Origin of the sequence: Enterobacter sp. HSTU-ASh6, assembly GCF_026319105.1 — a bacterium.
Taxonomy (GTDB): domain Bacteria; phylum Pseudomonadota; class Gammaproteobacteria; order Enterobacterales; family Enterobacteriaceae; genus Enterobacter; species Enterobacter sichuanensis.
Genome location: NZ_WSPD01000002.1, coordinates 113,481 through 167,587 on the forward strand (window position 1 = coordinate 113,481; position 54,107 = coordinate 167,587).

At 49.6% G+C, this 54,107-nt stretch carries 69 protein-coding genes, 3 tRNA genes and 3 pseudogenes (1 of these 75 only partly in view); 58 read left to right on the forward strand and 17 right to left on the reverse strand.

Features of this window, described 5'->3' with window-relative positions; translation table 11 throughout:
• Positions 1-102 precede the first annotated feature (102 nt).
• The 3 genes and pseudogenes from GM298_RS02780 to GM298_RS02790 form a co-directional block, all read left to right on the forward strand.
• On the forward strand, positions 103-927 hold the full coding sequence (locus GM298_RS02780; protein ID WP_323138408.1) for a flagellin: 825 nt from the start codon (positions 103-105) through the stop codon (positions 925-927).
• 194 nt (positions 928-1,121) lie between these two features.
• Positions 1,122-1,580: pseudogene (tnpA, locus tag GM298_RS02785) on the forward strand (IS200/IS605 family transposase).
• 297 nt (positions 1,581-1,877) lie between these two features.
• A pseudogene (locus GM298_RS02790) lies at positions 1,878-2,419 on the forward strand (transposase); the annotation flags it as partial.
• Between the two features lie 677 nt (positions 2,420-3,096).
• Here GM298_RS02790 and GM298_RS02795 read toward each other — a convergent pair.
• Complete coding sequence (locus GM298_RS02795) at positions 3,097-4,422, reverse strand: hypothetical protein (RefSeq protein ID WP_266153538.1); 1,326 nt, start codon at positions 4,420-4,422, stop codon at positions 3,097-3,099.
• Positions 4,415-6,811 (reverse strand): hypothetical protein, encoded by a 2,397-nt coding sequence (locus tag GM298_RS02800; RefSeq protein WP_045285392.1) that lies wholly within the window; start codon positions 6,809-6,811, stop codon positions 4,415-4,417. The genes GM298_RS02795 and GM298_RS02800 overlap by 8 nt, the downstream gene beginning before the upstream one ends.
• Before the next feature lie 238 nt (positions 6,812-7,049).
• Here GM298_RS02800 and GM298_RS02805 point away from each other — a divergent pair, with 238 nt between their 5' ends.
• The 7 genes from GM298_RS02805 to sdiA all read left to right on the forward strand — a co-directional run bounded on the left by GM298_RS02805 (position 7,050) and on the right by sdiA (position 12,739).
• Complete coding sequence (locus GM298_RS02805) at positions 7,050-7,769, forward strand: RNA polymerase sigma factor FliA (RefSeq protein WP_025759917.1); 720 nt, start codon at positions 7,050-7,052, stop codon at positions 7,767-7,769.
• A gap of 54 nt (positions 7,770-7,823) precedes the next feature.
• Positions 7,824-8,375: a flagella biosynthesis regulatory protein FliZ gene (gene fliZ / locus GM298_RS02810; protein WP_025759916.1), complete on the forward strand. Its 552-nt coding sequence runs from the start codon at positions 7,824-7,826 to the stop codon at positions 8,373-8,375.
• A gap of 86 nt (positions 8,376-8,461) precedes the next feature.
• Complete coding sequence (gene tcyJ, locus GM298_RS02815) at positions 8,462-9,262, forward strand: cystine ABC transporter substrate-binding protein (protein ID WP_023336163.1); 801 nt, start codon at positions 8,462-8,464, stop codon at positions 9,260-9,262.
• Positions 9,263-9,369: 107 nt separating this feature from the next.
• A complete protein-coding gene (dcyD, locus tag GM298_RS02820; RefSeq protein WP_095450066.1) occupies positions 9,370-10,356 on the forward strand; it encodes a D-cysteine desulfhydrase in 987 nt (328 codons plus the stop codon).
• A gap of 21 nt (positions 10,357-10,377) precedes the next feature.
• Positions 10,378-11,046: a cystine ABC transporter permease gene (gene tcyL / locus GM298_RS02825; RefSeq protein WP_266153541.1), complete on the forward strand. Its 669-nt coding sequence runs from the start codon at positions 10,378-10,380 to the stop codon at positions 11,044-11,046.
• Positions 11,043-11,795: an L-cystine ABC transporter ATP-binding protein TcyN gene (gene tcyN, locus GM298_RS02830; protein ID WP_266153543.1), complete on the forward strand. Its 753-nt coding sequence runs from the start codon at positions 11,043-11,045 to the stop codon at positions 11,793-11,795. The genes tcyL and tcyN overlap by 4 nt, the downstream gene beginning before the upstream one ends.
• Positions 11,796-12,016: 221 nt before the next feature.
• Positions 12,017-12,739 carry a transcriptional regulator SdiA gene (sdiA, locus tag GM298_RS02835; RefSeq protein ID WP_025759910.1) on the forward strand — a complete coding sequence of 241 codons (723 nt, stop codon included), beginning with the start codon at positions 12,017-12,019 and terminating at the stop codon, positions 12,737-12,739.
• Positions 12,740-12,805: 66 nt separating this feature from the next.
• Here sdiA and GM298_RS02840 read toward each other — a convergent pair whose 3' ends face one another.
• Entirely contained in the window at positions 12,806-13,030 is a 225-nt protein-coding gene (locus GM298_RS02840) for a DUF2594 family protein (protein WP_008500345.1), read from the reverse strand.
• Between the two features lie 466 nt (positions 13,031-13,496).
• Here GM298_RS02840 and uvrY point away from each other — a divergent pair, with 466 nt between their 5' ends.
• The 7 genes from uvrY to GM298_RS02875 all read left to right on the forward strand — a co-directional run bounded on the left by uvrY (position 13,497) and on the right by GM298_RS02875 (position 17,754).
• Positions 13,497-14,153, forward strand: a complete 657-nt coding sequence (gene uvrY, locus GM298_RS02845; protein ID WP_013096026.1) for a UvrY/SirA/GacA family response regulator transcription factor — start codon at positions 13,497-13,499, stop codon at positions 14,151-14,153.
• Positions 14,150-15,982, forward strand: coding sequence for an excinuclease ABC subunit UvrC (uvrC, locus tag GM298_RS02850; protein WP_059385038.1), 1,833 nt, complete (start codon positions 14,150-14,152; stop codon positions 15,980-15,982). The genes uvrY and uvrC overlap by 4 nt, the downstream gene beginning before the upstream one ends.
• Before the next feature lie 56 nt (positions 15,983-16,038).
• A complete protein-coding gene (gene pgsA, locus GM298_RS02855) occupies positions 16,039-16,587 on the forward strand; it encodes a CDP-diacylglycerol--glycerol-3-phosphate 3-phosphatidyltransferase (protein WP_008500348.1) in 549 nt (182 codons plus the stop codon).
• A 152-nt stretch (positions 16,588-16,739) separates the two neighbouring features.
• A tRNA-Gly gene (locus tag GM298_RS02860) sits at positions 16,740-16,815 on the forward strand.
• 46 nt (positions 16,816-16,861) lie between these two features.
• Positions 16,862-16,935: transfer RNA gene (locus GM298_RS02865), tRNA-Cys, on the forward strand.
• Positions 16,936-16,947: 12 nt separating this feature from the next.
• Positions 16,948-17,034: transfer RNA gene (locus GM298_RS02870), tRNA-Leu, on the forward strand.
• 276 nt (positions 17,035-17,310) lie between these two features.
• Positions 17,311-17,754, forward strand: coding sequence for a hypothetical protein (locus GM298_RS02875; RefSeq protein WP_095451032.1), 444 nt, complete (start codon positions 17,311-17,313; stop codon positions 17,752-17,754).
• 139 nt (positions 17,755-17,893) lie between these two features.
• On the opposite strand, the gene GM298_RS02880 is transcribed toward GM298_RS02875, so the two are convergent.
• The 8 genes from GM298_RS02880 to GM298_RS02915 form a co-directional block, all read right to left on the reverse strand.
• Positions 17,894-18,904 carry a tyrosine-type recombinase/integrase gene (locus tag GM298_RS02880; protein WP_266153545.1) on the reverse strand — a complete coding sequence of 337 codons (1,011 nt, stop codon included), beginning with the start codon at positions 18,902-18,904 and terminating at the stop codon, positions 17,894-17,896.
• The gene (locus GM298_RS02885) at positions 18,904-19,131 is read right to left on the reverse strand and encodes a DUF4224 domain-containing protein (protein WP_016063584.1); all 228 of its coding nucleotides are present in this window, start codon (positions 19,129-19,131) and stop codon (positions 18,904-18,906) included. The genes GM298_RS02880 and GM298_RS02885 overlap by 1 nt, the downstream gene beginning before the upstream one ends.
• 33 nt (positions 19,132-19,164) lie before the next feature.
• On the reverse strand, positions 19,165-19,434 hold the full coding sequence (locus tag GM298_RS02890) for a hypothetical protein (protein WP_191185522.1): 270 nt from the start codon (positions 19,432-19,434) through the stop codon (positions 19,165-19,167).
• Between the two features lie 60 nt (positions 19,435-19,494).
• On the reverse strand, positions 19,495-19,671 hold the full coding sequence (locus GM298_RS02895; protein ID WP_266153546.1) for a hypothetical protein: 177 nt from the start codon (positions 19,669-19,671) through the stop codon (positions 19,495-19,497).
• Positions 19,668-20,162, reverse strand: coding sequence for a hypothetical protein (locus GM298_RS02900; RefSeq protein WP_191185524.1), 495 nt, complete (start codon positions 20,160-20,162; stop codon positions 19,668-19,670). The genes GM298_RS02895 and GM298_RS02900 overlap by 4 nt, the downstream gene beginning before the upstream one ends.
• Positions 20,149-21,171 carry a chromosome partitioning protein ParB gene (locus GM298_RS02905; protein ID WP_191185525.1) on the reverse strand — a complete coding sequence of 341 codons (1,023 nt, stop codon included), beginning with the start codon at positions 21,169-21,171 and terminating at the stop codon, positions 20,149-20,151. The genes GM298_RS02900 and GM298_RS02905 overlap by 14 nt, the downstream gene beginning before the upstream one ends.
• Positions 21,171-21,530 (reverse strand): hypothetical protein, encoded by a 360-nt coding sequence (locus GM298_RS02910; RefSeq protein WP_266153547.1) that lies wholly within the window; start codon positions 21,528-21,530, stop codon positions 21,171-21,173. Before GM298_RS02910 ends, GM298_RS02905 begins: the two co-directional genes overlap by 1 nt.
• A gap of 102 nt (positions 21,531-21,632) precedes the next feature.
• Positions 21,633-21,953, reverse strand: coding sequence for a hypothetical protein (locus GM298_RS02915; RefSeq protein ID WP_266153548.1), 321 nt, complete (start codon positions 21,951-21,953; stop codon positions 21,633-21,635).
• Between the two features lie 401 nt (positions 21,954-22,354).
• Here GM298_RS02915 and GM298_RS02920 point away from each other — a divergent pair, with 401 nt between their 5' ends.
• Positions 22,355-22,588, forward strand: coding sequence for a hypothetical protein (locus GM298_RS02920; RefSeq protein WP_266153549.1), 234 nt, complete (start codon positions 22,355-22,357; stop codon positions 22,586-22,588).
• Between the two features lie 353 nt (positions 22,589-22,941).
• Positions 22,942-23,151 carry a hypothetical protein gene (locus GM298_RS02925; RefSeq protein WP_266153550.1) on the forward strand — a complete coding sequence of 70 codons (210 nt, stop codon included), beginning with the start codon at positions 22,942-22,944 and terminating at the stop codon, positions 23,149-23,151.
• Positions 23,152-23,185: 34 nt separating this feature from the next.
• On the opposite strand, the gene GM298_RS02930 is transcribed toward GM298_RS02925, so the two are convergent.
• The 4 genes from GM298_RS02930 to GM298_RS02945 form a co-directional block, all read right to left on the reverse strand.
• The gene (locus GM298_RS02930; protein ID WP_266153551.1) at positions 23,186-23,542 is read right to left on the reverse strand and encodes a hypothetical protein; all 357 of its coding nucleotides are present in this window, start codon (positions 23,540-23,542) and stop codon (positions 23,186-23,188) included.
• A gap of 120 nt (positions 23,543-23,662) precedes the next feature.
• Positions 23,663-24,214, reverse strand: a complete 552-nt coding sequence (locus GM298_RS02935; protein WP_022650970.1) for a hypothetical protein — start codon at positions 24,212-24,214, stop codon at positions 23,663-23,665.
• A 6-nt stretch (positions 24,215-24,220) separates the two neighbouring features.
• On the reverse strand, positions 24,221-24,502 hold the full coding sequence (locus tag GM298_RS02940; protein WP_025760149.1) for a hypothetical protein: 282 nt from the start codon (positions 24,500-24,502) through the stop codon (positions 24,221-24,223).
• A 172-nt stretch (positions 24,503-24,674) separates the two neighbouring features.
• The gene (locus GM298_RS02945; protein WP_025760124.1) at positions 24,675-25,409 is read right to left on the reverse strand and encodes a S24 family peptidase; all 735 of its coding nucleotides are present in this window, start codon (positions 25,407-25,409) and stop codon (positions 24,675-24,677) included.
• A gap of 84 nt (positions 25,410-25,493) precedes the next feature.
• Between GM298_RS02945 and GM298_RS02950 the strand changes: the two genes are divergently transcribed.
• From GM298_RS02950 to GM298_RS03005, 12 genes are all read left to right on the forward strand, one after another.
• Entirely contained in the window at positions 25,494-25,742 is a 249-nt protein-coding gene (locus GM298_RS02950) for a hypothetical protein (RefSeq protein ID WP_025760123.1), read from the forward strand.
• Between the two features lie 21 nt (positions 25,743-25,763).
• A complete protein-coding gene (locus GM298_RS02955) occupies positions 25,764-26,324 on the forward strand; it encodes a YmfL family putative regulatory protein (RefSeq protein ID WP_416347189.1) in 561 nt (186 codons plus the stop codon).
• A 163-nt stretch (positions 26,325-26,487) separates the two neighbouring features.
• Entirely contained in the window at positions 26,488-26,700 is a 213-nt protein-coding gene (locus GM298_RS02960; RefSeq protein WP_071852604.1) for a DUF4222 domain-containing protein, read from the forward strand.
• Positions 26,657-27,583 carry a conserved phage C-terminal domain-containing protein gene (locus GM298_RS02965; protein ID WP_266153554.1) on the forward strand — a complete coding sequence of 309 codons (927 nt, stop codon included), beginning with the start codon at positions 26,657-26,659 and terminating at the stop codon, positions 27,581-27,583. The genes GM298_RS02960 and GM298_RS02965 overlap by 44 nt, the downstream gene beginning before the upstream one ends.
• Positions 27,580-28,074 (forward strand): hypothetical protein, encoded by a 495-nt coding sequence (locus GM298_RS02970; RefSeq protein ID WP_266153555.1) that lies wholly within the window; start codon positions 27,580-27,582, stop codon positions 28,072-28,074. The genes GM298_RS02965 and GM298_RS02970 overlap by 4 nt, the downstream gene beginning before the upstream one ends.
• The gene (locus GM298_RS02975) at positions 28,074-28,826 is read left to right on the forward strand and encodes a hypothetical protein (protein WP_025760119.1); all 753 of its coding nucleotides are present in this window, start codon (positions 28,074-28,076) and stop codon (positions 28,824-28,826) included. The genes GM298_RS02970 and GM298_RS02975 overlap by 1 nt, the downstream gene beginning before the upstream one ends.
• Positions 28,827-28,839: 13 nt before the next feature.
• Complete coding sequence (locus tag GM298_RS02980) at positions 28,840-29,499, forward strand: MT-A70 family methyltransferase (protein WP_266153556.1); 660 nt, start codon at positions 28,840-28,842, stop codon at positions 29,497-29,499.
• On the forward strand, positions 29,496-29,786 hold the full coding sequence (locus GM298_RS02985) for a DUF4406 domain-containing protein (RefSeq protein WP_266153557.1): 291 nt from the start codon (positions 29,496-29,498) through the stop codon (positions 29,784-29,786). The genes GM298_RS02980 and GM298_RS02985 overlap by 4 nt, the downstream gene beginning before the upstream one ends.
• On the forward strand, positions 29,783-30,001 hold the full coding sequence (locus GM298_RS02990; RefSeq protein WP_266153558.1) for a hypothetical protein: 219 nt from the start codon (positions 29,783-29,785) through the stop codon (positions 29,999-30,001). The genes GM298_RS02985 and GM298_RS02990 overlap by 4 nt, the downstream gene beginning before the upstream one ends.
• A 3-nt stretch (positions 30,002-30,004) precedes the next feature.
• A complete protein-coding gene (locus tag GM298_RS02995; protein WP_266153559.1) occupies positions 30,005-30,415 on the forward strand; it encodes a RusA family crossover junction endodeoxyribonuclease in 411 nt (136 codons plus the stop codon).
• A complete protein-coding gene (locus tag GM298_RS03000) occupies positions 30,393-31,382 on the forward strand; it encodes a DUF968 domain-containing protein (protein ID WP_266153560.1) in 990 nt (329 codons plus the stop codon). The genes GM298_RS02995 and GM298_RS03000 overlap by 23 nt, the downstream gene beginning before the upstream one ends.
• Before the next feature lie 14 nt (positions 31,383-31,396).
• Positions 31,397-31,762 (forward strand): antiterminator Q family protein, encoded by a 366-nt coding sequence (locus GM298_RS03005; protein WP_266153562.1) that lies wholly within the window; start codon positions 31,397-31,399, stop codon positions 31,760-31,762.
• Positions 31,763-31,778: 16 nt separating this feature from the next.
• On the opposite strand, the gene GM298_RS03010 is transcribed toward GM298_RS03005, so the two are convergent.
• Both GM298_RS03010 and GM298_RS03015 read right to left on the reverse strand, forming a co-directional pair.
• A complete protein-coding gene (locus GM298_RS03010; protein ID WP_058672388.1) occupies positions 31,779-32,189 on the reverse strand; it encodes a hypothetical protein in 411 nt (136 codons plus the stop codon).
• A gap of 253 nt (positions 32,190-32,442) precedes the next feature.
• Positions 32,443-33,315, reverse strand: coding sequence for a hypothetical protein (locus GM298_RS03015; protein ID WP_266153563.1), 873 nt, complete (start codon positions 33,313-33,315; stop codon positions 32,443-32,445).
• A gap of 657 nt (positions 33,316-33,972) precedes the next feature.
• Between GM298_RS03015 and GM298_RS03020 the strand changes: the two genes are divergently transcribed.
• The 27 genes and pseudogenes from GM298_RS03020 to GM298_RS03150 form a co-directional block, all read left to right on the forward strand.
• Positions 33,973-34,275, forward strand: coding sequence for a hypothetical protein (locus GM298_RS03020; protein WP_266153564.1), 303 nt, complete (start codon positions 33,973-33,975; stop codon positions 34,273-34,275).
• On the forward strand, positions 34,275-34,811 hold the full coding sequence (locus GM298_RS03025; RefSeq protein WP_266153641.1) for a lysozyme: 537 nt from the start codon (positions 34,275-34,277) through the stop codon (positions 34,809-34,811). Before GM298_RS03020 ends, GM298_RS03025 begins: the two co-directional genes overlap by 1 nt.
• Positions 34,808-35,326, forward strand: coding sequence for a hypothetical protein (locus GM298_RS03030; RefSeq protein WP_266153565.1), 519 nt, complete (start codon positions 34,808-34,810; stop codon positions 35,324-35,326). The genes GM298_RS03025 and GM298_RS03030 overlap by 4 nt, the downstream gene beginning before the upstream one ends.
• Before the next feature lie 450 nt (positions 35,327-35,776).
• Entirely contained in the window at positions 35,777-35,974 is a 198-nt protein-coding gene (locus GM298_RS03035; RefSeq protein WP_222168601.1) for a hypothetical protein, read from the forward strand.
• A 468-nt stretch (positions 35,975-36,442) separates the two neighbouring features.
• Positions 36,443-36,892 carry a hypothetical protein gene (locus GM298_RS03040; protein WP_025759831.1) on the forward strand — a complete coding sequence of 150 codons (450 nt, stop codon included), beginning with the start codon at positions 36,443-36,445 and terminating at the stop codon, positions 36,890-36,892.
• 271 nt (positions 36,893-37,163) lie between these two features.
• Positions 37,164-37,979 (forward strand): hypothetical protein, encoded by an 816-nt coding sequence (locus tag GM298_RS03045; RefSeq protein ID WP_266153566.1) that lies wholly within the window; start codon positions 37,164-37,166, stop codon positions 37,977-37,979.
• Between the two features lie 270 nt (positions 37,980-38,249).
• A complete protein-coding gene (locus tag GM298_RS03050) occupies positions 38,250-38,795 on the forward strand; it encodes a terminase small subunit (RefSeq protein ID WP_095451052.1) in 546 nt (181 codons plus the stop codon).
• Complete coding sequence (locus GM298_RS03055) at positions 38,770-40,692, forward strand: phage terminase large subunit family protein (RefSeq protein WP_095455896.1); 1,923 nt, start codon at positions 38,770-38,772, stop codon at positions 40,690-40,692. The genes GM298_RS03050 and GM298_RS03055 overlap by 26 nt, the downstream gene beginning before the upstream one ends.
• A complete protein-coding gene (locus GM298_RS03060; RefSeq protein WP_000235412.1) occupies positions 40,692-40,898 on the forward strand; it encodes a phage head-tail joining protein in 207 nt (68 codons plus the stop codon). The genes GM298_RS03055 and GM298_RS03060 overlap by 1 nt, the downstream gene beginning before the upstream one ends.
• Positions 40,895-42,487, forward strand: a complete 1,593-nt coding sequence (locus tag GM298_RS03065) for a phage portal protein (RefSeq protein ID WP_095451054.1) — start codon at positions 40,895-40,897, stop codon at positions 42,485-42,487. The genes GM298_RS03060 and GM298_RS03065 overlap by 4 nt, the downstream gene beginning before the upstream one ends.
• A complete protein-coding gene (locus GM298_RS03070; protein ID WP_266153569.1) occupies positions 42,468-43,811 on the forward strand; it encodes a S49 family peptidase in 1,344 nt (447 codons plus the stop codon). The genes GM298_RS03065 and GM298_RS03070 overlap by 20 nt, the downstream gene beginning before the upstream one ends.
• Before the next feature lie 9 nt (positions 43,812-43,820).
• A complete protein-coding gene (locus tag GM298_RS03075; protein ID WP_095455899.1) occupies positions 43,821-44,153 on the forward strand; it encodes a head decoration protein in 333 nt (110 codons plus the stop codon).
• A gap of 65 nt (positions 44,154-44,218) precedes the next feature.
• Positions 44,219-45,244 (forward strand): major capsid protein, encoded by a 1,026-nt coding sequence (locus GM298_RS03080; protein ID WP_038419726.1) that lies wholly within the window; start codon positions 44,219-44,221, stop codon positions 45,242-45,244.
• Positions 45,245-45,289: 45 nt separating this feature from the next.
• The gene (gpFI, locus tag GM298_RS03085; RefSeq protein WP_266153570.1) at positions 45,290-45,706 is read left to right on the forward strand and encodes a DNA-packaging protein FI; all 417 of its coding nucleotides are present in this window, start codon (positions 45,290-45,292) and stop codon (positions 45,704-45,706) included.
• Between the two features lie 10 nt (positions 45,707-45,716).
• Positions 45,717-46,070 carry a head-tail joining protein gene (locus tag GM298_RS03090; RefSeq protein WP_095455901.1) on the forward strand — a complete coding sequence of 118 codons (354 nt, stop codon included), beginning with the start codon at positions 45,717-45,719 and terminating at the stop codon, positions 46,068-46,070.
• 9 nt (positions 46,071-46,079) lie between these two features.
• On the forward strand, positions 46,080-46,634 hold the full coding sequence (locus GM298_RS03095) for a phage tail protein (RefSeq protein ID WP_016063408.1): 555 nt from the start codon (positions 46,080-46,082) through the stop codon (positions 46,632-46,634).
• On the forward strand, positions 46,631-47,029 hold the full coding sequence (locus tag GM298_RS03100; protein WP_095455902.1) for a phage minor tail U family protein: 399 nt from the start codon (positions 46,631-46,633) through the stop codon (positions 47,027-47,029). Before GM298_RS03095 ends, GM298_RS03100 begins: the two co-directional genes overlap by 4 nt.
• Positions 47,030-47,036: 7 nt before the next feature.
• Entirely contained in the window at positions 47,037-47,774 is a 738-nt protein-coding gene (locus tag GM298_RS03105) for a phage tail protein (protein WP_266153571.1), read from the forward strand.
• A gap of 38 nt (positions 47,775-47,812) precedes the next feature.
• The gene (gene gpG, locus GM298_RS03110) at positions 47,813-48,232 is read left to right on the forward strand and encodes a phage tail assembly chaperone G (protein ID WP_095455904.1); all 420 of its coding nucleotides are present in this window, start codon (positions 47,813-47,815) and stop codon (positions 48,230-48,232) included.
• Positions 48,233-48,240: 8 nt separating this feature from the next.
• Positions 48,241-48,555: pseudogene (locus tag GM298_RS03115) on the forward strand (phage tail assembly protein T); the annotation flags it as partial.
• Entirely contained in the window at positions 48,539-51,055 is a 2,517-nt protein-coding gene (locus GM298_RS03120) for a phage tail tape measure protein (RefSeq protein WP_266153573.1), read from the forward strand. The pseudogene GM298_RS03115 and the gene GM298_RS03120, both read left to right, overlap by 17 nt.
• 5 nt (positions 51,056-51,060) lie before the next feature.
• The gene (locus tag GM298_RS03125; RefSeq protein WP_016066189.1) at positions 51,061-51,408 is read left to right on the forward strand and encodes a phage tail protein; all 348 of its coding nucleotides are present in this window, start codon (positions 51,061-51,063) and stop codon (positions 51,406-51,408) included.
• Positions 51,405-52,160, forward strand: coding sequence for a phage minor tail protein L (locus tag GM298_RS03130; RefSeq protein ID WP_266153574.1), 756 nt, complete (start codon positions 51,405-51,407; stop codon positions 52,158-52,160). The genes GM298_RS03125 and GM298_RS03130 overlap by 4 nt, the downstream gene beginning before the upstream one ends.
• Before the next feature lies 1 nt (position 52,161).
• Complete coding sequence (locus GM298_RS03135; RefSeq protein ID WP_033487180.1) at positions 52,162-52,893, forward strand: C40 family peptidase; 732 nt, start codon at positions 52,162-52,164, stop codon at positions 52,891-52,893.
• Entirely contained in the window at positions 52,881-53,468 is a 588-nt protein-coding gene (locus GM298_RS03140; RefSeq protein ID WP_266153575.1) for a tail assembly protein, read from the forward strand. The genes GM298_RS03135 and GM298_RS03140 overlap by 13 nt, the downstream gene beginning before the upstream one ends.
• Positions 53,465-53,731 carry a hypothetical protein gene (locus tag GM298_RS03145; protein ID WP_266153576.1) on the forward strand — a complete coding sequence of 89 codons (267 nt, stop codon included), beginning with the start codon at positions 53,465-53,467 and terminating at the stop codon, positions 53,729-53,731. The genes GM298_RS03140 and GM298_RS03145 overlap by 4 nt, the downstream gene beginning before the upstream one ends.
• A 54-nt stretch (positions 53,732-53,785) precedes the next feature.
• Positions 53,786-54,107 carry the start of a phage tail tip fiber protein gene (locus GM298_RS03150; protein WP_266153577.1) on the forward strand. 3,641 nt of this gene lie beyond the right edge of the window, so only the first 322 of its 3,963 coding nucleotides appear in the window; the start codon lies at positions 53,786-53,788; its stop codon lies beyond the right edge, outside the window.

A 54,107-nucleotide genomic window follows, 5' to 3' on the forward strand; every position in this document is an offset into this window, starting at 1 on the left:
CTAAAGTCTTTTGGGGACCCGTCGATAACCTTGTTGACGGTGAGAGACGCTGTGAGTGTTAGGCACCGGACCTAAAACCCAATTTTTGAAGGAAAGAAAATTATGGCAGTTATCAATACTAACCTGTTGTCCCTGACTACTCAGAACAACCTGAACAAATCTCAGTCTTCTCTGGGCACTGCTATTGAGCGTCTGTCTTCAGGTCTGCGTATCAACAGCGCGAAAGACGATGCCGCTGGCCAGGCGATTGCAAACCGCATGACCGCTCAGATCAAAGGTATGACTCAGGCAGCACGTAACGCCAACGACGGTATCTCCATGGCGCAGACTGCTGAAGGTTCTCTGAACGAAATCAACAACAACTTGCAGCGTGTTCGTGAGCTGGCTGTTCAGGCAAGCAACGGTACCAACAGCACATCTGACCTGGCCTCTCTGCAGGATGAAGTTACAGCACGTCTGGAGGAAATCGATCGCGTAGCGGGCAAAACTGACTTCAACGGTATCAAACTGCTCGACGGTTCTGCAGGTGCTTCTGGTGTGGTTAAAATTCAGGTTGGCGCAAACGACCAAGACACCATAGATCTTGACCTGAGCGGTGCTAAAGCGGACTCTGCTACTCTGGGTGTGAAAAACATCAACCTTAAATCCATGCAGTCTACCGATCTGGCAACTATCGATGCCGCTATCGCTACAGTTGATAAAGCACGTTCTGGCCTGGGTGCGGTGCAGAACCGTTTCACTTCTGCAATCAACAACCTGAACAACACCTCTAATAACCTGTCTGCTGCTCAGTCCCGTATCCAGGATGCTGACTACGCAACTGAAGTTTCCAACATGTCCCGCGCGCAGATCCTGCAGCAGGCTGGTACTTCTGTTCTTTCTCAGGCAAACCAGGTTCCACAGACTGTTCTGTCTCTGCTGCGTTAATAAATTTTTAGTTCTTATATTCAAAAAGCCAACCTAAAGGTTGGCTTTTTTTGTGCACTGAAAACCCCCAGCTAGGCTGGGGGTTCCGGAAAGCTTTCAGCTATGAGTCAGTTATAAAAAAACCTTTTGATTTGTTAAAACAACTGCGGTCTGGCAACTGCAAGAGAGAAACAAAAAATCAAAAGGGGGTCCCAATGGGGGACGAAAAGAGCTTAGCGCACACCCGATGGAACTGTAAATATCACATAGTCTTTGCACCAAAGTACCGCAGACAGGCGTTCTACGGAGAGAAACGTAGAGCGATAGGAGCGATTTTAAGAAAGCTATATGAGGGGAAAAACGTGAATATTCTGGAAGCATAATGCTGTGTGGATCATATCCATATGCTTCTGGAGATCCCACCGAAGATGAGTGTGTCGGGCTTCATGGGGTACTTGAAAGGTAAAAGTAGCCTGATGCTTTACGAGCAGTTTGGCGATTTGAAATTCAAATACAGAAACAGGGAGTTCTGGTGCCGGGGATACTATGTCGATACGGTGGGTAAGAACACGGCGAAGATACAGGACTACATAAAGCACCAGTTGGAAGAGGATAAAATGGGAGAGCAGTTAGCGATCTCGTATCCGGGCAGCCCGTTCACAGGCCGTAAGTAATCCATAGATGCAAAAGATGCAAATATCAGATTGCGATGCGCCTGTTAGGGCGCGGCTGCTAACAGAGCCTTACAGGCGCATATGAAAAACCTCCGGCTATGCCGGAATATATTTATTATTGAATATAGATAATCCCCAGCTAAATAGCTGCGCGGAATTGTAGATCACTTTGAGGGAACTCAGCCCGGATTGTGCGATCTGAACAATCGCCAAAAAGAAACAAACCACCAACCGGACTGAGCGATGCCGATCATAGCACCAATTCCCTGTGACGAACGATGCCTGATGCAAAAAGCAATCCATAAAGCACTGGGCGAATGAAGCACAGTACTTCCGGTTTTTTATGAAGACGAAGTGGATATTCATTTCAATCCCAAAATTGGCGCATACTTGCAGCTTCGCGGCCAGCAAAAGCGAGTCGTTACGCTGGGACAGAATGAAAAATACTTTTTGGCCGGGGCGTTACTTACTGGCAGAGGAAAGTCAGCTACATTGGAGGCAGCTGTAAAATTTCCTCGTTATTTTTAAGTCTATTAAAGCATCTCAAAGTGACATACCGGCGAGCCGAAACCACCACTCTAATCGTGGATAACTATATTATCCATAAAAGCCGTGAGACTCTGTGCTGGCTGAAAGCGAACCCGAAGCTCAGCGTGATTTATCAACCTGTTTACTCAACGTGTGTGAACCACGTAGATCAGTTATGGCAGGCACTTCATGATACGAAAACGCGTAAGCATCAGTGCCGTCGATGTGGCAGTTACTGAAAAAAGGTACGGTATCATATGGAAACCGCCAGCCCATTTCCGGGAGGAAAACCTGGGCTGGCAAAAGAGTAGCGGTATTAGGTGCAGCTATTTAGTCTTCAACTAAATTTGTAGTGGGCTGGCGAAACAGAAAGTGCGAATAAGATCCAACCGATATTAATAACTGAATGTTTTCAAATCCTGGGGGCAAGTCAAACCCAATGAAGATGAGTGTGTCAGATTTAATGAGATATGTGAAAGGCAAAAACAGTCTGATGTTTAACGAGTAGTTAGGTGATCAAAAACTTAAAAAATAGGAATTAAAAGTTCTGGTGTCTGGGACGCTACATGAATAACGTGGGTTAAGCAAGGTAAATATAAAATAGTGATTTTAAGGGGGCTGCGTGAGAGAGGAAATAGTGTTTTCGTAACTTGGTGGCCCATTTTTGGCCAAAAATGATTCGTAATTTTAATTTAAAATTGTGATGCTTTATTTTATTTATTAAAATAAGGATTGTAATGACTTATGTAATTTTATTAAGTTACGCATTCGAGGTTAAATGTTATTTGTGTGGGGTGAGTGGTAATATAAAGGCCACTCACCCCAAGTGACCTTTAATTTCAACCAACAACTGAACCATTATGATTGGTTATTAAACGTTAAGAGATAATATATTGCGAGCTAAAGGTAATTGGGAACTAAAAATATTTACAGGATATTTATCTCTGAATACATTAACAAGCAAAAATAGAAGCTCCTTTTGGGTGATTTAATGATTGCACCAACGCGCAATGAATTTTTCAAGGGAGTAAATGATTTCTATATTTACTGGAAGGCCATAGCGAGCTAAAAGATTGCTGACACGCTGACTCTCACTTCCTCTGTTTTCATCATCATTTTTTATAAGAAAATAATGATAGATAAATGATAGCCATTTTTTCGAACGCTGCTGGTGTAGTTCGTAGTCCTTGTCAGTAATAAGAGCATTTAGAAATTCATCTATATCATCATAGCAATCACTTTCATAGACTCCTCCATGTATACCGAGAACACTTCTTGAAAGAAGTCCCATAGGTTTTTGATAAAAAGCTGCTTCGTACTGAATAGTTGATTGTGTAAAAAGATAGTAATCAGCAGCATTCAGAAGAGTATGTATATTCTCTTCTGTTTTTATAATATAAGGTGAATTAGGTAATTTAATTCCTGTATTATCATATAATGATAGCGGGTGCTCCTGATAAGTTATATAAATTTTTCTTTTGATGCACTGTTTGATTATCGCGTTTATCTTTTCATTAACTTCATCAGTTTTCAGTTTATTGATGGCACGGTATCGACTATTACTATGCTTAACAGCAAGTCCGAGAGGCCCATGATTGAATATCGCGATAATAGCGCTTTTTTCAGGAATACCATACTCTGCTTTGAATCGAACAGTTTCTTTAAAAGCAGTTGAGTGGTACTTTCCGACAAGATTATGCTTATCAAGTACTATGGATTTTAGTTTCTCCCACAATTCAGGTTCAGGCACGTATTTATCATATAAATTCTCTATCATCAAGCTTGTTAATAATTCTGATTGAAGATAATTATCCCCAATATCCATCATCAATGTATTTTTTAGGAATCCACGCTCCATTGACCAAAAAGGGATACCTCTCTGTAATGCAATATTACGTAGAATCCAATTTATTATATCATTACTTTGCCAACCAATTATAGTTGCTGGCTTAATGGCGGTGATCAACTCACTATAAAATGCTATGCCACAATTAGCAATTTCATGTGAAATAGATAGACTACAATGATATTGCGTAGATAATGAGCTAAGAATATCCTCCGTAGCAATAAAATTAGAATTTTGCAGAACAATATTATTGGCATCTTGGTGATATAAATCCGCAATGTGATAGTGTATGGGGATTGTAAAAAAAGACGCATCAGGTAGTTCTGTAGTAGTTGCAACAATTAAATGCATTTGTTTTTTTTGAAGTTCTAAAGACAGAGTTTCCCAGAATAAAAAAACACTATCATCTACTTCAACAGGTATAAAATTAAATGCTAAAACAAGCCCATTGGAGAAAAAATCATCCATTTACAATCTCCGCGTCACAGCTATCGCCAATGGGGCGATATACAATATGAATAACATCATCATTGCGGGAATTGCGAGGTCTGAAGTATAAAATCGAGGTAGGGGTAAGGCCTGTGATTATACCTTTTACCACATCAGCGCCATCTATAAACCAATCATTATTTATAGTTAGCTCTTGCATTTGAGAATCATTGTATATTTTGTATACGAGATTTGTTTTGATTCTGGATACAGAGATCAGTTCTATACCATTATACTTATCATTCAATTTCATTACTATTTCTGCCGTAACTATAGGAATATAGAGAGAGTAACATCCTTCATGAGTATACATAGCGGTTAATTTTTTTGTAACAACAGTAGTGTTGTTAATATAAAGAACATCAACCATTTTCTTGCGGTAGGAAGCATCGGTTAAGGACCAAGTAAGCCCATAGCGATAACTGCTTAGGAGTGCGATAGATTGTTCTATACCACCATAACGTAATTCTGTTGGGGTATTAGTAATATTTATATTGGCATTACTATCAGTTAGTAAAGAAGGTCCGAATTTTTTCATCTGATAATTATGTTTACTTAGATTGTAGAGTGTTGAAGTCTGTTCAGAGCCAAGATTGATATCGAATTTCATATTACTGAAGCAGCGTATTTCGTTTTCTGTTGGGAAATAAATAAAACGGAATAAGTCAATGATTGAGGAAGTAATTTCATACTCCGCTTCGTATGCCAAATTGGTAGCGGGTGAACCGATAAAATATAATGCTTCGTTCTGTATCTCTCTTATTAAAGATAGATGCTTCTGACTGATGCTTGGTTCTTCGCCTACAGGAATACCTTCGTCAGTATAATCTACAGTTGAATTCCTATGAGATGAGCAAAGGGATTCATAAATTGCAATATGGTTTGTCAAGGCTTTTATTGTACGGCAGTCAAAAGTCTCAGGGTTCACCATCCCCGTTCGGTTATTTTTCCATTCTGGGGTATATGAAACAATCATGTAACAACCAGAAATAGTAATAGATAACTCTTCTTGTAAAATTGTTTGCAATAAATTCTGTGTTGTGCCTTCGTAACCTAAATCAACTAATAATAAGTGATCTCCAGCCTTAATTCCCGTACTGTTTATAATGTGTTTAATTAGCTTTTTACGATATTGTTTGGAATTATAAATAATATGCTGTGTATAATTTTCACTGAGAATTATTTTTATTAGCTCACTGATTTTATAGCTTCCTTGGTTAATATTTTTTTTAAGTGGCATCATCTCTTTTTGATTAATACCAAAGTGTTTGGACACTAAATTTAGTGTCTCATCATTAACATATTGATTCGCAATGTCATCATCTATATTATTAAAAAGAGTAATGAGATGGTCACTAACACTTTCTTTTGATATGAAACTTGCGCGAATAGAACACAAACGAGAAATATTAAGATCATGCGTTTCTATTTCCGGGTATAAAATATTAAATGCTGAGCGTGGCATAAAACCATCCCGCATTAAAAAAGCAACTTTTGTATTATTTTTCTTTTTATAATCTTCAAAAATTTTCTTTGCAAAGCTACGCAGCGTTGGACCGAGAACACTCCAGCCAATTAATTTTTGTGGCGATGTATCATCATCGACATTTTCTGAAAACCAACCATGCCACAAGTTAGGGACAGGTGCTTCCTTGCGTAATTTAGGGAAGATGAGAGTCGCTACGCTCTCTCGTTGTCTAAAAACTTTATTTATTTCCTTATGAGTATGGCGAAAATGAATGGCTTCAATGCCCAATTTATTTGGTGAAATAAAATCAGCTGCTTTGTTATCACCGATGTGAATTAACTGCGCAGCAGGTATTTTTTCTTTATTTAAAACTTTACCCCATAGTCCTGTCGTCTTTCCAACACCGTGTTCGCTGGAACAATAGATATCATCAATTAAATCTGAAACTTCAGGTGACAACGATGTTATAATATGCCTTAATTGTGTTTTATTAAAGTAAGTGTCACTGACAATGATGGTTTTATATTTTTTCTCTTTCGCAAGCTTCAATATATTTATGGTTGGCGCATGTAGAAAGCCATGTTTTATTTCTGCGGCAATCTCTTTTTGAATATATTCATCAAGAATGATCGGGTTGTCTAATGGGAATAATTGCTTGTATATTTCAGCTAGATTTACCTCTGAGTGACCACAATTAAGCATTTTTTTCGCGCGTGCACGTTGCTCAGCTTGTACCCGACTGACAATATCTATTGACGGGTCAATGACGGTAAAAACATCTATAGGCGAAGCCGTTTTTCGCCAGAAAAGAGTATCGAAGCAATCAAACGAAATTACTCTGGCATTAGTATCTGCAATATATTCATAAAGTTTAGTTAAAGATGTGTATTCTGCTTTCATGCTCGTCACCTAAGGCAAATGAAGTCTATTGTCGCGGTTACTTGAGCAAAGTTATGCATCGAAAAACGAGGTTAATTACCTTTTGTTCATACGATTCGTGCATGGTGGCGCTTCAACAGTGCTTGAAATTTTTTTAGTCTCCAAATAACCCCTCATTTCACCCACTATTCACCCGATTAAAACCTCTGCAGAATCGGATAATCATGCCGATAACTCAACTAACGCAGGGCTGTTTATCGTGAATTCACTCTATACCGCTGAAGGTGTAATGGATAAACACTCGCTGTGGCAGCGTTATGTCCCGTTGGTGCGTCACGAAGCATTGCGCCTCCAGGTGCGCTTGCCGGCGAGCGTGGAACTCGACGATCTGCTACAGGCGGGCGGTATCGGGTTATTGAATGCAGTTGACCGATACGACGCTCTGCAAGGAACGGCATTTACGACTTACGCAGTTCAGCGTATTCGTGGTGCGATGCTGGACGAGCTGCGCAGCCGTGACTGGGTACCGCGCAGTGTTCGCCGTAACGCACGCGAAGTGGCGCATGCGATGGGGCAGCTGGAACAGGAACTGGGACGCAACGCAACGGAAACCGAAGTGGCGGAACGTCTTGGTATTGCTGTTGAAGAGTATCGTCAGATGTTGCTCGATACCAATAATAGCCAACTCTTCTCCTATGACGAGTGGCGCGAAGAGCATGGCGATAGCATCGAGCTGGTGACGGATGAGCATCAGCAAGAGAACCCGTTACACCATTTAATGGAAGGGAATTTACGCCAGCGCGTGATGGAAGCGATTGACGCTCTGCCGGAACGCGAACAGCTGGTGTTGACCCTTTATTACCAGGAAGAGCTTAACCTCAAAGAGATTGGCGCTGTTCTGGAGGTGGGAGAGTCGCGGGTGAGCCAGTTGCACAGCCAGGCCATCAAACGCTTACGAACCAAACTGGGTAAGTTATAGGTGATTGATTCACCTTAAAAATGCCGCACAACGTATTGACAACCAGGAGTTATCATGACGGTGCAGCAATCTAAAAGACGGCCTTTAAGCCGCTACCTGAAAGACTTTAAACACAGCCAGACGCATTGCGCCCACTGTAACAAGTTACTCGATCGTATCACGCTGGTTCGCCGTGGCGAAATCGTCAATAAGATCGCGATTTCGCGCCTCGACACGTTGATGGACGAAGCAGCATGGCTCGAAGAGCAAAAAGAGTGGGTGGCGCTTTGCCGTTTCTGTGGCGATCTCCACTGCAAAGAGCAAAGCGACTTCTTCGACATTATCGGCTTCAAACAATTCCTGTTTGAACAAACGGAGATGAGCCACGGCACCGTTCGCGAATATGTGGTTCGCCTGCGTCGCCTCGGCCAGCATCTGACCGTAAACAACATTTCCCGCGATCTGCTCAAGACCGGCTATCTGGATGAGAATCTGGAGCCGTGGTTGCCGGCGACCAGCACCAACAACTACCGGATTGCGCTGCGCAAGTACGCGCAATATAAGGTGCAAATGCCGGGAGCGGTGAAGCAGAAAGCCCACGCCGGAACAACTTCTGATATATATTAAAAAAGAATAAGATGTAGCGCAGTCGCCTTTGACGTTGCAGGCGATTTCTCTACACTACGTAAAAATTCCACTATATCGGGGTATTTATGAAATTTGCACTTCTGGGTCGTCAGGCGCTGATGGGTGTTATGGCCGTTGCGCTGGTTGCGGGCATGAGCGTGAAAACGTTCGCCGCAGAAAACCTGCTGAATAAGGTGAAAGAGCGCGGTACGCTGCTGGTTGGGCTGGAAGGGACGTATCCTCCGTTCAGCTTCCAGGGGGATGACGGTAAGCTGACCGGTTTCGAAGTGGAGTTTGCTGAAGAGCTGGCGAAGCACCTCGGCGTGAAAGCGTCCCTGAAACCGACCAAATGGGACGGCATGCTGGCGTCGCTGGATTCGAAACGTATTGACGTGGTTATTAACCAGGTCACCATTTCTGACGAGCGTAAGAAGAAGTATGACTTCTCCACCCCGTATACCGTGTCCGGTATTCAGGCGCTGGTGAAAAAAGGCAACGAAGGTGGGATTAAAACGGCTGCGGACCTGAAAGGGAAGAAAGTCGGTGTCGGTCTGGGAACCAACTACGAAGAGTGGCTGCGCCAGAACGTGCAGGGCGTGGATATTCGTACCTATGATGATGACCCGACCAAATACCAGGATCTGCGCGTAGGCCGTATTGACGCCATTCTGGTTGACCGCCTGGCCGCACTGGATCTGGTGAAGAAAACCAACAACACGCTGGCGGTGGCCGGTGATGCGTTCTCTCGTCAGGAATCCGGCGTAGCAGTTCGTAAAGGCAACGAAGACCTGGTTAAGGCGATCGACTCCGCAATTGCTGACATGCAAAAAGACGGCAGCCTGAAGGCGCTCTCCGAGAAGTGGTTCGGCGCAGACGTCACCAAATAAGTCTTTGACGTAAAAAAAAGGCGCTTTTAAAAGCGCCTTTTTTATTTCTTACGCGTCTGCGTGCATAATGAAAAATATCACATTTTGTCTGAGTTACCGGAGAACCCATGCCACTACAGAATTTAACGCGCTTTCCTCGTCTGGAGTTTATCGGCGCGCCAACGCCGCTGGAGTACCTGCCGCGATTTTCTGATTATTTAGGGCGCGATATTTTTATTAAGCGTGACGACGTGACGCCGATGGCGATGGGGGGCAACAAGCTGCGCAAGCTGGAGTTTCTGGCGGCGGACGCCCTGCGGGAAGGGGCGGATACGCTGGTCACTGCCGGGGCGATTCAGTCTAACCACGTTCGTCAGACGGCGGCCGTGGCGGCAAAACTTGGGCTGCATTGCGTGGCATTGCTGGAAAACCCGATTGGCACGCGGGCCGAAAACTATCTGACCAACGGTAACCGCCTGCTGCTGGATCTGTTTAACGTGCAGGTTGAGATGGTCGATGCGTTGACCGACCCCACCGCGCAGCTCGATGAACTGGCGACGCGTCTCGAAGCTCAGGGCTTCCGTCCCTACGTCATCCCCGTCGGCGGTTCGAATGCGCTGGGCGCGCTGGGGTATGTGGAAAGCGCGCTGGAAATTGCGCAGCAGTGCGAGGGGGCGGTTAGCCTCTCCTCGGTGGTGGTCGCGTCCGGCAGTGCGGGCACGCATGCCGGGCTGGCGGTAGGGCTGGAGCAACTGCTGCCGGAGGTGGAGTTGATTGGCGTCACGGTGTCCCGCAGCGTCGCGGACCAGAAGCCCAAAGTGGTGGCTCTGCAACAGGCGCTGGCTGAGCAACTGGATCTGCAGGCAAAGGCCGAGATCCTGCTCTGGGATGACTACTTTGCCCCGGGTTATGGCACGCCTAACGAAGAGGGAATGGAAGCGGTTAAGCTGCTGGCGCGCCTCGAAGGCATATTGCTTGATCCTGTCTACACGGGCAAAGCGATGGCCGGACTGATTGATGGCATCGCGCAGAAACGCTTTAAGGATGAAGGGCCGATTTTATTTGTTCATACCGGCGGGGCGCCTGCGCTGTTTGCCTACCATCCTCATGTCTAAAAATCAGGTCGAAAAATAATAATGCAAGAAAGTATTCAACTGGTTATTGATTCGCTGCCTTATCTGCTGAAGGGCGCGGTATTTACATTACAGCTCAGTATTGGCGGGATGTTCTTCGGGCTGGTGCTGGGCTTTGTGCTGGCCTTAATGCGCATGTCGCCCCTCCTGCCGGTACGCTGGCTGGCGCGCTTTTATATCTCCGTATTTCGCGGTACGCCGCTCATCGCCCAGCTCTTCATGATCTACTACGGCTTACCGCAGTTTGGTATCGAGCTGGATCCGATCCCGGCGGCAATGATTGGGCTGTCGCTCAATACCGCGGCGTACACCTCGGAAACCCTGCGTGCGGCTATCTCCTCCATTGATAAAGGGCAGTGGGAGGCCGCGGCCAGTATCGGTATGACCCCGTGGCAGACCCTGCGCCGCGCGATCCTGCCGCAGGCGGCCCGGGTGGCGCTTCCGCCGCTTAGCAACAGCTTCATTAGCCTGGTGAAAGATACTTCACTCGCGGCAACCATTCAGGTGCCGGAGCTGTTCCGTCAGGCGCAGCTGATTACCTCCCGCACGCTTGAAGTTTTCACCATGTATCTTGCCGCCTCGCTGATTTACTGGGTAATCGCGACGGTGCTGTCTGCGCTGCAAAACTACTTCGAAAACCAGCTTAACCGCCAGGAGCGTGATCCAAAATGAGTGCTATCGATGTCAAAAACCTGGTGAAAAAATTCCACGGTCAAACGGTACTTCACGGGATCGACCTGGAAGTCGAGCAGGGCGAAGTGGTGGCGATTATCGGACCGAGTGGGTCAGGAAAGACCACGCTCCTGCGCAGCATTAACCTGCTGGAACAGCCGGAAGGCGGCACTATCCGGGTCGGGGAGATAACGATTGATACCGGCAAATCCATCAGCCAGCAGAAAGGACTGATTCGTCGCCTGCGCCAGCATGTCGGCTTCGTTTTCCAGAACTTCAACCTTTTCCCACACCGAACGGTGCTGGAGAACATTATTGAAGGGCCGGTCATCGTTAAAGGTGAACCGAAAGAGGAAGCGACGGCGCGCGCGCGCGAACTGCTCGCCAAAGTCGGCCTGGCGGGTAAAGAGACCAGCTATCCGCGACGCCTCTCGGGGGGACAACAGCAGCGTGTGGCAATAGCGCGCGCGCTGGCTATGCGCCCGGACGTGATCCTGTTTGATGAACCCACCTCGGCGCTCGACCCGGAACTGGTGGGCGAGGTGCTGAACACCATTCGCCAGTTGGCGCAGGAAAAACGGACGATGGTGATCGTGACCCATGAAATGAGCTTTGCACGCGACGTCGCTGACCGCGCTATCTTCATGGACCAGGGACGCATTGTGGAGCAGGGACCGGCGAAACGCCTGTTTGCCGATCCGCAGCAGCCGCGAACCCGTCTATTCCTTGAAAAATTCCTTATGCAGTAGCATTTTTGCACTAATTTGCTCCAGAAATTTACTCTGGGGCAAATTATTCTCCTCCTTCGCCTGGTTCGATGTTTTTTTATTCCATCCTGCCTGGATAAACCTTATCAATAGTAAAGTTAATTGTGCTATTGCCGATATTTTGTAGTTAGAAATAAGTTTTATGTGTTAGGTTATATTCACCATAATAATGATTATCTTTTCAGAGGCTTCATTTAGTAAGTATGAAGGATTCAGACTTTTTCACCTGGCGACGGGATTGCTTCCTCCGGTTTCAGGAATTGACCTGTGCCGACGAGGTATATCAGGAACTTCAGCGACAAACGCAGGCGCTGGAATTCGATTATTACGCGCTCTGCGTGCGTCATCCCGTGCCATTTACGCGACCGAAGATCTCGTTGCAAACCACTTATCCAAAACAGTGGATGGCGCAATATCATTCCGCGAACTATTTCGCGATTGATCCGGTTTTAAAGGCGGAGAATTTCATTCAGGGTCATCTCCCCTGGACAGACGCATTATTCGCTGATGCGCAGGAATTATGGCATAGCGCACAGGACCACGGTTTACGCACGGGAATAACGCAGTGTCTGATGCTGCCTAATCACGCGCTCGGTTTCCTGTCAGTTTCCCGTACTAGTGTGCAGGATGTGCCGTTCAGGCAGGAAGAAATAGAACTGCGGCTGCAGATGCTGGTGCAAATGGCCTTAACCTCTCTGATGCGTTTTGCAGATGGGATGGTGATGCCACCCGAAATGAAATTCAGTAAACGTGAGCGGGAAATTCTGAAATGGACCGCGGAAGGGAAGACGTCAGCAGAAATAGCGATCATTCTCTCTATCTCGGAGAATACCGTTAACTTCCATCAGAAAAATATGCAGAAGAAATTCAACGCGCCGAACAAGACGCAAATCGCGTGCTACGCGGCGGCAACAGGACTGATCTGAGTAGACAATACGTTCTGCGTGACAGACGAACGAACGGCTGAATGCACTGCACTCAGCCGTTTTTTGTTACTGGCGGTAGGCTTGTTTGATTTGCTTAACGGTGTTCGCAAATACCGCTGATTCAGCCTGGTCTTCCATCTCCGCGATTTGTTTTTCCATTTTAATGATCACACGGCCAGCGTCAGCCTGGCCCATCGCCTGCAGCATCAAGGTCAGCAGTGCTTTCAGGCAGTTTACTTCCTGTGCCAGTTCCTGGTTATTCTCCGCAGTGGCAAATTCAGGTGTGCTCATTTATTTTCCTCATTATTAAACGGCGCTAAAGCGCGACGACGAAAGTCAAGGCGGCGGAGTATACCACAAGCTGAAGCAAAAAATGCAGCGGTTGTTTTTCGTACTTTTACGCGGGTGTTTAATTGCGTAAACAGAACGTACCGGTAAACTGAGCCGCTGTTAATGGCGATTAATTGTATATGCCCGGTTCGTTTGTCGTTAATTATTGTTACAAAAATTTGAGAACTGTTTTTTGGCGGCTAAAGGGTGCAGATTTTTCGTAACTTTTTGAATACAGATGCTTAAAAAAAGGCGCAAAAGCCCTGAATGCACGGACTCGCTTTCCAGGGACTGTACAGGCTAATTTCCAAAAACGAGAGCAGAATCCAATAGCGGGTTTTTTAACGTTTTAATCTTGTGAGGAAAACCGTTAATATAAACCAAATTATCACTCAGTAGCGTTATCCCTATTCTGGAGACATTTCCTTTGATCAACGTCCTTCTTGTTGATGACCACGAACTGGTGCGCGCAGGGATACGACGCATTCTTGAAGATATTAAAGGTATTAAAGTTGCCGGCGAGGCGTGCTGCGGCGAAGACGCGGTAAAATGGTGCCGCACAAATTCCGCCGATGTGGTGTTAATGGATATGAACATGCCCGGTATCGGTGGTCTTGAAGCCACACGCAAAATCGCGCGTACCTTTGTTGATACAAAAGTCATCATGCTGACCGTGCATACCGAAAATCCACTGCCTGCGAAAGTAATGCAGGCGGGTGCCGCAGGTTACCTGAGTAAAGGGGCTGCGCCGCAGGAGGTGGTGAATGCTATCCGTTCCGTGTTCGCCGGACAGCGCTACATTGCGTCCGACATCGCTCAGCAGATGGCGCTGAGTCAGATCGAACCTGAGAAAACCGAATCCCCGTTTGCCAGTTTGTCTGAGCGTGAATTGCAGATTATGCTGATGATCACCAAAGGTCAGAAGGTGAATGAGATTTCGGAACAGCTGAATCTCAGCCCGAAAACGGTGAACAGCTATCGTTATCGCATGTTCAGTAAACTGAACATTCATGGTGATGTTGAACTGACGCATCTGGCCATCCGACATGGTTTGTGTAATGCAGAGACGTTGTTAAGTCAGTGAGTGATGTGTTCGATTCAAAAGCATTTCTGAAAACCGTTACCAGCCAGCCTGGCGTCTATCGCATGTATGACGCTGGCGGTACGGTTATCTACGTGGGGAAGGCGAAAGATCTCAAAAAACGCCTCTCCAGCTATTTTCGCAGCAACCTTGCCTCCCGTAAGACCGAAGCGCTGGTCTCACTTATTCATAATATTGATGTTACCGTCACGCACACTGAGACCGAAGCGCTGCTGCTTGAGCACAACTATATTAAGCTCTACCAGCCGCGTTATAACGTGCTGCTGCGTGATGATAAGTCCTACCCGTTCATTTTCCTGAGCGGCGACACCCATCCTCGCCTCGCCATGCACCGCGGTGCAAAACATGCGAAGGGTGAATATTTTGGGCCGTTCCCGAACGGCTATGCCGTGCGTGAAACGCTGGCGCTGCTGCAAAAAATCTTCCCGATCCGTCAGTGTGAAAACAGCGTCTACCGTAACCGCTCGCGGCCGTGCCTGCAGTACCAGATTGGGCGCTGCCTTGGGCCCTGCGTGGCCGGGCTGGTGAGCGAAGAAGAGTATGCCCAGCAGGTGGAGTACGTGCGCCTGTTTTTAGCCGGAAAAGACGATCAGGTGTTAACCCAGCTGATTGAACGGATGGAAAAGGCCAGCGCCGCGCTGGAATTCGAAGAGGCCGCGCGCATCCGCGACCAGATCCAGGCGGTACGCAGGGTCACGGAAAAACAGTTTGTCTCCAATAGCGGGGACGATCTCGACGTCATCGGCGTGGCCTTTGACGCCGGAATGGCTTGCGTGCACGTTCTCTTTATTCGCCAGGGCAAAGTGCTTGGCAGCCGCAGCTATTTCCCGAAAGTGCCTGGCGGCACCGAACTGGGTGAAGTCGTGGAAACCTTTGTCGGCCAGTTCTATCTGCAGGGGAGCCAGATGCGCACGCTGCCGTCTGAGATCCTGCTTGATTTCAGCCTTGATGATAAAACCCTGCTGGCCGATTCGCTTTCCGAACTTGCCGGCCGTCGGGTCAATGTACAGACCAAACCGCGCGGCGACAGGGCGCGTTATCTGAAGCTGGCGCGCACCAACGCGGCGACGGCACTGACGACGAAACTGTCTCAGCAATCGACGGTAAGCCAGCGTTTAACGGCGCTGGCGACGCTCCTGAAGCTGCCGGAAGTGAAGCGTATGGAGTGTTTCGACATCAGCCATACGATGGGTGAACAGACGGTAGCGTCCTGCGTGGTGTTTGATGCCAATGGCCCACTGCGCGCGGAATACCGTCGCTATAACATCACCGGCATTACGCCGGGAGATGACTATGCGGCGATGAATCAGGTGCTGCGCCGTCGGTATGGTAAAGCGATTGAAGAGAGCAAGATCCCGGATGTGATCCTGATTGACGGTGGGAAAGGGCAGCTCGGCCAGGCGAAAGCGGTCTTTGAATCGCTTGACGTCAGCTGGGATAAAAACCATCCGCTGCTGCTGGGTGTGGCAAAAGGGGCCGATCGTAAAGCCGGTCTGGAGACCCTGTTCTTCGAGCCGGAAGGTGAGGGCTTCAGCCTGCCGCCGGACTCCCCGGCGCTGCACGTCATTCAGCATATTCGCGACGAGTCCCACGACCATGCCATTAGCGGCCATCGCAAAAAACGCGCGAAGGTGAAAAATACCAGTACCCTGGAAACGATTGAGGGCGTGGGGCCGAAACGTCGCCAGATGCTGCTGAAATATATGGGCGGATTGCAAGGATTACTCAACGCCAGTATGGAAGAAATTGCAAAAGTGCCGGGTATTTCGCAAGGGCTGGCAGAAAAGATCTACTACTCGTTGAAACATTGAGGGCTCTGTAGCAACATAGAGCTAAATTTTACTGACAACAAATAGTTACCGTCACTATGCAATATAATATCCCTACGTTGCTCACTCTCTTTCGTGTCGTACTCATTCCATTCTTTGTGCTGGCGTTTTACCTGCCGGTTGTCTGGGCGCCTTTCGCCTGCGCACTGATCTTCCTGATTGCGGCGGTTACCGACTGGTTTGATGGCTATCTGGCCCGTCGCTGGAATCAAAGCACCCGTTTCGGTGCCTTCCTCGATCCGGTAGCGGATAAAGTGATGGTGGCTATCGCGATGGTGCTGGTGGCCGAGCATTATCATACCTGGTGGGTAACACTGCCGGCGGCAACCATGATCGGCCGTGAGATCATCATCTCCGCGCTGCGCGAGTGGATGGCGGAACTGGGGAAACGCAGCAGCGTGGCGGTCTCCTGGATCGGTAAAGTGAAAACAACCGCGCAGATGGCGGCGCTGGTCTGGATGCTCTGGCGTCCAAACGCCTGGGTTGAATGGGCGGGCATTGGTCTGCTGTGGGTGGCGGCAGTGCTGACGTTGTGGTCAATGCTGCAATATTTGAACGCCGCGCGTGGGGATTTGCTTGATCAGTGATCGTTTCGCCGTAATTTTCAGCAAACGATCCGGGGATGCAAAAAATAACGTTGACTCATAACGTCATATCAGTAGAATGCAACGCATCGAACGGCGGCACAGCAAGCCGGACGATAATGAAATCAAGTGGTTAGACGTTTACTTGATGACATGCGGGAATAGCTCAGTTGGTAGAGCACGACCTTGCCAAGGTCGGGGTCGCGAGTTCGAGTCTCGTTTCCCGCTCCAGATTAAAGACATGCGCACTAGCGGGTGTCAGTTTGAAAAGTTTTACGGCGCGTTAGCAAAGCGGTTATGTAGCGGATTGCAAATCCGTCTAGTCCGGTTCGACTCCGGAACGCGCCTCCACTTTCTTCCCGAGCCCGGATGGTGGAATCGGTAGACACAAGGGATTTAAAATCCCTCGGCGTTCGCGCTGTGTGGGTTCAAGTCCCACTCCGGGTACCATGGGAAAACTAGAATAAAATCAATGATAAGCAGTGTCGTATAAACCACCGAAAGGTGGTTTTTTATTGCCCATTTTTCGCCATTCACCATTCTTTCGCCATTCCGTTTCGCCATTCGAAAATTTTTACGGTGAAATGCCTGAGTACAAGTTAAATTTTACTTCAGGTTATACATTCTTGCTCTATGATGGTGTTCGTGCAAGTTAACGAGAAGCCGAACTCGACATTAATACAAGTAAAATATCTCTCTAAGCATAAAATTTAAGGAGAATTTTTAATGCGTGCCTTCACTTCAGTAGTTTTGTTCTTGTGTTGTATTCTCATTCCTGTCCATGCGGAGGGTTGGTACATCAATAAACGTGGTGAGCCGACAGTCATGTCAGATGACGGGTATTGGTACATGCTTCTTTCAAGGTCTGCAAAAGGTGATGTGAATGCTTACCTGCTGCCTCGTAATGGTATCGAGTGTAAAGCATCTGGCAGTTCATCAAGCATGTATGTCAATGGAACTAAATTGCGTTGGTGGCAGAACTGCGACCCGTCTATGGGAATGTATTGGTACGCCTATACACAAGCAGGAATAACTCATCTCATTGGTGAATTTATGCGTCGTCAAACAGTTACCATCCGTGACGGTAGCTTAACAATTGTTTTTTCTGCGGTAGGCTTTAATGACAAAGCCCGACAGTTTATCGACGATCTCGCGGATCCTGGGTTATAAAATGTTAAACATAAGCGATTTTTAAACCTTCAAGTAAATACGCCCTTACTCTAATTCGATAATGCTAACTGAATGTGATTATTCAAATAGGAATGCTTATTTGAAGAGTCTTGGTTCTTTTAGGAACTTGAGGAGGGCATTACTGCCCCCCGACCACCGGTACTACAGAAATTTTTCGGTTATATCTCGCCGTTTGTGATGCATTTTTATGACCTGAAATTTCCTGCTTCTCATGAAGTGTTCCTTCCAGATCGGATATCCCTTTAGCTTTCAGATCATGGAACGTGAAGTTAAATTCGAGCTCAGGAAATTTTTCAGCGGCTAACTTTTTTGCTTTCATCCACTGAGCATTAAATGCATCTCGTGTGTAACGAGAACCTGACGACTGGTGGATCACATACAGGCTTACCATTCCGCTGTTTAACGGAAGTGAATCTGCCAGGGTGACCGCATTAGATAGGCGTACTGTCCAAGCCTTAATCTGACTTACTGCCGTCTTGCTTTGCTGAATTAGAATTCCGTCATCAAGTATCTGACTCTTTTTAAGATCCAGAATGTCACCCTGACGGGCGCAGCATAAATAGGCCAACTCCATGGCAATCTTAACCGGTAACGATGAAACGCTGAAAAGTGCATCATATTCTTTGTCCGTGACGTATCGGGTGCGTGCCTGCTCCTTAAATTGCTTCACACCCTGGCATGGATTCATCTTCACTTTGCCACGCTCATATGCCCACCTGAACACCCTCGACATAAACGCTTTTTCTCGGTTAGCCTGAACCCTGCTTTTAATACCTCTCTTATCCATATACTTCCTGATATGCTCAGGCTTAATGTTGTCCGGTTTCATCTTCCCGAAAACAACATTTACCTTTGCGCCATACTTTCTGTAGTCCTTTCTGGTTTCGGTGGCCAGTTCATGGAAGTCACCAGAGTTAAAGAACTCTTCGCAAAGTGCGTGGAAATTGGAACCTACCTTGATATCGTTGATAAAATTTTCATAGGCTGCCCAGACCTGAGACTTAGTGAGATCGTGGTTGCACAATCTTACTGTTCTTCCGTCAGGCGTTCTGAACTCATAGGCTGATTTGCCGCGGCGAACGCGGGGTGGCATCCAGTTATCATCTGGGTTTTTGCGGATTCTGGGCATTACATGTCCTTAAAGTTTGGTTCTTCTTCCTCTGGATTGTTCACTACCAGCTTGAGGCCTGCAGGGTTAGTTACATGATCCCATGTAGTGCCTGGCCTGCCGTCTTTTCGTGGCACGAAAAATACACCGCTTTCTTTCAGCGCTCGGCACTGAAGAGAAGGGCGACGATAACCAGTAAGCTGATAGAGGTCATCAGGGGTAAGAAAACGTTGGCTTTGTCCGCTCATCGTATAGTTCTCCACTTAACCGGCTGCACCCGGCTATCTCTTATAGAAAATGCAAGATGAGCAACCACCACGAAGCCCATCATTGCAGGAACGACATCTTTTTGTTTCGGTGTAATAGAGCTGGTGGGCCATTTCCTTTGGCATGAGAACAGGCATCGGCACGCGGATGACTAGCTTTTTGAGCCTGTCGATCTCTCCGGCCAGCTCCAGCAGACGGAAGCGGCAATCCTCAGCCTCTTCACGCCACCAGGCTACATCCGCTTTAAGGCGGCGCATGCGCCTCTGTTTTAGTTTGCTCACCATGTCAGCCACCCATAAATCACTGCCATACACAGAATGGCCAACATCACTATGTAGAATGGGTTAGGCATCACGCTTCTCCTTGGGGGGCGCATCCAACATGACGCGCTCCATGCGGCGACCACATGCCAGGCGAACCCGGCGAGCAATTTTCTCGATCACTAAGGCTGGCTTACCGAGCAGTGAGCAGATAATCAGGTTCGGCAGCACCACGGTGATTACGTAACGGTTGAAGGTCACGTCTTCACCTCCTGCTGCTGTGCTGCATAAAGCGCCTGACTACTCCATCCTGACCACAGCGCCCCTTCTGCTCGATCATCATCCTCTGGGCGAACAAGCGTAACTTCGCTTGGATATTTCCTGTGTGACCACAGCCAGGCTACGGGTTCGGCATTGGCTGGTGATGGTGGGGCGGTGTAAAGGCGCTCAATAATGCAGTTTTCAATTTCGAAAGCGTCTGGTTGGCGATGATCCGTATAATCCCAGCTCTCACTACCTATAGCAGCAAGTGTTTTTAACTTTGTTCTGAATGCCACAGCCTCCGCTTTGAGCGTTGCCATCGCTGCAGCATCATTTCGAACATTACGCAGTTCCAGAACGGCAACCTGAACTGCATAAGCGAACATAGCAGTAGGGCGGTCACCTTGTTTTTCACTGTCGCGCTGCATGTTGACCGCAACAGTCATCAGTTCATCCAGTTGTTCGCCGGTCATTGGTTTATTGGCTGTCATGATTATTTTCCTGCTGCAGTTTGTGTTGCTTAACGAAGTGGGCCACGGCCTTTGACTGGCTGGTGACAACCCCATTCAGGATGACATTCTTTCCGCGATAGATTTGCGCTGTGCCGATCTCAATCCCTTCCAGTTTCACGTAAAGCGTTTTGCCTACCACCTCTGTTTCAGGCACTGGCTGTGAAAGGCGGTATGTTTCACGCGCTTCTGCAATCGCTTTGTGTTCATCCATAATGGCCAGCGCTTCTGCAAGGGCAGCGCCTTCTAAAGTGAAAACACCTTCATCACTGATCGTGGCCTGGGCCATCAGCTCAACGAAACGGCGTGCGTTCTTTACGCTGAGTTCCGGAGCGATAGAACTGCGGGTAACTTTCGTTTTGCCCTGGGCAGCCGCTACAGCCTTATCATGCTGTAGAACTTTTCCGGCCTGTTCGCCATACTCCATAACGCGATCAACAGCGACATCGACTGACACAGCACCGGATTTAACTTCCTGCTGAACGTCATGGTTAGCCGTGCTAAGGAGAAGCAACTTCTCTACGGTGGCCACTGACTTGTTAACCAGTTTCGCTATTTCGCTGGTGGTCTGGTTGAAGGCGTTATGCAGCTCCTGGATGACTGCAGCCTGTTCCATATCGGAGAGCGGCAACTGGTTGTTACTTGTCATGATGCGAGCCAGGCGCTGCACATCATTACCGTTGAACGGCATGATGTGAATGCGGTCTACTGGCTTACCAGCCTCAGCGCAGCGAGCATAGCAACGACGGCGACGGTGACCTTCAACAACCCACACACCACCTTCATCACGTGCGATAACTTCCAGCGGTGGAACTGATCCGCCGTTCATCAGGTAAATAAACAGGTCATCATCAGCCTGGCGGGTGCGTTCATCATCTTCACGCTTGTTGAAACCTTCACGAACGTGGATATCTGAAAGAGCGATAAACATCCCGGTATCGGTGCGCTTAATTACACCGGCCTTGGTCATTTGCTTGAATGAGTTAGCCATTAGAGAACAACCTCGTTATTCAGGGAAATGACGACAGGAGCCAACTCACGAAGTTCTCGCTGAGCTTCCAGAAGATGCATGTTGGTAGGCGTTTTTGTGTGGCGCTCTTCGATGCGGTCGCACTCTTTGGCCCAGCAGGTAACATCCTCTCGCAGGGTGGCGTTCTGCTCAGCCAGTTCCTTACGCTGCGCCAACGCTTCACAGAGGGCGACGCTGGTAACATCAAGGCGTGTAGCCAGTTCGTTAACCATCCAGCCGTAAGCGGCAGGGAGGAGAGGGGCGGCCTTACGAGCTGCGTCGATAAGCTGCTCTCTGGTCATGCGTGGTTGTAACTCGGTGACGTTCTGTGTGTTCGTCATGGATAGTTTCTCCGTGTTATACGCGCTCTGCACAGCGCTGAATTTTGGTTGCACGAATCCCGGCACTTGAATGTTGCCAAATTCGTAATTATTCATTAGGTATTAAAAATATTCGCGATTATCAGAACGAACGCGTTCGAGAATAATTTTTGCTTCATCCAAGGTTGGTGCAAGCAAGGCTTTCTCTATCGCTCTGGCAAAACTAATCGCATCGCATTCGTAACTGTCTGCCCGTGATTCCCAATCAGATGCCTCTTCTTCAGCAGAAAAAATACGGTCATCGTATTCATATTCCAGTTCGTGGCGAACCTCAGCGCGAAGACTTTCACGAATAATGTCTGACGCTTCTTCAAGTGGAAGGATGACCAGTAAATTTTCGGGCTGATAAGTACCATATTTAACAGCCAAATCATTTGCAGACATGCTACCTCCAGAAAAAGCGCCCGCCGCTGAGCGGGCAAATAACATTTTTCCAATCCAACCAGAACAGGCTCATCGTCTCCTGTTGGTTGAGATGGCGTTATTACCATCACCAAGCACCCTGAGGATGCTTGAGGCTGGCAGCCACAATCGACACTGCAATGTCGACACGTTACTTCTCCACAATTGAGAGCGCGTTCTCCTGAGTTGATTTAACGACTACGGCCTCTCAAGTTGAACGCTGAACGCGCTTTCAGTTGTGTAAAAGGAGCGGTCGACATTAAGAACATACAAAACTGCCGACCGCCAAGACTACACACAGCAATGAAACTTATGCCTGTCTTTTCACCACATCAGGCTCGGTGGTATTCTTGGAGTTCTCACACAGCCAAGAAGATAAACCTATGAATAACGATATTATTGAGTTAAGACTCACTTCTATTGAAGCTGCTATTAAGACCATTTCAGCTGCAATATGTGCTAACGAGGGTCCACTATCAGATGACCTTCATAACCAAATACAATTATTGCGCGATCAACTTTCAAGCCCAGAAAACACTGTTAAACAGGAAGCCATCACCTACCAGACCATTAAGCTTCTGGATTCGCTAAATTGCGACCCGTGGGATCCGTTTTAAAAAACTTCTCGTTGAAGGCCGCCATTTTTGATTGGGATCGAGCCCTTCGTTCGGCATGAAGGGTATGTTGCATGTCCGAAAGAGCGCTAAAAACGGCAGCATTAAATGCAAGGAACTGTGATTCATCACTGCACTCGGCAGTAGTTTTTCCGTCAACTTTCAACTCTATCTTCATGCCTGCCACCACAATGTTCGCTGCTGATGAATACATAATTAACCAATAGATAATATTTGTAAATAACCATTGGTTAATTATTTGGGTTGAAACACAGTAATAATCTGATTTTTAATGTTATTTATTTTTCTCAGATAGTGGTGCTATGATTAAAAAAACATCAAAAAGGTGAGCGATAATGGATTTGGACGATGAAAGGGTGAGCATGATTGTTCATGCTATGGGCAGGGCGGTTATGGATTTATCGCTATCAGATCAACCAGTGACGAAGGAAGCTATCATCGAGAAGTTGGAACAATATCGCAGAGAAACAGGCAATGTGATCGGCAAGGGAGTTAACAGGGATGCTGCGGAGATAGTGAGGGAAGGTAGCAAGGCTGTGAAGTAGGTACAAAAACCCGGCCCAATGGCCGGGGATTCATTTAGTTAGCGTTCTCGCAACCTGGCTGTCCACGGTCGATAACTTCGGTTCCCTCTACAATAAATCCGAATTTACCGAACAGGAAAGAGTGGTTGAATTGAGTAACAACAACGTCAGAAAGAGCAACAGAGCATCTGTTCTTCTCAATAGCACGATCAATTGCCGTTTTCACATTCGGGATTCCCAGAGGGAAAATCACGACTGGGGCTGAGTCTTCTGCGGTTACGCGCGCGCCTTTGACGAAATTGTTTGAGTTAAGATTGTAGTTTTTAGTGCTAGCCACAGTCAGATCAGCTACACGTGAGCTACACCCAGCCAACATCATTACCCCAAGAGCTAAAGCCAAAACCTTTTTCATTTTTTGTTTCCTTTGATTGCAATCGGAAACATCTTAACATAAAGCTAGGGCTTTGGAGATCACCTGTTCTAAGGGCTTTCAGGCATTAAAAAACCCGGCGCGGTGGCCGGATTTGCTAAATTACTGACCTTTCTTAAGGTACAAGTTTAATAGGAAAAATATAGTTGGCATAGCAAGCGAGGCCAAGAGAACCCCGAGCATCCATACTTTTACATCTGCTATCTTGGTTTCCAAAGCGGAAAATTTAGCTTCAAAGTAGTCAACCGATGGTTTCTTAGATAGTGAAGCATCAAAATCCAGGCTCTTCTGTAAAAGTACAGCGGTGTCTCTTTTGGCGTCAGTAGAATCAGAAGATATTTTCCGGGTATCCTCTTTAATTCCTGCCATGCTGCTCTTGATGTGCGCAACTTCAGCTTCAAGAACTGCTAATCGCTTATCCATGTCGTCGCCTCCATCATCACTTGTTGTTTGAATGATCTCAGTATCATCCATCACAACCGATGTGACAATCCGTTTTTCTTTATCTGAAGCAGCAACAGAACAAGCTTTCATCAAAAGCGTTGCTTGGCTTGATGCTACAGAAGAAAATTCCAGCCCTACTGTAGATCCATTCTTATCAGAGTAAGCAATTACTAGCTTTCCCTCATCCAAAGATGATTGAGCTGCATTCATCAGCTTTTATTCCTCGAACATGCTTTTCAAGGACTGATAGAAATCGAAGGCCTTCTGTTTACTTAAAGTCACGGACGCAACCTTAGTGCGTTGCATTCCTGCCACTGCGATTTCGCCATTCATATGGCCGATGACTGGGGTGCTATTGAGAAAAACGAAGTTAAAAACTTCGTAGCCATTGTTATCCGTTCCGATGGTTACAACCCCATCAGCATTAGTTTCAATATAATTTTTGGACTCCAGTACATCATTGATATGTGCTAAGGCAACCTCTTGTTTATCGCTCACTTATGTTCTCCTGAACCAACAAAATAGGTAAAAATCTTTTCAAATTCATTAGATTAATTTGCATAAAAAGCACAGGGAAAAGTTGGCTTACCAGCCATGCGCTGACCAGAACATCTTTCCGCTCACACCAGCCGCAGCTTCGTCTCTATCCAAAAGTCTCTTCCGGCCACTGCTACAGTTTGTTGTAAGCTATCGATTCGTGAATAAGCGCTTTGCCCATGATGTAGAGTTGGTCCTGATTCTCTTCTGTTACATACCAGTCTTTGTATGCCGGGTTGTCTGAAAGTACGGCTAACTGTAATCCCTGCATTTGCAGACGCTTGACATGAAAGTGTTGCCCGAAAACAAATGCATAAACTCCGTCAACCTTGAAGTTCCTCACTGACACATCAAAGAAGAGGCGGTCACCAGATTGAATCGTTGGGCACATGCTGTCACCGTCTACAGTCATGACCTTCACATCGTGCTGAGGTCGGTTACCAAAGAGGGAGCGCGCATGTTCACCTGTGAACTCAATAGCATGCAGAACTTCTACAAACTCAGAAATCATGAACGAGCCTGGGCCCGCACTGACAGTCAGGTCGAGAACGTCGACGCGGTAAACATCCTGATCAGAATTATTAACCATACGTTTCACTTCCCCTGAGTCTGTGGGCTCACCTACACCGTACTCCAACCATTCCGCACGGACACCAAGCACCTTGCTGAGGGCTACTATTTTCTGACTGTCCGGTATGGCTTGGGCATTGAACCACTTCCAAACTCCGGGTGTAGTTATCTCTACCCCAGCTTTATTAAGCAGGTCCGCAAGGTTTTTATTTCTTCCGCGCCCCGTTAACCCTGCAAGCTGGCAAACGTGCAGTAATCTGGCTGTGAAGCCTTCTTTTGTTTCGTCTCTTTTAACCATTAGTTAAATATCCGGGAACTTGACTTTACTGTCAGTTAATATTTAATATTAACTTGTGGTTAATTTTATGATTCAGGAGAGCTAATGAACGCTGTCGAGATTGCGGTTAACGCTGTTGGTGGACAAACAGCAGCAGCAAAAATTTGTGGTTTATCCCCGGTAGCTGTTCACAGGTGGGTTAAAAACACCTGCCTTCCGCGCACCGAATACACAAAAAAAACGAAATATGCAGAACTACTTGCAGCTAATTCTGCGGGGAAATTCACTGCTGATTGGTTACTGGAAAACGCCAATCCCGATCGCCCTGAAAAGGTAAATGATTCAGCGGCATAACATAACCACAGAAAAGAGGATATGACCGTGGGTATAGAACCTGAATGGAAAGTTGAGAAGCAGCCAGCCTGGCTGGTGGCCGCAATCAGGAAGACGATTGCCGCGTTGCCTGGCGGATACGCTGAAGCGGCGGAGATTCTGGACGAAACCCAGAACTCACTCTTTAACCGCCTTCGTGCTGGTGGCGACCAGATCTTTCCAATGGGCTGGGCAATGGTGCTTCAGAGAGCTGCTGGCGTAAGTTACATCGCTGACGCGTACTCTCGTGAAACTGATAACGGAATTCACGTTCCCGGCGCCGTGCCTGATGATGGAAACGAAGAGATTGGCCTGAAGCTGGCCGAGCTGGTGGGAAGGCTTGGTGAGCTGGTCAATGCTTACCGTCATTACATTGAAGATGGTGTAGTTGACCGGAGCGAGTGGCAAAGTCTTAACGATATCGCATATCAGTTCAGGGTTACTCTCATGACGTTCCTGAACCTTATTTCCCGTGTTTATTGCCTCCCAGAAGAGGGTGAGGCCCGCGAGTGTGCAGCTCCGGGCCCCTTGGCGTGTCGTATCAGTGGAGAAACTAACGCATGAACAGTGTAACGGTAAACAACCGTCTCCCGCAACTACGTGGTATTCCCGTTATTGGAACCTCGTCGTTTCGGTATGAGCGGATGGTATCAGGCCGCTGGGTTCCATGTAACCACAGCAGGGCTATGGCGATTGTGGGTGTCTGGCGTAGGAAGGGGAGAGCGCTATGCGAGAACTTAACCGGCGTTTCAGAGATCACTATGGCGTCCCGGTGCGGGTCATCAGATGGGAGCCCGAGACCCGACGCGTTATATACCTTCGCGAAGGGTACGATCATGAGTGCTTCAGCCCTCTTGAGCAATTCCAGCGTAAATTTACAGAGTTAAAGGACGACCATGAGCCTGTTGATGCCATCCCGGCCGATAGTGATAAACCCTGACCTTGCTTACAGCATTGGCCTGAACGAGGCCATTGCGTTGCAGCAAGTAAACTACTGGCTTAAAGAAACCACCTCCGGACTGGAGCGTGACGGCGTGCGCTGGATTTACAACACCACAGAGCAGTGGCTGGAGCAGTTCCCGTTCTGGTCTGAGTCTACGCTGAAGCGCACATTCACCCGCCTGAAGCAGCTCGGCGTGCTCAAAGTTGAGCAGTTGAACAAATCTCAGCGCGACATGACGAACTACTACACGATCAACTACGAAAGCGAGCTTTTAGATGAGGTCAAAGTGACCAAATCGAAGAGTTCAAAATGCACTCTTCCATCAGGTCAAAATGAACCGATGGAAGAGGTCAAAGTGAAATGCTCCAACGGGTCAAAACGAACCGCTCTCATCAGGTCAAATTGCACTGATGTTCTTACAGAGAATACAACAGAGAATACTACAGATATTAAAAACCCTATTTGTCCGGTTGCGCCGCAACCAGACGGTGATGTGTTGATCACGGATCAGGCTAAACAGGTTTTAACCCATCTCAACAAGGTGACCAGTTCGCGTTATCAGGTTTCAACAACCTCGCTGCAAAACATTCGTGCCCGCATCGGGGAGGGCTACACCGTTGAAGAATTGTCGTTGGTGGTGGACTACTGCAACGCCAAGTGGAGCGAAGACCTGACGATGGCGGCCTACCTTCGACCACAGACACTTTTCCAGCCGTCCAAGTTCCCTGGCTACCTGAAGTCAGCGAACAGTTGGGCCAAAGCTGGGCGACCTCCTCGCGTCAACGGAGAGTGGGCCCGAGAGGATGGGGTATTCCGCTCCAGTTTCCAGAACACTGACTACAGCAAAGTCCCGGCAGGATTCAGAGGAGCTAACTCATGAGCCTCTTGAAAGACATTCAGATTTTCATCGCCGCTAACCCTGGCTTAACGAACAAAGAGATTGCGGCATCAATGCCACAGTACGACGTCCATGCTGTTCAGCGCGGGGTATGTCACCTGGTCAAACTGAATCGCGCTACCCGCCAGCACAACGGCAAGTGCTACCAGTATTTTGCTAAAGCGCCGGGTGGGAATATGAGCGAAGGGCGTTCTGCACTGAAAATCAACCGAGCTGACGCACCAGCTGCATCAGAACAGGAAGCCGCACCAAACCCGGCAGTAACCGCGATGATGGAAAAAGCGAAAGGCCTGTTTGAGAAGGGGCTCTACCAGCGTGCAGCCACAGTTCTGATGGAAGCATTCAATCGGTCAAAAGACGAAGAGCAACGAATGAAGATACTGATTGAGCGCCAGCGTTGCCTGAGCATGGTACCGAAAGTCAAAACGCCTGCTGACGCATGGTGTCTGGCTGGCCAGGCGAGGAACATCTGATGATTCATTTCCACGGAGGACCAATTACACCTGATACCTGCGCTCTTAAAGCGTGGAAGGGTCGCCATGCGTTCATCAGCTTTGCTAACCCAAGCCAATTAGCTCTGGCCAGCGAAGTCACCCAGTCTTTCGCGCTGGATAACGGCGCATTCAGCTTCTGGGATAAGGGCCAGCCTGTTAACTGGCAAGACTATTACGAATTCGTCAAGGAGTGGATGAATCACCCTCGTTTCGCATTTGCAGTTATCCCGGATGTTATCGGTGGAACCAGCGAAGAGAACGATGCGCTTATCGCTGAATGGCCGCACGGTAAATTCGTCGGTGCACCTGTCTGGCATATGAGCGAACCTGACGAGAGATTCATACGTCTCTGCCATGAGTTTCCTCGTGTCTGCATTGGCTCAATGGGTGAATACGATGCAAAGCGACCACGCGCCTGCAGGGCAAAATTGCGAGACCTTATCCGGCACGTAGTTGATTCAAATGGTTATCCGATTACCAAGCTCCATGGCCTTCGCATGCTGAATAAAGACATTTTTACTCACATACCCCTTTCATCAGCTGACAGCACAAACGTTGCGCGCAATATCGGTATTGATAAGGCATGGGATAAATCAGCTTATGCGCCAGCCAGCAAAGAAACCCGCGCTGCCGTCCTCGTTGAGCGTATTGAGGCATTTAATAGCGCCAGCGCTCTCAAGTATGACGCAGTGCGTGACCGCTTTACTCCACAGCTGGCCTTAGAAATCTGAGGGGAAGGATACGATGAAATATTCACTGATTTACGCAGACCCAGCCTGGGAATACGGGAACACCGTCAGCAACGGTGCAGCCACCAACCACTACGGCACGATGAAGCTTATCGACATGAAGCGTCTTCCTGTGTGGGGCCTGGCTGCAGATGATGCAGTTCTGGCTATGTGGTTCACCGGCACGCATACCCGAGAAGCGATTGAACTGGCTGAAGCATGGGGCTTTAAGGTCCGCACGATGAAGGGCTTTACCTGGGTGAAGTTCAACCCGCTGGCGGAGCAGCACATCAACAAAGCTCTTCAGGCTGGTCGAGTGGAGGACTTTTACGACTTCCTCGACCTGCTGAACGTACAGACCCGCATGAACGGCGGTAACTACACCCGAGCCAATACCGAAGACATGCTGATAGCCACCAGGGGGAATGGGCTTGAGCGCCAGTGCGCCAGCATCAAGCAGGTAATCTACAGCCCACTCGGTGAGCACAGCCAAAAGCCCGCCGAGGCGCGTTTACGTCTTGAGAAGCTTTACGGTGATGTTCCGCGCATCGAACTGTTCAGCCGTTGCGGTGCGCCAGGCTGGGACCATTGGGGAAATCAGTCAGTATCACCAGCTGTTGAGCTTATTCCGGCAGTAGCCGTTCCAATGATTAAGCCTGAGGAGCGAGCTGCATGAAGGTATACATCGCGGGACCTATGACGGGCTATGAGCAATTTAATCGCCCAGCTTTCAACGCAGCATCTGAAAAGTTAACAAGCCAGGGTCATGTGGTATTGAACCCAGCAACACTCCCAGATGGTCTTTCTGAAGCGCAATACATGGATATTTGCCTGGCAATGCTTCGGTGTGCAGAAGGTATTTATATGCTCAACGAGTGGGAATATTCAGTTGGGGCAAGAGCTGAGAACGCTCTGGCCGAAAAGTTGAAATTAGAAGTCATGTATGAAAGGTACTCCGCATGAGAAAACTTTCTACAGAGCAGGAGAACGCGGTTCGTGACGTTGCCCGTCAATGCTCTGATGCCATTAAGAAAGCCCTGAATAAGAAACCGAAGCCAAGCTGGAATGTCGTTGTACCTCCGATCCTGAAGGAGTACCACGAGAAGGTTAAACCGATGGGTGTAAGCCTTGTGATGTTTAATAGTAATCGGGCGTCTGAACGGGCGATATGGAGTTGATTCATGAGACTGATTCTTCCGTTCCCACCGAGCGTAAATACCTACTGGCGAGCCCCTAACAAGGGGCCGTTAAAAGGCCGACATCTTATCAGTGAGAAAGGCAGGGCATATCAGAGTGCGGCATGCGCAGCGATTATTGAGCAGCTGCGTTGCCTTCCAAAACCATCATCGTCACCAGCTGCGGTGGAGATACTTCTCTTTCCTCCAGATGCTCGCCGTCGTGACATCGACAACTACAACAAGGCTCTGTTTGATGCGCTGACGCACGCTGGCATTTGGGAGGATGACAGCCAGGTGCAGAGAATGCTGGTGGAGTGGGGACCGAAAGTGCATGGCGGAAGAGTCGAAATATCTATAACCAAGCATCAACCAGCAATGGGGGGGGAATTGAGTGAGAGCCATACTGACACCTGAAGTTGCGCCAATGTCCGGGGTTGTGCTGTTCCGCCCTGGAAACGAACTGCTGTGGTTGTTTCGTCGTGGCCGGGTGGTGATTGAGACCCCTACGGAATCTATTAAGCATCTCCCATCCGGGTTGATTCCGGAAGCCCACCAGCCACTGACAGATGATATCAGTGTGCAGGAGCTTTTCCTGAATGAGAGAGTTATTCAGCGTGCTGGTGGACTGAGTGGCCTTGATGCCTGGCTGGAACGTAAATTCGAATGTCAGTGGCCTCACAATGACTGGCATTCAAAGGACTTTACGGTAATGCGTCACGCACCCGGAAGCATTCGCCTCTGTTGGGGTTGCGATAACCAGCTACGTGAACAAACCACTGAAAGACTGGCGGGAATTGCCATGCAGAACCTGGTAAAATGGCTCCTCGAAAGGGTGAATATTATGCTGGGTTTTAGCGCAGACCACACCCTGACGATTCCGGAGTTCTGCTGGTGGATGGTACGTAACGATCTGGCTGACCTTATTCCTGAATCAGTGGCTAACCAGGCACTCAGGATTAAGCCTGAATCTCACAGCTCAGTGATGCGAGAAAGCGACATTGTTCCGTCATTACCGGCGACTGAAATCCTCCAGGATAAAGTTAAGAAGATAGTCTCGGTGAAGGTCGATCCTGAATCACCGGAATCTTTCATGCTGAGGCCAAAGCGCCGCCGCTGGGAGAACGATAAATACACCCGCTGGGTGAAGTCGCAGCAGTGCAGTTGCTGCAATAACCCGGCAGACGACCCCCACCACCTGATAGGCCACGGGCAGGGGGGAATGGGTACCAAAGCGCATGACCTGTTTGTGATACCGCTGTGCAGAGCACATCACGATGAGTTGCACGCTGATCCTGTGGCATTTGAAGCGAAGCACGGCGACCAGTTGGTGCTGTTGTTTCGGTTTTTAGATCGTGCGCTGGAAATTGGCGTATTAGCATGAACAGTGGAGAAAAGATGCGTGATATTCAGATGGTTTTAGAGCGTTGGGGTGGATGGGCTGCGAGCGATAGCTCTGGCGTGGATTACTCACCAATCGCTGCTGGCTTCAAAGGACTTCTTCCCCCAACAAGCAAATCCCGCCTGTCATGTACTGATGACGATGCCCTAATTATCGAGGGGTGTTTAGCTCGACTTCAAAAACGCAAGCCCTATGAGCATTCGCTCTTGGTTGCACACTATCTCTATGGCATATCAAAGCGGAAAATCGCGAAAGCGCGAAAAAAGGATGAAAAGCTTATACGCATTGAGATTCAGATGGCTGAGGGATTCATCGACGGTTGCCTATCTATGCTTGATATCCGCTTGGAAATGGAAGCTTAATTCTAAAACAAGCTGGTCAATCAGGTTGACCAGCGCTTTCTTTAGCTTCTGGGAGTGGAGAAATAATATTGTCACTACCTATTGAAACAAGGATTTCGATTGTTCTTTCTTTTCTAGCTAAAAGTTTTTCCCTCAGCCCAGTACTAATATTACCCTTGAGGTGCTTTTCAATCTCTGCAAGGTCTCTTTTGCATTTAGAACGTTTAGCTGCATCTTCAGGGGATTCAAGCCCGTGCCTAGAAATAAACCAGTTCATAAAATAAGTTATGACAGCTGCTAATCCGGGAATAAGAGCAAAAACTACCGTTCTCCAGGGATTGTTAGGATCTGTGAAGATTGCCCCCGCTACCAAGCTTAAGACTGCACCCCATCCAGTAGTTGCAACAGCAGCTTTTCCAGTGCTTAAAGGCTTTGATTCGGCGCTCATTTTCTTTTCGACTCTTCCCTTATGGCTTCATCAATTAAGTTAACGAGCAACTCGCTGTTTCTACGAGGTAGCTTTACTGTCACTGATTTTTTGAGTCCTGTAGACACATCATTAAATTGGAACTCGAAAATTCGTGTAGGGAAAAGACGGCGCCATAACATTGATGAAGCAGCATAGCAAAAGCGATAGCAAACAGGGACGATCATAATCACCCCTATCCACATCACTAATTGTACTACTGCCTCATTTCCCATCAGTTCCTCTCAGCAGGCCTTTTGTTTTTGACCTTTTTGATAGCATAACGCATAGTTACGTTGCGTGCAGTGTATGTCTTAGTTGTTTCAAGGTCCACAACGAACAAATCTTCTTTTGTAAAACTAATTTGGCCAGTCTGAACTTGACTTATAAACACTTGATCCTCAACGTGAACAGCGCTTTCTTCGTCAACATGCACCATTCTCCATCCGGAAGTACCGTCGAAGTTAACTTGAACAAAACGAACATTAACTTCTTCAGTGGAAATTTCTTTCTCAAGTAGCGTACCGCGCGGAAGAGGCTTTATCTCCTCAGTCTGCTCTCCTTCAAGACGCAAGATCTCTTCACCACTGCTATCAACGATCTTAAAAACCGGTGCCTCTTTCCCATCAAGAGGAGCTCGAACGACATTAACTAGCGCATCGCGAATTACTGGATCAGTGACAAGCTTAGCAACCGCATCATTGCATACGATTTCTTCACCATCGAGCTCAAGAACAGATTCATTTGTGCCGACTCTTTTAGTAATAGCAATTACTTTTTTTGTCCCTAACTGCCTTACTAGGGCGAGTGCAGGAGCACCAATGACCGCACCTGCCATCCCAGTTAATCCAATGACCTTAGCTACGTTGATAGCCGAAGGAACAAGTTCCATAATTGTATAAGCAATGCCCAATGACCCAGCCTCAGCTGGATTTGTCACCATTAGCTTAACTGTCTCTTGCCCGTCATGTAGACGCTTGTCCGCCGCACTAATCAGTTCTGCCATCGCACCAATAGAAATGCTTAACGTTTTTGCATCAATTTTATGCTGTGCAAGCTCATTATCATGAGCATCATAAAAAATTTTAAATGAAGTATCTTCCTGCACTTGGCCCTCGTTTTATCTGAATCCTTTTTCTTAATGAAAATATCCCTTTTCTTTAAAAAAAACACTATTGCGGTCCGCATTTTTTATCTTAGGATGTTAAGAGTGGTTTCTACGCCACGGACTTAAAACGATTCCTAAACCTCGCCTCGCCGGGTTTTTGTCATTTTTAAGGGCTGCCAAATGGCGGCCTTTTTTGTTTCCCCTCGTTCTGAGAGGACTCATGGCGATGATGTATTGACCGCTCGAATGAATTAGTCGTAACTTATTCTTGTGGCGAATCCTTTCTATGCGAAAGGGCGTTCCAGTCGACTGCTATCTGCAGGTATGCGCGCGGCTTTGCAGACTGGGGTAGAGTCACCGGGAGGCACCCGGCACCATGACAACAACAATATAAGTTTCAAATTCCTTGAGAGCCTGCCATAAAACGCAGGCCTTTTTTTATGGTTTTGCAAACTGCTGCTACGCTTTGAGTTGTGGGAAGTAACTGAATGCCCAGTGGTTCTCCTGGACCGATAGTGAATCAGCCGATACAGCTTCACTTCTGAGCATAAGTCTTACTCACACCTACCTTACAAATAGTCAACTCATTAGCCCGCCTTCAAAAGCGGGCTTTTTTTATTCTCAAAACAGCACCCGCACACAGCGAGGTGAGAGACGATGAAAATGAACGATTCAGGGAACATCTTCACGCAGTTCTTCGCGTGGGTAGCAGCTCTGGCGTCTGCCATTGGATTTACCACTCAGGACCTGGTGTTCATGTTCTTTGGCGCAGCCGGTCTGCTTATCTCGTTAGCCTCTTACCTAAGTAGTCGGGTGGATGCCCACCGAAGGCGTAGAGAGGACGAGAAGCGCACAAAAATGGTCAATGACTACCTGAAAGGAGTTGGTGATAAACCCCTTCACGAACGTCCTGCTGCTGCAAGCGTGGTCGTTGAGGCACTACAAAAGGAAGGTGAGTGATGGGAACCAGAGCAAAGTTGAGTGCCGCTGTTCTGGGGCTTTTACTTGCTGGTGCGCCAGCATCCGTCATTCTCAATCAGTTTCTGAATGAGAAGGAGGGGAACAGCCTCACTGCGTACAAAGATGGCAGTGGAATCTGGACTATTTGCCGGGGTGCCACAATGGTAGATGGTAAATCGGTGGTCCAGGGCATGAAGCTGACACAGGCGAAATGCGACCAGGTAAACGCCATCGAACGGGATAAGGCGCTTGCGTGGGTTGATCGCAATATTAAGGTGCCGCTTACCGAACCGCAGAAAGCCGGGATCGCATCTTTCTGCCCGTACAACATCGGGCCGGGTAAATGCTTCCCGTCCACGTTCTATAAGCGCATCAATGCTGGTGACCGGAAAGGGGCATGTGAAGCTATTCGCTGGTGGATTAAAGACGGCGGCCGTGATTGCCGACTAACCAAAGGCCAAAAGAATGGCTGCTATGGGCAGGTCGAGCGGCGCGATCAAGAAAGTGCGCTGGCGTGCTGGGGGCTGGACCTATGAAAATTAATCCAGGTCTTATCGGCGTGGTCGTTATTGCTGTCCTTTCGGTCGCCCTCGTTAAGAGTTGCTCGGACGCCAGTAACCTTCAGAGCGATAACGACGTTCTGCGAAGTGACAACTCTTTGCAGGGGCAGGTGATCGCCACCCAGGCATTCAACTTCAATCGATTCAATCAGGTTGCAGAACATGCCAACAGGCTTAATTCCCTGATTGATACCAGGAGCGAAGAAACCGTAATCGAATATCGGGAGATTCTCCGCCGTGAAAAAACCTGTGATCTGCCTGTTCCTGCTGATGTCGCTGGTGGGCTGCTCGAATACGCGCACCGTTTACGTTCCAGCGCAATGCACGCCGATACCGACGGACCTGACGCAGCCGATGATAGTACCGCTGCCGCCGGCTCAATAACATACTGCCAGGCTGTGCTCTGGATTAAGCCGCTGTTGGCCGTGATTGAGAAGGGCAACAATAACCTGGCTGGAATAAGGCAGATAGAGCTGGAAAGGAAAAACTAGGGATGGCTCATCCTTGAGCACACGGGTATTTCTGAACGACGGCTTTACCTGACATAGCAAAGCACCTTTAAATTCTAGAAAAGACTCAATATTTAACAAGCGAAGCGCATCAATCCGAAAAAAAAGCCCCCACAAGGAGGGCTACCGGAGTCTCAGTTTCACATGCTCTTTTTATCGATGTTTCCCTGGAGTTGGCATTCTCCGCATCAGAGTCTTGGATATCCTGGCATGGACCCAGAGATCAACAAGCGTAAGCGGAAAGGATTAAGATTTAACTTAGGCAGATAGATTGGTGTTAGGTGCCAGGTTATCTATCTGTTCACGATATCGATGTTCAAGACCGCAAGACGAAGAAAGACATCCTGGCGCATAACAAAGCGTGGCAGGCGAACTGCCAGAAAGAAACCAGAGCCTCGCAATAGCGGGGCTTTTAACTACTGAGGAATCAGCATGACTGTAGTTCTAACCGCCAAACAAATCGAAGACCTGGCTAATTTCGCGAAAGAAGACGGCCAGCCACAATACACCATCACAACCGCAACAATTCCAGAACTTGAAGCCGATGATGGCGAGATTATCCCGGAATACACGGGGCTGGTCGCGTACTCAGATTCGCTGGAGCATGGTGTACTGCAACTTGACGACTGAGTAGCCATTACAAAGCTCACCTGCTGGTGGGCTTGATAATGGTTATAGACTTATTCAGATGAATAAATCAGCTGATTATCTTGCGCAACTGGATTTCTTCCTGCTCGTTAAGCCTAGCATACTCGCTTATTTGTTTAATAAGTGACTCTTTGTTATTAGACATCATGGATGAAACATAGCAGCCGGTTCTCCATTCGAAAAAGCTCACCAAAAATAAGGTTGATGCTGTAGAATACTGATAGTGTATTGAGAGGTGATTGCAAATTTTTTTCGTTACCATGGAGTTAGTTTTTACTTAATGCAAATTACCGGGATTTATAATGCTTTATTGATATGAGATATATGGGTACTTAACTGTTGCTAAGAGGGAATTTAGCGCTACTAAAAATAGTAGGAATAATCTTACGTTGTTGTTGCTGTTGGCACAATATGGATAATAACTTTGCCTAAACAATACAATAGCAACCGATGAAAATTCACTCTCTTACAATCGCTTTGCTGGCGACGATTTCTTCTCCATCCTACGCAGCGTTTCAGGAAAGAGAATACAATACCTGGTATCAAAAAGATGCTGTACTCTACGACATTACCCAGACCTCAGAGGGGTTGCCTGTCATGATAAGTATCTCTCAACCGGGGAGGGAGTCAGCTAATATGCTCGTATCCTATATGTCCGATGGTGGTTGTGGCGATAGGAAGATCCGGCTTAATGCTAACGGGAAGGATGTGCCTGCAACTTACACCTGTGTATCAGTAGGAGCTAACAGGATTGAACACTTTGCAGTGAATGATGCAGGCAAGGTCAACGAGATGGTTAACTATCTCAAGTCAGATTTCACTTTGTTGCTTCAAAACGATATCAAAGTCTGGGCTGCGAATATAAAGACGCCGAAATATGGCATAGCACCAAAATTTTAAATCTCAAAATTTAACCGCCTGAGGGCGGTTTTTTATTGCCATTAAAATGGGGAGGCTCATCGAAATTGCAATATTCCCTACAGCGGATAACTTGCCTAAGATCCCTTTTAGGGGATGAAATAACAATCAAGCCACTGGCGTCCGCTGGTGGTTTTTTTATGCGCATCGCACGCGCAGATCAAAGAAAGTCTTTCAGCTGTGAGCCTGGGCAAACCGTTAACTTTCGGCGGCTTTGCCGTGCGACAGGCTCACGCCTAAAAGGAAATAAATCATGGGTAATAAAATCATTACGTTGTCCGGCGCGGCGACCGATGTCCTGTATGCACTGTTTTTCCGTGGCGCGCTACAGTCCGGCGATCTGCCTGCTAAATCTGGTGTTGCTGAGCTTCGAGAGCTGGGATTCGCTGAAACACGCCATACCGCGACGGAGTATCAAAAGGAAAATTATTTCACCTTCCTGACTGCTGAAGGGCAGGAGTTTGCCATTAAGCACTTGGTAAATACGCGCTTTGGTGTTCCCGCTGGTGGTTATATCGGCTGCCCTTTAGATGCGCTGGAGGAAATTGCAAATCTGCCCCGTTACAAAATCGGTAGTGAAATCACCATACAACAAAAAATCGCTGATGCGCTCGATACTGCGTTAGCTCGCCATTATGAGCAGTTTGGAAATTCAGAACCTGAGAAAACGGCGGTGTACTTCCTTCCAGGCCGCTGGGTAGCTATCAAAGGGAGCTATACGGATGACGAAATCGGCGATGCGGTGGAACACATCAAGCACAGACGTCTGACGAAGGAATTTGCTAAGGGGCTCGCAGATTTATCTCCATTTGCCATGAAGGACGGACAGGTATTTATCAAGGATGCAGTTATCCAGAAAGTTCAGTTGAGCCGTACTGAAACGGACCCGCGAAAAGGGTATGCCATCGATTCTGGCATTGGTCCCGAAATTAAGACCAGCGTGAAGCTATCCCCTGAAATGGAAAAAGCGATTTCAGATGTGGTGTCTGCGCAACTGAAAAAGAGTCTTCAGCCAGGTGGCGCGGTATGGTCATGCCTGCAGTGCAATAACAGGCATTTAGACGTTTAGATGGCCAAGCGCAATCCATTTCATGATTGTAAGTGATAACCATTATCGTTTCGGGTCCTTTCCGGCAATCCGCCCTGTTACGGGGCGGCGTCCGCGCAGATTCTCGCTATTTATGAAAATTTTCTTGTTTTGGCCATTTCCGTTCTTCTTCTGGTTTACTCATTGTTTTTATTGAAAATGTCCTCTATCCAGTAAGGAAACGGCTTAGCATAGAAAACGGTAGTTTACGGTTGATTGTTTCCTTTCTCTGTTTTGTGCCAGGAGTAAGCCATGGAGGTTAACAAAAAACGCTTATCCGAAATCTTTGGGGTGAGCGTCCGAACGATTCAGAACTGGCAGGAACAAGGCATGCCGGTTGCCCGCGGTGGTGGCAAGGGTAATGAGGTTCTCTTTGAATCTGCTGCCGCAATAGAATGGTTTAGTGCCCGCGACGCAGCCATAGAAAATGAAAAATTGCGGAAGGAAGTTGAAGATCTCCGCATTGCTTCTGAGTCCGATCTTCAACCTGGCACGATTGAATATGAGCGACACCGACTTACGAGAGCTCAGGCTGACGCTCAGGAATTAAAAAATGCAAAAGAGTCCGCTGAAGTGGTGGAGACCGCATTCTGCACGTTCGTGCTGTCGCGGGTAGCCGGAGAAATTGCCAGCATTCTCGATGGAATACCTCTGTCGGTTCAGCGGCGTTTCCCGGAGCTGGAGAACCGACACATTGATTTCCTTAAGAAGGACATCATTAAGGCCATGAACAAGGCAGCTGCGCTGGATGAAATGATACCGGGGTTGCTGAGTGAATATATCGAACAGTCAGGTTAAGGGGCTGCAGCACTCTGCGCGAGCGGGGCTACGTTCGCTATACCGACCGGAGCCGCAAACAGCGGTTGAATGGGCAGATGAGAATTACTATCTCCCGAAAGAGTCTGCCTATCAGGAAGGGCGCTGGGAAACTCTGCCATTTCAGCGTGCAATTATGAATGCGATGGGCAACGACTATATCCGCGAGGTGAATGTCGTTAAATCGGCTCGTGTCGGCTACTCAAAAATGTTGCTCGGCGTTTACGCATATTTCATCCAGCATAAACAGCGTAACTCCCTGATATGGTTACCAACCGATGGTGATGCTGAAAACTTCATGAAGTCCCATGTCGAACCGACCATCCGTGATATCCCGACACTGCTGGCGCTTGCTCCCTGGTACGGGAAAAAACACCGTGACAATACGCTAAGCATGAAGCGTTTCTCAAATGGTCGTGGCTTCTGGTGTCTGGGGGGGAAGGCTGCAAAAAATTATCGTGAAAAATCCGTTGATGTGGCTGGTTACGACGAGCTTGCCGCTTTCGATGATGACATCGAGAAAGAAGGTTCTCCCACCTTTCTGGGAGATAAGCGTATTGAGGGTTCTGTATGGCCTAAATCCATTCGAGGATCTACACCGAAAGTCAAAGGAACGTGCCAGATAGAAAGGGCTGCTAAGGAGTCAGAACATTTTCTTCGGTTCCATGTCCCATGCCCACATTGTGGAGAAGAACAGTATCTGAAATTTGGTGATAAAGAGACACCATTTGGCTTCAAATGGTCACCGGGAGAACCTTCCAGCGTTTACTACCTCTGTGAACACAATGCCTGTGTGATTAAACAACAGGAACTGGACTTCATGGAGGCCAGGTACATTTGTGATGAAACAGGTATCTGGACGCGAGACGGCCTAAACTGGTTTGCTTCATCCGGTACCGAAATTGAACCGCCTGACAGTGTTACATTCCATATCTGGACAGCATACAGCCCGTTCACTACCTGGGTTCAGATCGTCAAGGACTGGATAAAAACAAAAGGTGATACGGGTAAGCGTAAAACGTTCGTTAACACTACCCTGGGCGAAACGTGGGAACCCAAAATAGGCGAACGACCAGACGCTGAAATATTAGCGGAGCGCAAAGAGCACTTTGAAGCGTCTGTGCCGGAGCGAGTAGCATATCTGACAGCGGGTATTGACTCCCAGCTCGACCGTTACGAAATGCGTATATGGGGATGGGGGCCGGGTGAGGAAAGCTGGCTTATCGACAGGCAAATCATCATGGGTCGCCATGATGATGAGTCAACACTTGCCCGTGTGGATGAGGCAATTAACAAGACATATAAACGCCGTAACGGTGTAGAAATGTCTATATCCCGAATCTGCTGGGATATCGGTGGTATTGACCCCACTATCGTCTACAACCGCTCTAAAAAACACGGTCTGTTTCGTGTGATCCCGATAAAGGGTGCGTCGGTTTATGGAAAGCCGGTGGCGAACATGCCCCGCAAACGCAACAAAAACGGTGTGTATCTGACAGAAGTGGGTACTGATACCGCGAAAGAGCAGATTTATAACCGCTTCACGCTGACCGTTGAAGGTGATGAGCCTCTGGCCGGTGCCGTTCACTTCCCCAATAACCCCGATATTTATGATCTTTCAGAGGCGCAGCAGCTGACCGCCGAAGAACTGGTCGAAAAGTGGGTTGATGGTAAGAGAAAAATCATATGGGACAGCAAAAAAAGGCGAAATGAGGCTCTCGACTGCTTTGTTTACGCACTGGCGGCGCTTCGTATCAGCATATCCCGCTGGCAGCTTAACCTTGATTCACTTCTTGCCAGCCTGCTGGAGGAAGAAGGCACCCGTAACAATAACAAGACCCTGGCGGATTACGCGCGGGCATTGTCTGGAGAGGAATAATGGCAACACAGACTGAACTGGATGCCGCGCGCGCTGCGTTACATGACCTGATGATGGGGAAACGAGTGGCGACGGTACAGAAAGATGGCCGAAGAGTGGAATTTACAGCTACCTCAGTCACCGATCTCAAAAAGTATATTGCTGACCTTGAATCTCAGGTTGGTACCACATCACGACGCCAGGGGCCTGCAAGGTTTTACGTATGAAAATACCATCTTTAGTGGGTCCTGACGGGAAAACATCCCTTCGGGAATACGCGGGGTATCATGGCGGCGGCGGAGGGTTTGGTGGTCAGTTGCGGGGCTGGAATCCCCCAAGCGAAAGTGCTGATGCGGCTCTTCTGCCTAACTTCTCGCGCGGAAATGCCCGTGCTGACGATCTGGTCAGAAATAATGGCTATGCGGCAAACGCCGTGCAGCTCCACCAGGACCACATAGTCGGGTCATTTTTCAGACTCAGCTATCGACCGAGCTGGCGCTATCTTGGCATCAATGAGGAGGATTCACGCGCATTTTCGCGGGACGTGGAAGCTGCCTGGAATGAATATGCCGAGGATGACTTTTGCGGGATTGATGCCGAGCGCAAGCGAACCTTTACGATGATGATCCGTGAAGGTGTGGCCATGCATGCGTTTAACGGTGAATTATGCATGCAGGCGACATGGGACAGCGATTCAACGCGTCTTTTCCGTACTCAGTTCAAAATGGTCAGTCCGAAGCGCGTCAGTAATCCAAACAACATCGGTGATACCCGGAACTGCCGTGCCGGGGTAAAAATCAATAATAGTGGTGCTGCGCTGGGATATTACGTCAGCGACGACGGATACCCCGGCTGGATGTCGCAGAACTGGACCTATATTCCGCGCGAGCTTCCTGGTGGTCGCCCCTCGTTTATCCATGTGTTCGAACCGATGGAGGATGGACAAACCCGTGGGGCCAATGCGTTTTACAGCGTGATGGAGCAGATGAAAATGCTCGATACCCTGCAAAACACCCAGCTCCAGAGCGCTATCGTAAAGGCCATGTATGCGGCCACCATCGAGAGTGAACTGGATACCCAATCGGCGATGGATTTTATCCTTGGTGCTGATAATAAAGAGCAGCAGAGCAAACTGACGGGCTGGCTCGGCGAAATGGCAGCCTATTACTCCGCTGCGCCAGTTCGCCTGGGCGGGGCAAGGGTTCCACACCTGTTGCCGGGGGATTCTCTTAACCTTCAGTCGGCGCAGGATACCGATAACGGCTATTCAACGTTCGAACAATCCCTGCTGCGTTATATTGCTGCAGGGCTGGGTGTGTCGTATGAGCAGCTTTCACGAAACTATTCGCAGATGAGCTACTCGACCGCACGCGCAAGTGCTAACGAGTCCTGGGCGTACTTTATGGGGCGTCGCAAGTTTGTTGCGTCCCGACAGGCCTGCCAGATGTTTCTTTGCTGGCTGGAAGAAGCGATTGCCAGAAGGGTGGTCACGCTTCCTTCGAAAGCCCGTTTCAGTTTCCAGGAGGCTCGAACAGCCTGGGGGAACGCCAGCTGGATTGGCTCCGGCCGAATGGCGATTGACGGGCTGAAAGAGGTGCAGGAAGCCGTCATGCTTATTGAGGCTGGTCTCAGCACGTATGAGAAAGAGTGCGCCAAACGCGGTGATGATTATCAGGAGATTTTTGCCCAGCAGGTCCGGGAAACAATGGAGCGTCGTGCTGCGGGTCTGAAACCACCGGCATGGGCCGCTGCCGCTTTTGAGGCTGGAGTGAGAAAATCAAACGAGGAGGAGCAAGATGGCGCACGAGCTGCGTAATCTTCCGCATATTGCCAGTATGGCCTTTAATGAGCCGCTGATGCTTGAACCCGCCTACGCGCGGGTTTTCTTTTGCGCGCTGGCTGGCCAGCTGGGTATCACCCGGCTGACAGATTCCGTCTCTGGCATCACGCTTGATGCAGGACAAATAGCCGAACCGCTGGCGCTGTTTGGTGAAGATGATGACATGGATACCCGACCATCGCGCAGCTATCAGGTGGCAAATGGTATCGCGGTCTTGCCGGTTTCCGGCACTCTGGTAAGTAAAACCCGTGCGCTGCAGCCTTATTCCGGGATGACAGGTTACAACGGGATCATCGCTCGCCTGCAGCAGGCCATCAGTGACCCCGGTGTCGACGGCATTCTGCTGGACATGGATACGCCGGGTGGAATGGTGTCCGGGGCGTTTGACTGCGCCGACATTATTGCCCGTATGCGCGATATCAAACCCATCTGGGCGCTGGCCAATGACATGAACTGCAGTGCAGGACAGCTTATTGCCAGCTCAGCATCGCGACGACTGGTCACGCAAACAGCCAGAACCGGCTCCATCGGGGTCATGATGGCGCACAGCAACTATGGTGCTGCGCTCAAAACTAACGGCGTTGAGGTCACGCTGATTTACAGCGGCGATCACAAGGTCGACGGCAACCCTTACGAAAAACTTCCGGAAGATGTGCGTGCTGATTTCCAGGCGCGTATCGATGCCACACGTCAGATGTTTGCCGAAAAGGTTTCCGCTTATACCGGCATGTCCGTTCAGGACGTGCTGGACACCGAAGCGGCAGTATTCACCGGCCAGGAATCCGTGGATAACGGACTGGCGGATGAACTTGTTAACAATACCGATGCGCTCGGCGTGATGCGCGAAGCACTCGACAGACGCAAAAAAACAACCATTGGAGGAACTATGCCATCACCTTCTGCATCTGCAGCGACCAATAATCCAGCCGACCAGGCAACTACTCAGAAAACTGCACCGGCTGAGCATGTCACCACGGTTGACACAACCACTGCTGCCGCAATGTCTCCATCAGATGTGAGTGCTCAGGTCTCTGCAGCAGTAGCAGCAGAGAATAGCCGCATCATGGGGATCCTGAACTGCGAAGAGGCGAAAGGGCGAGAGTCACAGGCTCGCGTACTGGCCGAAACGCCGGGAATGACGGTCGAGAGCGCACAGCGCATTCTGGCTGCTGCGCCGCAAAGTGCCCAGGCGCGTACCGATACGGCACTGGATCGCCTGATGGAAGCTGCACCAGGTGCACTCTCAGCAGGCAACGCATCGACTGACTCTGTTGATGATTTGTTAAATACTCCCGTTTAAGAGGCAATCATGGCAATTACCGAAGTTTTCACTCATAACCAGCCGCTCGGTAACAGCGACCCGGCGCACACCGCGTATGGTCCCGGCGAACTGACGGCATCCACTCCACCCATGACACCGCTCATGCTGGATGCCACTTCTGGCAAGCTGACCGTCTGGGATGGTGCCAATGCTGGCGCGGCCGTGGGCGTTCTGGCAGTGACAGCTGACCAGAACAGCGCCGAGCTGACCTATTACAAATCCGGCTCTTTCCGCATTGAAGATGTCCTCTGGCCATCTGCCGTCACAGACGAAAATATCAAGCGTAACGCGTTCGCCGGTACTGCGATCAGCATCGTTTAATCCGCGTTTTACAACCAACATCATTCATAAAGCCGCCTGTGCGGCTTTTTTTACGGGAAAAATCTATGTCCGTTTACACAACTGCCGAGCTGCTGGCGGTCAATGAGAAGAAATTCAAATTCGATCCGCTCTTCCTGCGCATCTTTTTCCGCGAAAGCTATCCCTTCAGTACAGAGAAGGTTTACCTGTCGCAAATTCCTGGTCTGGTCAACATGGCGCTGTACGTTTCGCCGATTGTCTCCGGCAAAGTGCTCCGCTCCCGTGGCGGCAGCACATCTGAGTTCACACCGGGTTATGTGAAGCCGAAACATGAAGTCAACCCACTGATGACCCTTCGCCGCCTGCCTGATGAGGACCCTCAGAATCTCGCTGACCCGGTCTATCGCCGTCGCCGCATCATCCTCCAGAACATGAAGGATGAAGAGCTTGCGATTGCACAGGTCGAAGAGAAACAGGCTGTTGAGGCGGTGCTCAGCGGTAAATACACCATGACAGGGGAAGCGTTTGATCCTGTTGAAGTGGATATGGGCCGCAGCGCTGGTAACAACATTGTCCAGGCCGGTGCGGCTGCGTGGTCCTCCCGCGACAAAGAAACGTATGACCCGACCGATGACATTGAAGCCTACGCGCTCAACGCCAGCGGTGTGGTCAACATCATTGTGTTCGATCCGAAGGGCTGGGCGCTGTTCCGTTCCTTCAAGGCAGTGAAGGAGAAACTGGATACGCGTCGAGGCTCAAACTCTGAGCTGGAAACCGCCCTGAAAGACCTGGGCAAGGCAGTTTCCTACAAGGGGATGTATGGCGATGTGGCCATCGTGGTCTACTCCGGCCAGTACATCGAAAACGACGTCAAAAAGAACTATCTGCCAGACCTGACGATGGTCCTGGGTAACACTCAGGCGCGGGGCCTGCGTACCTATGGTTGCATTCTTGATGCCGATGCCCAGCGAGAAGGTATCAACGCCTCGACGCGTTACCCGAAAAACTGGGTGCAAACGGGCGACCCGGCACGCGAATTCACCATGATTCAGTCAGCCCCGCTGATGCTGCTGGCAGACCCGGATGAGTTCGTGTCAGTCAAGCTCGCATAACTTCCCCCTGTGGCCCTGTCGGGCCACCTTTCTGGAGTATTTCCCATGACAGAAAAAGAAAAGCTGATCGCTCGCCTGAATGAACTTGGCACTCAGCTTAACCGCGAGGTCAGCACCAGCGGCACGATTCAGGAACTTACGATGCGTATTGCTGAGCTGGAAGAGGAGCTGGATGGTGATGCCAGTTCGGTTGACGGTGAAAACGCAGAGGAGAATGCTCCCGACAGCACCGACAGCACCGACAGCACCGACAGCGATGTAGCTGACGCGGAAAAAGTAAAAACGGAAGCGGTCACAACGAATGACCAGGTATCAGTAGAAACGCTGGCTACCCTGCATGTTGACGCGCTGCATGCCACGCGTAACGAACCGGTATCCATCGTTGAGCCCGGTGTGATTATCCGCGTATCCGAACAGGGTGCAGACGAGCTGATCGCAAAGGGGCTGGCTCGCGAAGTCTGAAGGGGGCCGCATGGCTGATTTCGATAATCTCTTTGATGAGGCCATGTCGCGAGCTGATGGCACTATCCGCAGTGTAATGGGCACAGAGGCAAAGGTGATGTCAGGCGCATTGTCTGGCATTACGCTGGTCGGTGTCTTTGATGATCCAGAAAACATAGGTTATGCGGGAGCGGGGATCCGTGTAGAAGGTACCAGCCCGACGCTGTTTGTTGAAACCTCAACTGTCAGCCAGCTGCAGCGTATGGACACCCTGACGATTAACGGCCGGTCATTCTGGGTTGATCGTATCGGTCCGGATGATTGTGGTTCCTGTCATATCTGGCTGGGTAACGGCTCTGCGCCACCTTCCTCGCGTCGCCGTTAAGGAGCGCCTATGTCGATAAAAGGCCTTGAGCAGGCTATAGAGAACCTTAACAGCATCAGCAAAACGGCTGTCCCGCGTGCGTCGGCGCAGGCCGTTAACCGCGTGGCAAACCGGGCTGTCAGCCGTAGCGTTGCAGTCGTATCAAAAGACACCCGCGTACCGAGAAAGCTGGTAAAGCAACGCGCCAGGGTGAAGCGCGCGACGGTCAATAAGCCCCGTGCGCTTATCCGTGTGAACCGGGGAAATTTACCGGCCATAAAACTCGGCACTGCAAGCGTGCGTCTTTCCCGCAGAAAAAGGGATAAGAAAGGGGCCAATAGCGTTCTGCGCATTGGGCCGTTCCGTTTCCCTGGCGGTTTCATCCAGCAGCTTAAAAATGGCCGCTGGCACGTTATGAGGCGAACGTCAAAACCCCGTTATCCCATTGAAGTGGTCAGCATCCCGCTGGCAGCTCCGTTAACTACGGCATTTAAAGAAGAACTGCCGAAGCTTATGGAGTCGGATATGCCTAAAGAGCTTCGCGCATCCCTTACCAACCAACTCAGGCTCATTCTGACACGATGAAACACAGCGATATCCGCAAGGTAATTATTGACGCGTTTGAAAGCGCGATTGGTACTGACGCCATTTATTTTGACGGAAGGCCTGCAGTGCTCGAAGAGGAAGATTTCCCTGCTGTAGCCGTCTATCTGACAGATGCGGAATACACCGGGGAAGACCTGGATGCAGACAGCTGGCAGGCCATTCTGCATATCGAAGTCTTTCTTGGGGCTCAGGTGCCTGATTCTGATCTGGATGACTGGATGGAGACGCGGGTGTATCCGGTTCTTGCAGAGGTTCCGGGTCTTGAATCCCTTATCACCACAATGGTTCAGCAGGGTTATGACTACCAGCGCGATGACGATATGGCGCTGTGGAGTTCTGCCGACCTGAAATATTCCATTACTTACGACATGTGAGGACCCTATGGCCACACCAAACCCGCTGGCACCAACAAAAGGTGCTGGTACCACCCTATGGGTTTACACCGGAACCGGTGACCCCTATGCCAACCCGCTTTCAGACGTTGACTGGCTGCGCCTGGCGAAAATTAAAGACCTGCAGCCCGGTGAACTGACTGCTGAATCCGAAGATGACACCTACGTCGATGATGAGAATGCTGACTGGACATCAACGATGCAGGGGCAAAAATCAGCCGGTGAAACTAACCTGACGCTCGCATGGCTGCCGGGGGATGCAGGTCAACAGGACCTGGTGAACTGGTTCGATGAAGGCACCGTGAAGGGGTATAAAATCAAATACCCAAATGGGGTTGTTGACGTCTTTAAGGGCTGGGTGAGCAGTCTCGGCAAGACTATCTCGTCAAAAGAGGTCATGACCCGCACGGCCAAAATCACCAACAACGGCAAACCATCGCTGGCAGAAGACAGCGGTACCGCGCCGATTGCTGTCACGGGGATCAGCATGGATAAATCCACTGCGGCTGTGGCGATTGCGGCCACAACGCAACTGGTGGTTTCTGTCCTGCCGGCAAGTGCGTCAGATAAATCCTTCCGCGTAGCCAGTTCTGATCCTTCAAAAGCAACAGTCACCGTTAACGGCAATACCCTGACCATCACCGGTGTGGCTGCGGGTACAGTCGAAATCATCGTTATGAGCAATGACTGTAACTTTGTGGCGATCTGCAAAGTCACTGTTTCCTGATAACCGGGGCGCGAGCCCCGTTCCCACCCGGAGTAAATATGTTTCTAAAGAGCGAACTGCTTGAATGCAACGGCAGCAGCGTCACATTGTTCCAGCTTTCGGCGCTTCAGCGTATTGAATACCTCGAATACCTGAAGCAGCTGGAGGCAGTTGAAGCCGGCGATTTCCAGGCGGCCATCACCCTTACTGTAAAAAGTGGGGCGTTCCTCGTGGCGATGTCGCTCTGGCATGGTCACCCATTGAAAGGCTCACTGGGAGAAAACGCGGCGGAAGTGGCAAAGATTCAGGAGGAGGTCATGCAGACATGGCCGACCGAGCTGGTTGCCGAAGCGGAATATAAGGTGAAACTCTTGTCCGGGATGATTGCGCCGGTAACTGATGACCAGGCAGCGTCCGGCGAAGAAGGTTATAAACCCGCTGAACCTCTTACTGCGGAAAAGCCCTCGCCAGTGAGCTGAAATTTGCCATGAAACTGGCGCGTGAGTTCGGTCGCCCGGACTGGCGTGCCATGCTTGCTGGCATGTCCTCAACGGAGTACGGCGACTGGAAAATCTTCTACCAGGACAATTACTTTCATGATGCGCAGCTGGACGCACACTTCTCCGGCTTGCTCTACACCATCTCAACCCTGTTTTTTGCCGATCCGGAGTTAACCCCGGACAGTTTCAGCATTCTTAATACTGCACCGGAACCCATCGACATTGATGAACCGGATGACAATACGCTGATGGCGAAGGCTGCAGGTATTTCAGGAGGCGTGCGCTATGGCCCAGACGGCAGTCGGTGATCTGGTCGTTAACCTTGACGTTAACTCGTCGAAATTCAGCGAGCAGCTTAACTACGTCAAAAAAGAATTAAAACAGACCGGCAATGCGGCAAACGACGAAGCGTTACGTATCCAGCAGTCCTTCAGCCGCCAGGAGAACGCCGCGCGTAAGGCCGGTATTTCAGTGGGTCAGTATAACGCCGCAATGCGTATGCTCCCGGCGCAGTTTACCGATGTGGCCACGCAGCTGGCAGGTGGGCAGAACCCCTGGCTGATTCTGCTTCAGCAGGGCGGTCAGGTTAAGGACTCCTTTGGCGGGATCATCCCGACATTCCGGGCGTTGATTGGGACGGTTTCCCCGTTGATGGTCGGCATTGGTGCATTGTCCGTTGCAACGGGCGCGTTGTTCTATGCCTGGTACCAGGGCTCTTCCACTCTGTCTGATTTCAACAAAACGCTGGTACTGTCGGGGAACACAGCCGGACTGACAGCTGACCGCATGCTGGCACTGGCGCGGAACGGACAGGCAGCGGGGCTGACCTTCAACCAGACCAGTGAAGCGCTGACCGAGCTTATCAACGCGGGTGTGCGTGCTGGCTCGCGCTTTGATGACATGAGCCAGGCGGTGGCGCGGTTTACCGATGCCTCCGGCGTGCCGGTGGAGAAGGTCGCTGCAGCCTATGGCAAGCTCGCAACTGACCCGACATCGGGCCTGATCGCTATGGCCCAGCAGTTCCATAACGTTACTGCAGAACAGATTGCCCATGTGGCGCAGTTGCAGCGTGCCGGTGATGAGGCTGGCGCACTGCAGGCGGCTAACGAGGCGGCTACAGCCGGATTCAACGATCAGACCAAAACCATCCGCGACAATATGGGGACGATAGAGTCTTCAGCGGACTCCCTGAAGCGCGCCTTCAAGTCGATGTGGGATGCAGCCCTCGATATTGGCCGACCTGACACCGCGCAGGAGATGGTGGCAAAAGCCGAAGCCGCGTTCAAAAAAGCCGATGAAATCTGGAACCTGCGTAAAGGTGACCGATATGTCAATGATGAGGCCCGCGCCCGATTCTGGAATGACCGCGAAACGGCCAGGCTGGCGCTGGACATGGCGCAGCAGCAGGCGGGAATTGCCAGGGCGAATGAAGAGAATGCATCGCGTGAAGCGGCTGCGGAATCGGATCGCCAGAAGTATGCTGCGCAGGCACAGGCAAACTATGCCAAAACGCAGACGGCACTGAAGAAATACACGGCCAGGCAGAGCGAGCTCAACAAGGCGCTGAAAGAGGGGCGGATCCTCCAGGCTGACTACAACATCAACCTGGCTGCCGCGAAAAAAGAGTACGAAGACACCCTTAAAAAGCCGAAGAAGACCCCGGAAATCAGAACTCCCGCAGGTGCCCGTGCCACCGATACGGCCAGCGCCCAGACGCTGGAGCTGCAGGCACAGCTGCGCACCCTGCAGGAGCATAAGAGCATCAATGACACCATCAGCCAGCAGCGTCAGGAGCTGTGGCGTCAGCAGTCCCGGTTTACGGTTCTGGAAGAGGCCGCGAAGACCCGGACGCTTTCTGCCGAGGAAAAATCCCTGCTGGCCAGTAAAAGCGAGGTGCTTTCCCGTGCGGAGCTGAATGCGAAGCTCGGCGATCAGATAGTGGCGCAGGAGCGGCTTAATCGCCTGCAGGATACGTCTCAAAAATACGTCACGCAGATCGGCGAGAAAACCCGTGCCCTGGCGGAAAGTGCTGGTATGAGCAGTCGTACAGCACAACGTCGCAATGAAGAGGCCCAGCTTCTTCAGGGCTGGAAAAATGGTGGAGGGTCTGAGAACGATGCCGGTTATCAGAACGAGCTGCGGGCGCTGCAGACGTACTATGCCAAGCAGGATGAGCTGCGGGACGACTGGCAGTCCGGGGCCAAATCCGCATGGGCAGATTATGTTGATTCTGCTTCTGATGCTTATGGCCAGATGAAGTCGTTTGCCACCAGTACGTTTGATGGCATTGGGCAGAATATGGCTGACATGCTGACGCGCGGAAAGGCTGACTGGGCTGACTTTACCCGATCCACGCTCTCCATGCTGACACAGATCCTGATGAAGCAGGCGCTGGCCGGCCTGGTGGATTCAGCGACAACCGCGCTGGGATTTGCAGGTGGCGGTTATACCGGTTCAGGCGGGAAATATGAGCCTGCAGGTGTCGTTCACCGTGGTGAGTTTGTCTTCACCAAAGAGGCTACCAGCCGGATCGGCGTCGGTAACCTTTACCGGATGATGAAAGGGTACGCCACGGGTGGGTATGTCGGGGGGGGCGGAACAGGCCCGGCTGCAGCACCTTTCGGTGTCAGCGTATATGCCCCGGTGACGGTCGAGAATGCCTCCGGTGGCGCACAGCAGCAAAATGACGGAGACAGGCTGGGTAAGGCGTATCAGCAGGTGATTAACAAATCTGTCAACGATGGTATCGCCAGGGCAATCCAGCCCGGTGGGCTTATCTGGAATGCGACCAATCGCAGGTAACAGTTATGACGATAGAAACATTCCCCTGGGGCATTAAGGTTTCCAGCCAGCCCACAGAGGGAAGCAAAGACACCGTCAGGAAGGTCCAGTTCGGCGACGGGTACGCACAGGTGAGCGGCTCAGGTCTGAATGATGAAATTCGCACCTATGAATTTTCCTTCTCAGGGGATCCGACCACAGCGAATGAAATTCATGCCTTCCTTCGGCGGCATAAAGTGAAGTCGTTTATATTCACTCCGCCTTTCGGCGATACCGCACTGTGGCGTGTCGAGGCTGACACGCTCAAAAAGGTGGTTAAAAACGTAAAAGTGATAACCGTAACCGCAACGTTTGAACAGGCATTTGCACCATGAGTCTTAATGCTGATTATCAAAAACTTGAGCCGGGCAATGAAGTCCGGCTTTTTTCTGTCGATGGTACCGCGTTCGGTATGTCAGATGTGCTCCGTTTCCACGCACACAATATCGCACACACCCCGGAAGAGATTGAAGCCGCAGGCGGGGACGAAAATAGACTTCCGGCAAAGTCCATCTGGTGGCAGGGAGAGGAGTATAAAGCCTGGCCGTGTCAGGTGGAGGGTATTGAGGCGACCACTGACGGTACCAGCCCACAGCCAAAATTGACGGTGGCGAATCTGGACAGCTCGATCTCCGCGCTCTGTCTTGCGTATGACGATCTGCTGCAGGCGAAAGTGAGTATCCACGACACGCTGGCGAAGTATCTGGACGCCAGAAATTTTCCGCAGGGCAATCCCACCGCAGACCCGTCACAGGAAAAGCTGAAGATCTTTTATATCGATGCCAGAAGTACCGAGACGGATGAAGCTGTTGAATTTACGCTTTCCAGTCCGATGGATTTGCAGGGCCAGATGATACCGACGCGGCAGCTGCATTCGCTATGTACCTGGTGCATCCGGAACAAGTACCGTACCGGCGACGGCTGCGACTATGCCGGTACGCGTTATTTCGACAAAAACAATAATCCGGTTGACGATCCCTCGCTGGATGTCTGCAACGGCACGCTGACAGCCTGCAAGCTCCGGCACGGAGACAGCAACGAGCTGCCGTTCGGCGGATTTCCGGGCACATCTCTTATCAGGAGCTGATATGCGCCAGAAAACCATTGATGCCATCATGGCGCATGCTGCAGCGGAGTATCCGCGCGAGTGCTGCGGCGTGGTGGCACAGAAAAGCCGGGTTGAGCGCTATTTTCCCTGTCGTAATCTCGCAGCAGAGCCGACTGAACATTTTCACCTGTCCCCCGAAGATTACGCAGCGGCAGAAGACTGGGGGACGGTGGTAGCCATTGTTCACAGCCATCCTGACGCGACGACACAGGCCAGCGAGCTTGATAAGGCGCAGTGTGATGCAACACTGCTGCCCTGGCATATTGTGAGCTGGCCAGAGGGGGATTTACGTACCATTCAGCCACGCGGGGAGCTCCCACTGCTGGAGCGACCGTTTGTGCTTGGCCACTTCGATTGCTGGGGTCTGGTAATGAGCTATTTCCGGCAGACCCACGGTATCGAGCTCCACGATTACCGGGTGGATTATCCCTGGTGGGAAAACGACTACCCGGACAATTTCTATCAGGATTGCTGGTATGAATGCGGATTCAGGGAGTTTGACGGCCCGCCTCAGGAAGGGGACCTCGTCATCATGCAGGTGCAGGCTGATAAGTGGAATCATGCCGGGATTTTACTGGAGGGTAACATGCTGCTGCACCATCTTTACGGGCATCTGAGCCAGCGAGTTCCTTATGGCGGATACTGGCAGGAGCGCACGATGAAGATCGTTCGCTATAAAGATGTAATGGCAGGTGAAACATGCAGGAAGTAATGACCCGCATTGAGCTTGGCGGCGTGCTCGGGAAATCATTCGGTAGAGTTCACCACCGCCTGATTTCCCGTGTAAGCGAGGCGGGAGTGGCGCTCGCAAAGACTATTCCGGGCTTTGAGCAGTTTATGATTTCCAGCCAGCGCCGTGGGCTCACATACTCCGTATTTAAGGGTAAAAAAAACATCGGTGTGGATGACCTCGGTTTCCCGGTTACCGGCGATGTTATCCGCATTGTCCCGGTAATCATCGGGAGTAAAAAAGCCGGTTTGATTCAAACTATCCTGGGCGCAGTATTAGTGATTGCATCGATCTGGATGCCAGGTCTGAGTATAGCTGCCAGCAATATGATGTTTGCTGCTGGTGCGTCCATAACGCTGGGGGGTGTAGTTCAGATGTTATCCCCCCAGGCTACAGGGCTGGCCAGCAAACAGAGCTCAGATAACCGCGCCTCATACGCGTTCGGCGGAGTCACAAACACCGCAGCGCAGGGCTATCCGGTACCGCTTCTTTATGGTCGCCGACGCATAGGCGGCGCAATTATTTCAGCCGGGATTTACGTTGAGGATCAACAATGAAGAAATACTTAAGATTGACCATTTCAGGCCTGCATCGCGTTGATGACGGAATCCTAATCGGCGGAAATGCGACAGTAATAGTAAACCGTGGCGGAGAGGTTATTTGTCGCGAGACATTTTCTGGCAAAGTTTCCGATAAATATTCAAAGCTATATGAAGTTGAAGATACCGGTGTTCCAGTATCAGTAACGTCGTCCAGTGATTGTCAGTTTTTCAAAGCAGAAGCTGATTTTGTAAACCCATTTAGCGAAACAAATATCTGATTAATTTTCTCTTGCAATAAGCCACCTCAGGGTGGCTTTTTTTATGGGCGCAATATGGCTACATCTACTCCGATTAGAGGCCGCAAGGGCGGCAGCTCAAGTTCCCGCACCCCGACTGAACAACCAGACGACCTCCAGTCCGTAGCAAAGGCCAAAATTCTTGTTGCGCTGGGAGAGGGGGAATTTGCCGGGCAACTGACGGCGAAAGATATCTATCTCGACGGCACACCACTGGAGAATGCAGACGGTTCGCAAAACTTCAGCGGCGTGGCGTGGGAATTCCGCCCGGGGACGCAGGCACAAAAATACATTCAGGGCATCCCCGGTACCGAAAACGAAATCAGCGTGGGCACCGAAGTTTCAAGCACCACCGCCT

What these genes read in the sequence shown, in the direction of transcription:
- GM298_RS02955 (WP_416347189.1), top strand. Translation starts at nt 25,764, where the DNA reads ATGACCGTGGGTATAGAACCTGAATGGAAAGTTGAGAAGCAGCCAGCC.
- GM298_RS02970 (WP_266153555.1), top strand. Translation starts at nt 27,580, where the DNA reads ATGAGCCTCTTGAAAGACATTCAGATTTTCATCGCCGCTAACCCTGGC.
- gpG (WP_095455904.1), top strand. Translation starts at nt 47,813, where the DNA reads ATGTTTCTAAAGAGCGAACTGCTTGAATGCAACGGCAGCAGCGTCACA.
- GM298_RS02915 (WP_266153548.1), bottom strand. Translation starts at nt 21,953, where the DNA reads ATGTCTGCAAATGATTTGGCTGTTAAATATGGTACTTATCAGCCCGAA.
- GM298_RS02945 (WP_025760124.1), bottom strand. Translation starts at nt 25,409, where the DNA reads ATGGTTAAAAGAGACGAAACAAAAGAAGGCTTCACAGCCAGATTACTG.
- GM298_RS03010 (WP_058672388.1), bottom strand. Translation starts at nt 32,189, where the DNA reads ATGAGCGCCGAATCAAAGCCTTTAAGCACTGGAAAAGCTGCTGTTGCA.
- GM298_RS02890 (WP_191185522.1), bottom strand. Translation starts at nt 19,434, where the DNA reads ATGGTGAGCAAACTAAAACAGAGGCGCATGCGCCGCCTTAAAGCGGAT.
- GM298_RS03045 (WP_266153566.1), top strand. Translation starts at nt 37,164, where the DNA reads ATGGGTAATAAAATCATTACGTTGTCCGGCGCGGCGACCGATGTCCTG.
- GM298_RS03025 (WP_266153641.1), top strand. Translation starts at nt 34,275, where the DNA reads ATGGGAACCAGAGCAAAGTTGAGTGCCGCTGTTCTGGGGCTTTTACTT.
- GM298_RS03135 (WP_033487180.1), top strand. Translation starts at nt 52,162, where the DNA reads ATGCGCCAGAAAACCATTGATGCCATCATGGCGCATGCTGCAGCGGAG.
- GM298_RS02950 (WP_025760123.1), top strand. Translation starts at nt 25,494, where the DNA reads ATGAACGCTGTCGAGATTGCGGTTAACGCTGTTGGTGGACAAACAGCA.
- GM298_RS03060 (WP_000235412.1), top strand. Translation starts at nt 40,692, where the DNA reads ATGGCAACACAGACTGAACTGGATGCCGCGCGCGCTGCGTTACATGAC.
- GM298_RS02920 (WP_266153549.1), top strand. Translation starts at nt 22,355, where the DNA reads ATGAATAACGATATTATTGAGTTAAGACTCACTTCTATTGAAGCTGCT.
- GM298_RS02935 (WP_022650970.1), bottom strand. Translation starts at nt 24,214, where the DNA reads ATGAATGCAGCTCAATCATCTTTGGATGAGGGAAAGCTAGTAATTGCT.
- GM298_RS03120 (WP_266153573.1), top strand. Translation starts at nt 48,539, where the DNA reads ATGGCCCAGACGGCAGTCGGTGATCTGGTCGTTAACCTTGACGTTAAC.
- pgsA (WP_008500348.1), top strand. Translation starts at nt 16,039, where the DNA reads ATGCAATATAATATCCCTACGTTGCTCACTCTCTTTCGTGTCGTACTC.
- GM298_RS03005 (WP_266153562.1), top strand. Translation starts at nt 31,397, where the DNA reads ATGCGTGATATTCAGATGGTTTTAGAGCGTTGGGGTGGATGGGCTGCG.
- GM298_RS02875 (WP_095451032.1), top strand. Translation starts at nt 17,311, where the DNA reads ATGCGTGCCTTCACTTCAGTAGTTTTGTTCTTGTGTTGTATTCTCATT.
- dcyD (WP_095450066.1), top strand. Translation starts at nt 9,370, where the DNA reads ATGCCACTACAGAATTTAACGCGCTTTCCTCGTCTGGAGTTTATCGGC.
- GM298_RS03080 (WP_038419726.1), top strand. Translation starts at nt 44,219, where the DNA reads ATGTCCGTTTACACAACTGCCGAGCTGCTGGCGGTCAATGAGAAGAAA.
- GM298_RS02960 (WP_071852604.1), top strand. Translation starts at nt 26,488, where the DNA reads ATGCGAGAACTTAACCGGCGTTTCAGAGATCACTATGGCGTCCCGGTG.
- GM298_RS02975 (WP_025760119.1), top strand. Translation starts at nt 28,074, where the DNA reads ATGATTCATTTCCACGGAGGACCAATTACACCTGATACCTGCGCTCTT.
- GM298_RS03020 (WP_266153564.1), top strand. Translation starts at nt 33,973, where the DNA reads ATGAAAATGAACGATTCAGGGAACATCTTCACGCAGTTCTTCGCGTGG.
- GM298_RS02930 (WP_266153551.1), bottom strand. Translation starts at nt 23,542, where the DNA reads ATGAAAAAGGTTTTGGCTTTAGCTCTTGGGGTAATGATGTTGGCTGGG.
- GM298_RS03095 (WP_016063408.1), top strand. Translation starts at nt 46,080, where the DNA reads ATGTCGATAAAAGGCCTTGAGCAGGCTATAGAGAACCTTAACAGCATC.
- GM298_RS02965 (WP_266153554.1), top strand. Translation starts at nt 26,657, where the DNA reads ATGAGCCTGTTGATGCCATCCCGGCCGATAGTGATAAACCCTGACCTT.
- GM298_RS02910 (WP_266153547.1), bottom strand. Translation starts at nt 21,530, where the DNA reads ATGACGAACACACAGAACGTCACCGAGTTACAACCACGCATGACCAGA.
- GM298_RS02840 (WP_008500345.1), bottom strand. Translation starts at nt 13,030, where the DNA reads ATGAGCACACCTGAATTTGCCACTGCGGAGAATAACCAGGAACTGGCA.
- GM298_RS03140 (WP_266153575.1), top strand. Translation starts at nt 52,881, where the DNA reads ATGCAGGAAGTAATGACCCGCATTGAGCTTGGCGGCGTGCTCGGGAAA.
- GM298_RS03125 (WP_016066189.1), top strand. Translation starts at nt 51,061, where the DNA reads ATGACGATAGAAACATTCCCCTGGGGCATTAAGGTTTCCAGCCAGCCC.
- GM298_RS02985 (WP_266153557.1), top strand. Translation starts at nt 29,496, where the DNA reads ATGAAGGTATACATCGCGGGACCTATGACGGGCTATGAGCAATTTAAT.
- GM298_RS02995 (WP_266153559.1), top strand. Translation starts at nt 30,005, where the DNA reads ATGAGACTGATTCTTCCGTTCCCACCGAGCGTAAATACCTACTGGCGA.
- tcyL (WP_266153541.1), top strand. Translation starts at nt 10,378, where the DNA reads ATGCAAGAAAGTATTCAACTGGTTATTGATTCGCTGCCTTATCTGCTG.
- GM298_RS02980 (WP_266153556.1), top strand. Translation starts at nt 28,840, where the DNA reads ATGAAATATTCACTGATTTACGCAGACCCAGCCTGGGAATACGGGAAC.
- GM298_RS03065 (WP_095451054.1), top strand. Translation starts at nt 40,895, where the DNA reads ATGAAAATACCATCTTTAGTGGGTCCTGACGGGAAAACATCCCTTCGG.
- GM298_RS02900 (WP_191185524.1), bottom strand. Translation starts at nt 20,162, where the DNA reads ATGACAGCCAATAAACCAATGACCGGCGAACAACTGGATGAACTGATG.
- GM298_RS03040 (WP_025759831.1), top strand. Translation starts at nt 36,443, where the DNA reads ATGAAAATTCACTCTCTTACAATCGCTTTGCTGGCGACGATTTCTTCT.
- tcyN (WP_266153543.1), top strand. Translation starts at nt 11,043, where the DNA reads ATGAGTGCTATCGATGTCAAAAACCTGGTGAAAAAATTCCACGGTCAA.
- GM298_RS02885 (WP_016063584.1), bottom strand. Translation starts at nt 19,131, where the DNA reads ATGAGCGGACAAAGCCAACGTTTTCTTACCCCTGATGACCTCTATCAG.
- GM298_RS03035 (WP_222168601.1), top strand. Translation starts at nt 35,777, where the DNA reads ATGACTGTAGTTCTAACCGCCAAACAAATCGAAGACCTGGCTAATTTC.
- fliZ (WP_025759916.1), top strand. Translation starts at nt 7,824, where the DNA reads ATGACGGTGCAGCAATCTAAAAGACGGCCTTTAAGCCGCTACCTGAAA.
- GM298_RS02800 (WP_045285392.1), bottom strand. Translation starts at nt 6,811, where the DNA reads ATGAAAGCAGAATACACATCTTTAACTAAACTTTATGAATATATTGCA.
- GM298_RS02925 (WP_266153550.1), top strand. Translation starts at nt 22,942, where the DNA reads ATGGATTTGGACGATGAAAGGGTGAGCATGATTGTTCATGCTATGGGC.
- gpFI (WP_266153570.1), top strand. Translation starts at nt 45,290, where the DNA reads ATGACAGAAAAAGAAAAGCTGATCGCTCGCCTGAATGAACTTGGCACT.
- GM298_RS03145 (WP_266153576.1), top strand. Translation starts at nt 53,465, where the DNA reads ATGAAGAAATACTTAAGATTGACCATTTCAGGCCTGCATCGCGTTGAT.
- GM298_RS02780 (WP_323138408.1), top strand. Translation starts at nt 103, where the DNA reads ATGGCAGTTATCAATACTAACCTGTTGTCCCTGACTACTCAGAACAAC.
- GM298_RS03030 (WP_266153565.1), top strand. Translation starts at nt 34,808, where the DNA reads ATGAAAATTAATCCAGGTCTTATCGGCGTGGTCGTTATTGCTGTCCTT.
- GM298_RS03070 (WP_266153569.1), top strand. Translation starts at nt 42,468, where the DNA reads ATGGCGCACGAGCTGCGTAATCTTCCGCATATTGCCAGTATGGCCTTT.
- GM298_RS02795 (WP_266153538.1), bottom strand. Translation starts at nt 4,422, where the DNA reads ATGGATGATTTTTTCTCCAATGGGCTTGTTTTAGCATTTAATTTTATA.
- GM298_RS02905 (WP_191185525.1), bottom strand. Translation starts at nt 21,171, where the DNA reads ATGGCTAACTCATTCAAGCAAATGACCAAGGCCGGTGTAATTAAGCGC.
- sdiA (WP_025759910.1), top strand. Translation starts at nt 12,017, where the DNA reads ATGAAGGATTCAGACTTTTTCACCTGGCGACGGGATTGCTTCCTCCGG.
- GM298_RS02990 (WP_266153558.1), top strand. Translation starts at nt 29,783, where the DNA reads ATGAGAAAACTTTCTACAGAGCAGGAGAACGCGGTTCGTGACGTTGCC.
- GM298_RS03090 (WP_095455901.1), top strand. Translation starts at nt 45,717, where the DNA reads ATGGCTGATTTCGATAATCTCTTTGATGAGGCCATGTCGCGAGCTGAT.
- tcyJ (WP_023336163.1), top strand. Translation starts at nt 8,462, where the DNA reads ATGAAATTTGCACTTCTGGGTCGTCAGGCGCTGATGGGTGTTATGGCC.
- GM298_RS03075 (WP_095455899.1), top strand. Translation starts at nt 43,821, where the DNA reads ATGGCAATTACCGAAGTTTTCACTCATAACCAGCCGCTCGGTAACAGC.
- GM298_RS03130 (WP_266153574.1), top strand. Translation starts at nt 51,405, where the DNA reads ATGAGTCTTAATGCTGATTATCAAAAACTTGAGCCGGGCAATGAAGTC.
- GM298_RS03105 (WP_266153571.1), top strand. Translation starts at nt 47,037, where the DNA reads ATGGCCACACCAAACCCGCTGGCACCAACAAAAGGTGCTGGTACCACC.
- GM298_RS03100 (WP_095455902.1), top strand. Translation starts at nt 46,631, where the DNA reads ATGAAACACAGCGATATCCGCAAGGTAATTATTGACGCGTTTGAAAGC.
- GM298_RS03050 (WP_095451052.1), top strand. Translation starts at nt 38,250, where the DNA reads ATGGAGGTTAACAAAAAACGCTTATCCGAAATCTTTGGGGTGAGCGTC.
- GM298_RS02880 (WP_266153545.1), bottom strand. Translation starts at nt 18,904, where the DNA reads ATGCCCAGAATCCGCAAAAACCCAGATGATAACTGGATGCCACCCCGC.